The following is a 55749-nucleotide window of genomic DNA, read 5'->3' as shown; positions in this document are numbered from 1 at the left end:
GCCCATTTCGGCGCCGGCATCGTCAAGCTTGATCTGGAAGGCCTCGCTGTCGAGGTCGCCGGCGCCCTCGTCGAATAGGCCGGTCATCAGATTGACCAGCCCTTCCCGCCCCGCCGGATCCTGCGTCGAGCCGCCATCGAAGACGAAGCGGATGGCGACGATCGGAATGGAGTGGTCCTCGACCAGCCAGGCGTTGACGCCTTTCGATGAGGTCACCGGCTGAATGTCCATCGCGTGCGCGGCAAGCGCCGGCAGGATGAGGAAGAAGATGCCGAGGAACAGTGTGGCGAAGACGTGGAGAACCGCGATGCGCCTATGAGTAATCGCATCAGGCCATTGATCGCCAACGTCAGCTCCGCCCCTCATCGCGCTGCCGGGCACTTCTCCCCGTATAGTGACGGGGAGAAAGGGTCTCGCCGCGACGCTGGCGCTCTTCTTACGACGCTGATGGTTGGCGAAATCGACGATGACAGCGCCCCTCTCCCTGTCACTATAGGGGGAGAGGATGCCGGTAGGCAGGTGAGGGGCAGCGCTAACGCTCAATCTCGTCATCATCAATTCCCCGCCTGTTGCTGCGGCAAGAGATAGCCGGTCGTCGTACGATCGAGCAGCAGATAGCGTGCGGCGACCGCCTTGATCTCATCGGCGGTGACCTTGCGAATGCGGTCCGGCCATTCCTGGATATCCCTGACGTTGCCGCCGGTGGCGAGCTCGGCGCCGTAGAGATTGGCCATCTCGTCCTGCTTGTCGCGGGCGAAGATCATGGCCCTGATATAGCGGGCCTTGGCCTTCTCCAGCTCATCGGCGGTGGCCCCGTCCTTGACGATGCGGGCGATCTCGGCGTCGACGGCCGCCTCGACGTCGCTCAGCTTGGCGTCGCCGCGCGGCGCGCCATAGACGGTGAAATTGGTGGCGTCGAGCATCGTACCCTGGAAGAAGGCGCCGGTCGCCGATGCGATGCCTTGCTTGACCACGAGTTGCTGGTAGAGCCTGCTGCGGCTGCCGCCGCCAAGGATCTCTCCCAGCAGGTCGAGCGCCTCGGCCTCGCCGGGTTTTGCCGTGTGGTAGGACGGAACCACCCATTGCGTCGAAAAGCTCGGCACCGAAACGCGCCCATCGGTGAGCGTCACCGTGCGCTTGGTGTTCTGCTCCGGCTCGACCGGGCGGATGCGCGGGGGCAGGTCGGGACCGCGCGCGACCTTGCCATAGGTTTTTTCGGCCAGCGCCTTCACGACCTCCGGCTCGACATCGCCGGCCACGATCAGCACCGCATTGTTGGGGCGGTAGTATTTGTCATAGAAGGCAACCGCATCGGTGCGGTTCAACTGCTCCATCTCCTGCATCCAGCCGATCACCGGAATGCGGTAGGGCTGGTTCTGCCAGAGCGTCGCGTCGACCTCTTCGTCGAGCACCGCCTGCGGATTGCTGTCGATGCGCGCGCGGCGCTCTTCCAGGATCACGTCGCGCTCGGTCTTGATGACCTCGTCGGTCAAGATGAGGTTGCGCATGCGATCGGCCTCGAAGCTCATCATCTCACCAAGTGCCGAGGGCGCCACCGTCTCGTGGAAGGCAGTGTAGTCATATGAGGTGAAGGCGTTGTTGGAGCCGCCGATGGCCGATATGGCGCGGTCGAACTCGCCCGCGGCGTGGTTGGTCGTGGCCTTGAACATCAGGTGTTCGAAGAAGTGCGCTATGCCGGACTTGCCTGGCGGCTCGTCGGCGCTGCCGATCTTGTACCACACCATATGGGTGACGATGGGGGCGCGATGATCGGGAACGACCACCACCTCCATTCCATTGTCGAGCAGGAAGTTGGCCACCTTGCCATCATCCGCGGCCAGGGCCGGGCCGGCCATGGTCAGCGCGGTGGCGAGCAAGGCTCTCCGCAGCCATTCAGTATGAAATGTCATTGATGGCTCCGGTTGTTATCGCGCGACGATAGGCAAGGTTAGCCGCGGAGGCAAAGTGAATTGTGCGTCATTTTGAAGGCGCCGGTCGCCCCACCCTTACGCAAGCTCGACGAACCGGATCACCGTCTCGCCGTAGTTTCGTTCATCAACCACCGAGAATTCCGGCCCAATCTCGAAGGGCGCCGAGGCGGCTTCCTCGACCACGCAGAGCGCGCCGGGCAGCAACCATCCGCCATCCCTGGCCGAGCGCAGGGCGCGCTCGCCAAGGCCCTTGCCATAGGGCGGATCGGCGAAGACCAGGCCGAATGCCGCAAGCGTACCGGCCTCACCCAGGGCGGTCGCGTCGCGGCGGAAGATCTTGGTGCGGCCGGTAAGGCCAAAAGCTTCGACATTGGTGCGGATCAGGCCGCGCCCTTCGGCCGATTCTTCGATAAAGACGCCATAGGAAGCGCCGCGCGACAGCGCTTCGAGGCCGAGAGCGCCGGTGCCGGCGAAAAGGTCGAGCACACGCGCGCCGTCGAGCTTGTCGGCAAAGCGGTGCGCCAACACGTTGAAGACGGCCTCGCGGGCGCGGTCGGTCGTCGGGCGGATGGCATGGTCGCGCGGCGTCGCCAGCGCACGCCCGCGAAATTGGCCGCCGACTATTCTCATTTATGCCCGGGTCTCATTTAAGGCCGGATCTCATTTAAGTCCCGGCATCATCTGGTCCTCGGGCCCTTGGGACCGTTGCGTGGCCGCTCGCCGCCCCGACCGCCATCCGGACGCTCGCCACCCGGCTTGCCGAACGGCTTGGCTCCGCCCGGCTTGCCATAGGCCGGCTTGCCATAGGACGGCTTGCCATAGGACGGCTTGAACGACGCCTTGCGCGCCTTGGCCTCGGCCGCCTTGGCGGCATCGGCTTCCGCCCTGCCCTTGCCGATCGGACGCGCGCCCGGCGCCATCCAGACATTAGCCTTGCGCTGGCCCGGCGGATCGATCGGCCGCTGCTCGCGCTCGGGCTTCTTGCCGCCGCGCGGTTTGTCACCAAAGGCGCGGCGCGGCTTGTCGCCGAAGCCTCCACGGGGCTTGTCGCCAAAATCGCCGCGCGGCTTTTCGCGAAACTCGCTGCGCGGCTTGTCCGAAAACTCGCTGCGCTCAGGTCTCGGGCCGCGTTCGCCAAAGCTCTTTTCAGGCCTCGCGCCCCTTTCGGGACTGGTCGACAGCTTGCCGAGCGCTTCGTCGCGGCTGCCTTCGCGGCGCTTGCGGTTCTTGATCAGACCGCCCTCGCCGATCGGCCGATGGTCACCCTCGCGGGTGACTTTCGGCCGTTCCGGCTCCACGTCACGCTCTCGCCGCACCGGCTGGTTGGAAAACGGCTTGATGATCTCGGCGTCGAAATTGGCGCCGGATTCCTCGACCAGTCGCTCGCCGAGCTGGTCGCGCAAGACGCGGCCCTTGATCTCCAGCACATGGCCTTCGGCTAGATCGTCGAGCTGGAACGGTCCGTAGGAGATACGGATCAGCCGCGTCACGTCGAGGCCGAGCGATCCAAGGATGTTCTTCACTTCGCGGTTCTTGCCTTCTCGCAGGCCGATCGTCAGCCAGGCGTTGGTGCCTTGCTCACGGTCGAGCGTCGCTTCGATGGCGCCGTAGAAGACGCCGTCGACGGCAATGCCTTCACGCAGGCCTGCGAGCATGCTTTCCTCGACCTTGCCATGAACGCGCACGCGGTAACGGCGCAGCCAGCCAGTGGCAGGCAGTTCGAGCACGCGCGACAGACCGCCATCATTGGTGAGCAGCAGCAGGCCTTCGGTGTTGATGTCGAGGCGGCCGATGGTCATCAGCCGCGGCAATTCGGCCGGCAGCACGTCGAACACGGTCTTGCGGCCCTCGGGGTCGCGGTTGGTGGTAACGACGCCGGCCGGCTTGTGAAACAGGAACAGGCGGGTGCGCTCGATCGGCGGGATCTCCATGCCGTCGAGATGGATGATGTCGCCCGGCATGACGTTGAAGGCCGGCGAGGTCAAAGCCCGGTTGTTGACCTTGACACGGCCCGCCGCGATCAGGTCTTCGGCGTCGCGGCGCGACGCCAGGCCGGCGCGGGCCAACCGCTTGGCGATACGCTCGCCGGCTTCTTCCGCATCTGCCGGACGGGGGCGCGGCTTGAAGGCGCCGCCAGATGCTTGCGGCCGGTCACCACCGAAATCGCGCTTGGGGCGATCGCTGAAGTCACGCTTGGGACGATCTCCGGCGTCGCGCTGCGGGCGATCGCCAAAATCGCGCTTTGGCCGGTCAAAACGCTTTTCGCCCTCGGCGGAAGCAGGCCGATCGCCACGCGGTGCGTAGGGCTTGCGCGGCCCTTCACGCTTTTCGAAAGGCTTGCCTTCGGGACGCGGCCCCTTGCTGAATGGCCGATCGCCGCCCTTGAAATCGCGCTTTGGCCGCTCGCCATCGGCCGCAACCGGCCGATCGCCGCGCGGTGCATAAGGCTTGCGCGGCCCCTCGCGCTTTTCATACGGCTTGCGTTCACCGTCGGCCGCCATAGGGCGATCCCCACGCGGCGCATAGGGTTTGCGCGGCCCTTCGCGCTTTTCATACGGCTTGCGCTCGCCTTCGGCTGCCATCGGCCGGTCACCGCGTGGTGCATATGGCTTGCGCGGTCCCTCGCGCTTTTCGAAGGGCTTGCCTTCGGAACGCGGACCTTTGCTGAATGGCCGGTCGCCACTTTTGAAATCGCGCTTGGGCCGCTCGCCCTCAGCCGCTGCGGGCCGGGCGCCTCGCGGTGAATAGGGTTTCTTGGCCCCGAAGGAGGGTTTGCCGCTTTTGCCGGCGGCGCCATCGCGGCGCGGCCCCGCGGCTCCAGGGCCGCTTTTGCCCGGGCCTTTGTGGCGCGGAGATTTCTTGTCGTTGTCGTCCATGTGGCCTTTGCCTTGTTGCGCTGCTACAGCGTGGCGCATCCTTTCGGACGCGCAAAGGACGCTATAGCACTTTGATTTGGCGCATGATCATTTCCGAAAATCTGTTCCGATATTCGGGTTGACGCGCTCCATAACAGGATCACCGCCAAGTGGCGAGGAGATAATCGGAATGGAAACCGCGTGAAGCGGCCGGATTTCATGGCGCTGGCGCTGAAAGAGGCGCAAGCCGCCGCCTTGCGCGGAGAAGTTCCGGTTGGCGCCGTCATCGCCAGCGGCGACACGGTGGTGGCATCCGCCGGTAACCGCACCCGCGAACTTGCCGATCCGACGGCGCATGCCGAAATGCTGGCCATCCGCGCGGCCTGCCAAACGCTCTCCAGCGAGCGGCTGACCGGCCACGACCTCTATGTGACGCTGGAACCCTGCGCCATGTGCGCAGGCGCCATTTCCTTCGCCAGGCTGCGCCGGCTCTATTTCGGCGCGGCCGACGAGAAGGGCGGCGCGGTGGTCAACGGCGTGCGCTTCTTCGCCTCGCCGACTTGCCACCATAAGCCCGACATCTATCCGGGCATGGCCGAGGCCGACGCGGCGCTGCTGCTCAGGGAATTCTTTCGGGAAAGACGCGAAACGTAGAGCCTTCAGCTACCGAAGGCGACGGTTCCTACCAGGAGGGCAGCCAGTCGAAGAGCCCGCCGCTCTTGCCCTTGGCGGCCGCTTCCTTCTTGAGGCGGCGTTCCTTCTTGTATTCATCCTCGCCGAGTTCGCCCTGCGGCGCCGTGTCGGAGGCAGCTCGATAGGCCAGAGGCGGCTCGCTCAGATATCTGCGAGTGTTGGGGTCGCCCTGCTTTTGCTCTGCGGTGCGGCGCTGGATCTCGGCGGCGCGGCCCTTGTCTGAATCCTTCGGCGACCAGGCCGGCGGGTGGCTGGAACCCGAATCCGCCAGCGCCTTCTTCACGGAAGCCGGATCGGTCTGCACGTCATCGACGATCCCCGATTGATAGGACGGGTCGTCCTGGTGGGCAGTGGCGTCGGCACGCAGGCGGGCGCGGCGCTGCTCGGGCGATTCGGGCCAATCGGTGCTCGCCGTCTCGATGCTTTCCTGAGGCGGCGGCAGCACTTCCTTCTGCCCCGGCGCCGGCTTTACCAGCTCCGGACGCGGCCTATAGTCGATCTGTTCCTTGTGCTTGGGCGTGATCGCGAAGGCGCCGGAAAGGTCTCCGGCAAGCTGCTCGCCAGCCGTCTTGTCGGTGCCGTAGGTAGGCGAACCCATGCAACCGGACAGAGCGAGGCCGGACGCGACAAGCGGCGCCAGCAGCGCAACGCGCGCATAAGTTCTCTTGGTCATGCCAAAAAGTCCCACTCTAGACAGCCTCTCGATCGTCACCGGCCGAAGGCCCGGTCCCATCGTCCACGCTCTTGCGACGGAATTCCGGCGACAATTTGTCTTCCGGAGTTTCGCGTGTTTATCTCAACCACTCGTTAAGGGCAACGCGCGGGCGCTTTTCACCCGCCCGCCGTGGCATTTGTGCACCGGCTTTGAGCACTCACAAACGTCCCAGAGCCTTGAGTTCATGCAGCACGGCGGCATCGCGGGCAGACACGTCGGGGAATTCCACGTCCTGCCCGACATCGGCGGTATAGCGCCACGAACGCGCGCATTTGACCAAGCCGCGGTCCTCGGCCTTTTCGACCACCACCGCGACACCTTTGACATCGTCGAGCGCAAAGGCGCCTTCCGGCGCCTTGCCGTGGGCGATGACGAGATCGCTGGTGATCGCCATTTCGGCCATGTCGACATCGGCGATCGCGGCTTCAAGCGCGGCATCGTCGAGGGTCACGACCGGCACGGCTTCCAGCGAGGCACCGATGACCTTCTGAGCGCGTGCGATCTCGAGCGCGCCGGTGACGACGCGGCGAACCTGCCGCACCTTGCGCCATTTCTCAGCCAGTGCCTCGTTCTTCCAGTCGGCCGGAATCTCGGGGAACTGGTCGAGATGCAGCGAGACAGCATCCGGATGACGGTCGAGCCAGGCTTCTTCCGTGGTGAAGGGCAGCATCGGCGCCAGCCATTTCACCAGGCAGTCGAAGAGGTGGCGCACCACTTGCACCGAGGCCTTGCGCTTCACGCTGGCGGGTCCCTCGCAATAGAGCGCGTCCTTCCTGATGTCGAAATAGAAGGCCGACAGCTCGACCACCATGAAGTCGAGCAAAGTGCGGGTGATGCGTTTGAACTCGAACGCGTCGTAGCCCGAGCGCACGACCTCATCGAGCTCGGCCAGCCGATGCAGCATCAGCCGCTCCAGTTCCGGCATCTTTTCGAGCGGCACCTCCTCGCCATCGTCATGGGCGAGCGTGCCCAGCATCCAGCGGATGGTGTTGCGGAGCTTGCGGTAGGCGTCGATGTTGGTCTGCAGCACGTTCTTGCCGAGACGCTGGTCTTCCCAATAATCCGTCGTCACCACCCATAACCGCAGAATGTCGGCGCCGGACTGCTTGATGACGTCTTGCGGCACGACGGTGTTGCCGAGCGATTTCGACATCTTTCGCCCCTCCTCATCCATGGTGAAGCCATGGGTGACGACGGTGTCGTAAGGTGCCCTGCCCCTGGTGCCGCAGCTTTCGAGCAGCGAGGAGTGGAACCAGCCGCGATGCTGGTCGGAGCCTTCGAGATAGACGTCGGCCGGCCATTTCAGGTCCGGACGGTCTTCCAGCGTGAAGACATGCGTCGAGCCCGAATCGAACCAGACGTCAAGGATGTCCATCACCTGCTTCCATTTGGAGGCATCGTGATTGCCGAGGAAACGCTCCTTGGCGCCGGCAGCGAACCAGGCGTCGGCGCCTTCCTGTTCGAAAGCATCCATGATGCGCTGGTTGACGGCTTCGTCCTTCAGCACGTTGCCATCCTCATCGGCAAAGACGGCGATCGGCACGCCCCAGGCGCGCTGGCGTGACAAGACCCAATCCGGGCGTTCCTCGATCATGGCGCGGATACGGTTCTGGCCGGCCGCCGGCACGAAGCGTGTGTCGTCGATCGCCTTCAGCGCACGGCTGCGCAACGTCGTGCCGTCGCCGAGGTCCTTGTCCATATAGACGAACCATTGCGGCGTGTTGCGGAAGATGATCGGCTTCTTCGACCGCCAGGAATGCGGGTAGGAATGCTTCAGCCGGCCGCGCGCGAACAGCGCGTTGCGCTTGATCAGTTCGTCGATGACCGCCTGATTGGCATTGCCCTTCTTGCCGTTATCGTCGATGACACGCGCGGCGCCACCTTCGCGATCCGGGCCAAAACCCGGCGCGTCCCTGGTGAAGAAGCCGGCATCATCTACAGTGAAGGGGATGGCAGGGTCGATGCCACGTGCGCGCAAATCCGATGCCGCATCCATCCAGGCATCAAAGTCCTCGCGGCCATGGCCGGGCGCGGTGTGGACGAAGCCGGTGCCGGCGTCGTCGGTGACATGATCGCCGGCCAGCATCGGCACGGCGAATTCGTAGCCGCCGCCGAGACCTTTGAAGGGATGGAAGCAGTGGATTTCCGCGAGGTCTCCAGCTGCTACGTGACCAACCAGCCGCACTTCAAGTTTTGCTTTCTGACTGCAATCCTCAAGCAATTTCTTGGCGAGAACGAACTTTTCACCAACTTGGGGCCCGAACTGATTCTGAGCGCTAGTTACCTCATAGAGTCCATACTGAATACGGTCAGAATACGCGATTGCTCGGTTTCCAGGGATCGTCCAGGGCGTGGTTGTCCAAATGACAACATACACATGCTCAGCAAATTTTGGATTTGAGGTCTGTGATGCAGTTTCTGCGTATTTTGCCGCTGCCTCAGCATCGGCAAAATCACGATTTAAATACTCTTTCTCGGGAAAATACTTCAGCGCTCCGTCGATCGGAAACTTCACCCAGATCGTATCGGATTCGTAGTCGTGGTACTCGATTTCCGCCTCGGCCAATGCCGTGCGTTCGACCACGCTCCACATCACCGGCTTGGAGCCGCGATAGAGCTGGCCGGACATGGCGAACTTCAACAACTCCCCAGCGATGCGCGACTCCGAGTGGAAAGCCATTGTCGTATAGGGGTTCTTGAAGTCGCCAACGACGCCGAGCCGCTGGAACTCGCCGCCCTGCACCGTGATCCAGTTCGCGGCGAAGTCGCGGCATTCCTTGCGGAACTCGTTGACCGGCACCTCGTCCTTGTTCTTGCCCTTGGCGCGGTACTGTTCCTCGATCTTCCATTCGATCGGCAGGCCGTGGCAGTCCCAGCCGGGCACGTAATTGGAGTCATAGCCGCGCATCTGGAACGAGCGGGTGATGACGTCCTTGAGGATCTTGTTCAGCGCGTGGCCGATATGGATGTTGCCGTTGGCGTAAGGCGGGCCGTCATGCAGCACGTATTTCTCGCGGCCTGCGGCCTCTTCGCGCAGCTTGCGGTAGAGATCCATGTCCTGCCAGCGCTTGACCAGCAGCGGTTCCTTTTCCGGCAAGCCAGCGCGCATCGGGAAATCCGTCTGCGGCAGATAAAGCGTCTTGGAATAGTCGATCGTTTCAACAGTGTCGGTCATTGGTCTGCCATATGCATTGCCCGGCGGGCGTAAAAGCTCGGGCGTGAACTATCATGATTGGAAAAGCGCGAGGGGGCGCGCAAAACTCCCGGCGGCTCCGGCGGCGCTCAGGCCGCCCGGAACACCGGGCCTGTAATTCGTATCGTCAGCGCGCGAAGGCGTGAAAAGCTCGTCATTGCCGGGCTTTTAGCCGAGAAAGCCGCAGGAATAAAGCGTCTCTTGTTCGATTCACTTACATCGCGAAGTCGAAGCGATAGGTGGTCGAGACGCCGACCGTGAACTGGTTACGGTCGCCGCGCTCCTTGACCAGGCTGGAATCGGCGGCCGGGCCCATCAGGCGCGCATATTCGCCGAACAGGCTGGCGGTCATCGGATCGGTCACCTTCCAGGTGATGGCGCCACCAAGGCCGGTCGATTTCAGGCCGCCGCCAGGATGGTATTCGCTCAGGCCCGAGGCCGCAGCCTCCTTGGCGTTGACACCATAATAAGAGTCGAAATAGCCCGACGAGGCAAAGGACACGCGTGGTCCGCCCGAAATTCTGACAGTCGGCGTCACGTCGTAGAAAGCATCGGCGGCGATGTCGGCGACAAAGCCATCATGGGCACGAATGCCATGGCGCAGTTCGGCGCGGGCGCGCAGCCAGTCCGTCGGATAGATTTCGAAGAAGCCGCCGACCTCACCGCCCCAGCGCACCGGGTCGAGGCCCTTGAGCTCATCCTTGCTGTCGCGGGAAAACAGGAATTTTCCGGTCAGGCCGGCGCGAACGCCGCCATCGTCGACCAGCGCCAGCGAGATGTTGTCGTTGCGCGAGGTAAAGCGCGCGGCCGGGCCGGCCTTGCCCAGCGAGATGATTGGCGATGCGCTGAGCAGATAGCTGTTGGAGCCCTCGAATTTCGGCGCGACCATGCCGGTGGCGCCAAGCGTCAGGTACCAGTCTCCGGACAGCCCGCCGAAGGTGCCCTCGCCCGCATTGGCGGTGGACACAGTGAGCAGCGCCGAGGCGAGAAAAAGTGGAATCGACCAGACAATACGCATCATCACCACATACGCGAAACCAACGGAGAAACACCCGGCAGCCAACGCCATGGCGCCGGTTCGGTAAAATTTGACTTAAAATCTGTAGAGTGGCGGCAACTGCGACCCTGTTTTTTATGCTGTGGCCCGTTTGAACAGGGCGCCGCCGGGCCTGTGGCGAGTTGACAGAAATAGCGAGGTTGCCTAAACTCGCGTTAGTGCAGGCTAACATGAACAGATGGACAGCGCTTGGCGACCCGACCAGGCGCACGATCTTCGAACTGCTGGTCGAACAACCCTGTTCGGTCGGGGAATTGGCTCGTGCGCTTCCTGTCACCCGGCCGGCGGTCTCGCAGCACCTGAAGGTGCTCAAGGACGCCGGCCTCGTGGCCAACACACGGCTAGGCAAGCAACGCATCTACCGGGTCGATCCGGAAGGCTTGGCCAGCCTGCGCGCCGAACTCGACCGGTTCTGGAGCAAGACCTTGGCGGCTTACAAAGTGGTCGTCGAACAGCCCTTGAAGGAGCAGGAATGAGCACACATCAACCGCCCGTGAGGCACTCCATCCTTGTCGAGGCTCCGATCGCACATGCCTTCAAGGTCTTCACCGAGCACTTCGGCAGTTTCAAACCCAAAGAGCATAACCTGCTTGCGGTGCCGATCGCGGAGACGATCTTCGAACCCCGCGTTGGCGGTCACGTCTACGACCGCGGTGTGGATGGCAGCGAGTGCCGCTGGGCACGGGTGCTGGCCTACGAGCCGCCGAACCGACTGCTTCTGAGTTGGGATATCAGCCCTCAATGGCAGATCGAGACCAATCCGGACAGGACCAGCGAGTGGGAAGTCCGGTTTACGGCGGAGACGAATAGCCGGACCCGCGTCGAGATCGAGCATCGCAATCTCGAACGTCATGGCGAAGGCTGGGAAGGCGTGCGCTTTGGGATTGACGGTGATCGAGGCTGGCCGCTGTATCTCAGGCGATTCCAAGATCTTTTTGCCAGCAAGGTGACCTGAAGAGCACAATTATGGAACCCTATTGGCTAAGCATCCTCGGTGTACTGATCCTCTGTCTTTTGTCAGTCGCGCTGGCGGTTTACTCGGGTTCGTCCAAGGGATTTGCCGGAGCGCTTTCCGGTCCGGTGATCCCGGCCGACGACGCCAATCTCCCTACAGGATCGACCGCGTGCATATGAACCCGGTCGAGGCGCTGGCGCCTTTTGTCGTCCCGGCGGTGCTGGCCATGATGGTTGGCGTTGGGTCGGCCACGTTGGCGACCATTGTCTGGGTTCATGTGGCGATACGCCTGCTTCACCTGGGGGTTTACCTACGCGGCGGCAATGCCGCCAAGGGTGGCAGTGTCAGAACGATCGTCTACGTCTCTGGAGCGATCGTCACGCTTGTCCTCGTCCCTGTGACTGGGTGGGCTGCCATAAATTGACACGTACGCGCGAACCTCAAGCCACCGACGCTTTGTTTGTTTGCTAGCCGTCGCCATCGGCTGGACGTCCGCTACAGCCGGGGCTAACCTCCCGGCAAGGTGCCAGGCGATTTCGAGGAGATGCAGCCATGACGTTGCACGGTGATACCCTGAAAGATGCGATCGGCCGGACACGGGACAAATGGGGGTGGTTCGTCGCGCTCGGCGTGCTGCTGCTCATCTTCGGCGGCATTGCCTTCGGCAATCTGTTCGTCGCCACCGTCGCCTCGGTCTATGTCGTGGGCTGGCTGATGCTGATGGCCGGCATCATCGAGATCGTGCATGCCTTCGGCGTGAAGACCTGGAGCCGCTTCTTCTATTGGCTGCTCAGCGGCCTACTTTATGCCGTTGCCGGTTTCTTTGCCTTCGACAATCCGCTGCTGGCCTCGACGGTGCTGACCTTGCTGCTGGCGGTGGCGCTGGTCGCTTCAGGCGCGCTCAGGGCCTGGGTCGGCTATAGCCACCGACCGGAAAAGGGCTGGGGCTGGGTCGTCGCGGCGGGCCTGATCAGCGTGCTGGCGGGGCTGACCATCGCCATGGGCTGGCCGGTCAACAGCCTGTGGGTGCTCGGCCTGATCCTGGCCATCGACCTGATCTTCCAGGGCTGGAGCTTCATCGCTCTCGGACTGGCGTTGAAGAAGTAGGGCCTTGAAGAGGTAAGCGGCCGGAAGGCTCAAAAAGCGATGGCGCCGTCCAGATCCGAAAGCGGCCTGACGCCGGCCAGCAGCGCGCGCGCCTCCGCCTCGTCGCCATTCATTTGTGCCACCAGCGCATCGAGCCCATCGAACTTCACCTCGGGGCGCAAAAAGCCGAAGAACGATACGTCGCAGATCTCACCATAGAGATCGCCGGCAAAGTCGAAGACGAAGGTTTCGAGCAGCGGCGCGCCATTGTCGTCGACAGTCGGGCGACGCCCGAAGCTGGCGACACCATCATGCAGCGTGCCGTCGGCGCGGCGAAAGCGGACGGCATAAATCCCTTCCTTCAGAGTCGTTTCCAGCGAAAGCCTCATGTTGGCTGTCGGGAAGCCGAGCGTGCGGCCTAGCTGCTGGCCGCCGATCACTTCGCTTTCGACGGTGAAGCGGTAGCCGAGCAGGCCTGCGGCCTCGGTGACCTCTCCCTCACAGAGCAGCTCGCGGATACGGCTCGACGACACCACCTCGGCGCCCTCGTCGCGAAAGGCGTCGACCAGGGTGACGCCGAAACCATGGCGTTCGCCTGCCGCCATCAGAAACGCAGGACCGCCCTGCCGGTCCTTGCCGAAGTGAAAATCGAAGCCGGTGACGGCATGGGTGATGCCGAGGTTCGTCTCCAGCACATCGGTCACGAAAGCCTCGGCCGACAGGCCGGCAAAGGCGCGCGTGAACGGCTGTTCGACGAGTGCGGCAAAGCCCAGATGCGACAGCAGCCGCGCCTTCATCGGCGGCGGCGTCAATACGAACAGCGGCATATCGGGCCTGAACACCTTGCGCGGATGCGGCTCGAAGGTCAGCACCAGCGCCGGCACGCCGCGCCGCCCGGCTTCGGCAAGCGCGCGATCGAGCACCGCCTGGTGGCCGCGATGGACGCCGTCGAAATTGCCGATCGCCACCACGCCGCCGCGCAAATGCGGCGGCAGCGGCGCGGTTGCTGAAATGTGTTCGAAAGCTGCGCTCATGCAGCAACCCTACCGCAGTCTCGGAATGACGGCGACCGGCCGGTAGCCGTGCATTTGCAGAAAGGCTGCAAGCCTGGCAGGGTCCGGCTGCATGGCATCGCCGTAGTCGCGCGCGTGAATGCCGCCCGACACGTAAAGCACGTCGATGCCGTTGTCGGCGGCGCCCTTGACGTCGGTCATCATGCCGTCGCCGATGGCCAGCACCTCGGAGCGCTCGACGTCGCGGCCGAGAAGCACGGCAACCTCCCGCAGCGCCACGTCATAGACCGGCGCATAGGGTTTTCCGGCGATCAGCGTGCGGCCGCCAAGCTGGGCATAGTCGCGCGCCAAGGCGCCGGCGCACCAGATCATGCGCTCGCCGCGTTCGACCACGATGTCGGGATTGGCGCAGATGAAAGGCAGGTTCCTGGCGCGCAGCCGGCGCAGCAGATCGGCGTAATCCTCAGGCGTTTCCACCTCGTCGTCGAACAGCCCGGTGCAGACCACGCCGGAAGCCTCGAACTCCTCGACGAGCTCGACGTCGAGACCGTCATAGAGGGTGAAGTCGCGGTCGGCGCCGATATGGAAGATTGTTCGCGGGCCTTCGGCGATAAGGTCGCGGGTCACATCGCCTGAGGTGACGACGCGATCGTAGGCGGCGGCGGGAACGCCGATCGCATTCATCTGCGCCACCACATCGGGATTGCGGCGCGGCGAATTGGTGATCAGGACGACCGGGACCTTCGCCGCACGTGCGGCGGCGAGCGCTTCGGCAGCCGCCGGAAAATGCCATTCGCCATTGTGGATCACCCCCCAGACATCGCACAGGATGGCCGAGTAGGCGCCCGACAAATCCGCGAGCGAGCCGATGATGTCAGGCGAATCCGCCATGCCGTTTTCCTGCTGTGACGATCATTGCGAGAGCTGCAGCCGACGGTCCGCCGCAACCGGCCCCGCATTAACCGAAGCGTTTCATCCTGTCACCAGCTTTTCGGCACTTGCGAGGCTGTTGCGCAACGGGCTGATCAAAGGGTTGCAACGGGCAGGAACCACCCTTCTCCGAGCTTCGGTCGATCGAAACAATGTCGCATCGCTGATCACCAGGGCCGAGTGGTTAACGAGCCTTGAAAAGATGGGCCGATGTTGAATGTATTTCAGCAACCTGAAATTTAACGATTTTGTGGGCATCTTCGGACCGATATTGGGTCCTGGCAGGGGTGCTGAAGGCATGATCCGCAGATTTCTGAACGACAGACGCGGCAACTATGCCTTGATGACAGTGATCACCATGGTGCCCTTGATGGGCGCGCTGGCGCTTGCAATCGACTACACCGATCTCCTGCGCCAGAAGCAGAACATGCTGAACGCGCTGGATGCCGCCGGGATTGCCACGGCACAGCAGATCGTCACCGGGGCGACCGACACGGCAGTCAAGGCCTATGCGAAGGATTTCTTCGAAGCCAATCTCGGAAAGGTCAGCTCGGCCAATACGGCCCTGACGGTGACGCTGCCCAACAACAACGCAGGTGGCGGCACGCTGAAGCTTTGCGCCAGTTTGACGTTCCACCCCTATTTCCTGCCGGTGGCGGCCATGCTGATCGGAAGAACGTCCACCGATGCCAAAACCTCCGCGTGTTCCGAGATCCGCCTCAAAAACACGCTGGAAGTGTCTCTCGTGCTCGACAATTCCGGCTCCATGAGCATCAACGGCTCCGGCACCGGCCAGCCGCGAATAGATTTGCTCAAGAAGGCCGCTACCGAGCTTGTCAATACGATGGCGCTCCAGGCCGCACAAATGAGGCAGGTCACCAGGCCGGTGCAGTTCTCGCTGGTCCCGTTTTCCGCCTCGGTCAATGTTGGCCCAGCCAACAAGGACGCAACCTGGATGGATACGACCGGCATTTCGCCAATCCATCACGAGAACTTTGATTGGCAGTTCATGTACAAGAACGCGTCGTCTGGTTATGACTCGAATAAATACATTGAAAAGGTCGGCAGTGCTTACTGGAAGCGCGGAAGTGGCTGGGGCACCGGGCAATACGGCCAAAATACCACGGCGACGCGGTTCAGTCTCTTTGCAAACGACATGAAGGCCACGACCTGTACGAAAAAGAACTCGAACGGCAGTTGCAAGACCTCTGTGACCGCCCAATACGAAGCCTGGAAGGGCTGCGTGGAGGCGAGGCCGTATCCCTATAACGACGACGACACGTCGCCGACCACTGGCACGCCCGCCACCATGTTCGTGCCGATGTTCGCGCCGGACGAAGCTGGCAATTTCTGGACCGACACCACTCGCACCAGCACATCGACCTGGGGTTACGCCAACAATTGGTGGATCGATTATTCCGACACGCTGACTGTCACCAAACGCCAGGCGGATATGCGAAAGTATTTTCTGACAAAGCCCTGGGACGCATCGAGTACTGCGGCCGATGATGGGCCCAATTCGGCATGCACGACCGCCGCGATCACGCCGTTGCAGGACATAACCACCACCGACGGCAAGAAAATCCTGACGGATGCCATCAATGCCATGGCCCCGACGGGCAACACCAACGTGCCGGAAGGGCTGGCCTGGGGCTGGCGGACGGTGTCGAGCAACGAGCCATTCACAGAAGGCCGGCCGAACACTGAAAGGGGCAACGACAAAGTCGTCATCGTGCTGACCGACGGCGCCAACACCTACAGCATCGGCCCCACAAACGACATGACCAGCAGCTATGCTAAGGACGGATCGACCTACGCCGCCTATGGTTATACCGGCCCGAAAACGGGGGAAACCGCGACCCGCCTTTTCGTCAACACGACCGTCCCCAAGACAACTTATACGGCGGCCAACTACACAACCGCGCTTGACCAGCAGATGCAAACGCTTTGCACCAATGCGAAGAATTCGAACATTCTCTTGATGACGGTCTCGCTTGACCTGGTTACCACCAAGCCGGCGGAAAAGACCGCCATAGACGCGCTCAAGAAATGCTCCTCGGATTCGCGCTTCCGCAAGGATCCGACCGACCCGAGCAAACCGGCGAAGCTGTATTGGAACGCGACCGGCGCCACCTTGTCGCAAAGTTTCAAGGAAATCGCCGACGAACTGTCGAACCTGCGCATCGTCAGCTGATCGGCGCGATCTTTCGAACAAGGCGCTCCGCCTCGGCGGGGCGTTTTGTTGCGGCGTTGCTCACGTGTCCGTGCATTTGGTTAGCGCCTGGTGAAGCGCTATCCGAGCAATCGAGCAGTTTCCCAAACCCATCCTTCAACGTTTTGTGAAACTGTGCGGCATTGAAGAATCCCAGGCGGGGCCGCTTACATCACATGCGTGAACTCTGGCGCAAATTCCGGCGTGACTTCTGGCACGACCGCCGCGGCAATTACGCTCTGATGACCGTTGTGGCGATGGTGCCACTGATGGGCGGCGTGGCCATGGCTGTCGACTACACCGGCGTGGTCAGCGAGAAGCAAAGGGTGGTCAACGCACTCGACGCCGCCAACTTCGCCACCGCGCGCCGGCTGGTGGAAGGCGCCACCGACGACCAGTTGCGGGCCTATGCGCTCGACTTCTTCAAGGCAAACCTCAACGACGTCGATCCCGCCGACACGACGCTCAGCGTTACGCTGCCCAGCAGCACGACCGGCGGCGGCATCGTCAAGCTGTGCGCCAGCCTGGTCTACAAGCCCTATTTTCTGCCGGCAGCGGCGATGCTGATCGGCAGGACGTCGGAAAACGTCACCTACTCCGTGTGTTCGCAAGTCCGGCTGAAGAACACGCTGGAAGTGGCCATGGTGCTCGACAATTCGGGGTCGATGTCGAACACAGGCACGGGTGCCGGACAAAAGCGCATCGACCTTCTCAAGCAAGCCGCCAAGCAGCTCGTCGACACGCTTGCCTTGCAGGCCGCGATGATCAAGCAGATCGACAAGCCGGTCCAGTTCAGCCTTGTGCCGTTCGCCGCCTCGGTCAATGTCGGCGCCAGCAACGACAACGCGTCATGGATCGACGCCTACGGGCTGTCGCCCATCCACAACGAGAATTTCGCCTGGTCGACGCTTAACGCAGCCGACAAATATGCCCAGAAGATCGGCGGCATCTGGTACAAGAAAGGCACTGGCTGGGGTGAGCAGGAGGGGCAGATGCTGACCCGCTTCTCGCTCTACCGCGACATGAAGGTGGTCACCAGCCACGAGCGCATCGTCGGCAGCAAACGCGTGGTCTGCGACAAGTATCGTGCCAATCATACATGCTCGGACAGCCACAACGAATACGACTACAACGACACATACGGACCGTTCGCCAGCTGGCAGGGCTGCGTCGAGGTCCGTCCCTACCCCTATAATGTCACCGACGCGCCGGCCTCCGGCGGACCGAACAACACCGGCACCGGCGTCGGCGATCCCGCGACCATGTTCGTGCCGATGTTCGCGCCGGACGAGCCGGGCAATCATTGGTACATAACGCAGGACCCCGACGAGGTGGCCCCTAAGACCTATGGCGCGGCCAACAGCTGGTGGAACGACGATCCGGCGAGCACCACCGGCAAGACCAGGCAATCCAACATGGCCAAATATTTCCAGCCACGGCCGATGAACGCGCCGGTGCTGGGGACGGGTGCCGGTCCGAATTACAGCTGCACCACCACGCCGATCACACCGCTGACCGACGTCGCCAACGCCGCCGGGCTGACCAAGATCAAGGCCGCAATCGACCTGATGGCCCCCAACGGCAACACCAATGTGCCGGAAGGCATGGCCTGGGGCTGGCGCACCGTCTCCAGCACCGAGCCCTTCACCGAGGGCCGCCCGGAGACCGAGCGCGGCAACGACAAGGTGGTCATCGTGCTCACCGACGGCGAGAACACCTATTCGACGGTGAACAGCGACCCGGCCGGCAACAAGTCGACCTATGCCGGCTATGGCTATACCGGCGTCGGCTACAACGGCACTGCGGTCACCCGCCTGTTTGGCGGCACGTCGAGCGCCATCGGCCAGCTCAACTATTCGTCGAGCAACTACACCGCCGCCCTTAACGAGCAGATGGCGACGCTGTGCAACAACGCCAAGGCGGCCAACATCATGGTGATGACGGTAGCGCTCGACATGTCGACGACCGACGCCGGCGACAAGAGCGCGATGGAGGCACTGAAGACGTGCTCGTCGGACTCGCGCTTCCGCAAGGATCCGACCAACCCGAGCAAGCCTGCAAAACTGTTCTGGAACGCGACCGGCGCCACGCTGTCCGACAATTTCAAGGAAATCGCCAACGAGCTCTCGAACCTGCGCGTGGTGAGCTGAGGGTTGAAGCTGCTGATCTTCCCCACCTTGCGGGGGAAATTGGCGGCTTCGCCGCTTTCGTCATTTTCGACGCTGGCGCAAAGGCTCCGGCCATCATGCTCTTGCGGTGAGTCAAAACGCGTGATGGGTATCGTCACCGCTTCCCGGAGATCGCTCGTGCCCGAAACCGCCAACCATCTCGCCTTCGCGCTGGTCTGCCTCGGCATGGTGCTGACGCCCGGGCCGAACATGATCTACCTGATCTCGCGCTCGCTGTCGCAAGGCCCCAAGGCCGGGCTGATCTCGCTCGGCGGCGTGGCGGTCGGCTTTCTGTTCTATGTCGTATCGGCTGCACTGGGCATCACCGCGCTGCTGCTTGCCGTGCCGTTTGCCTACGACGCACTGCGCATTGCCGGCGCGCTCTATCTACTATGGCTCGCCTGGCAAGCGGTGCGGCCCGGCGGGCGCTCGCCGTTCCAGGTGCGCGAACTGCCGAGGGACAGGCCGCGCAAGCTGTTCGCGATGGGCCTGATGACCAATCTCCTCAATCCCAAGGTGGCGGTGCTTTATCTGTCGCTGCTGCCGCAGTTCATCTCGCTGGGCAACGGCCATGTGCTGTCGCAGCTTCTGGTGCTCGGCGCCACGCAGATCTCGATCAGCCTGACCGTCAATGCCATCATCGCGGTAACGGCCGGTTCGATCGCCACCTTTCTTGCCGGACGGCCGCTATGGATGGTCATCCAGCGCTGGATGATGGGCACGGTGCTTGCCGCGCTGGCGCTTAAAATGGCGACCGACGCGCAACGCTGATCGGACGCAGCGCGCCGAGACTACATCGGCCGCCGACCTTCCCATTCGAATCGGCCGGCCGAACCTGCACGGAGGCCAGCGATTGAGATTTTCGCAGCCCTGCCCGGCAAAAGCCATGATCGCCGCTAAGTCAGGCAGGCATGACAATGATCTGCACCACCAATCATCCGCTCGCGCAAACCCGCTCTGGCGAAGCAAGTCCAAAACCAAACAGGCGCCTGCTGCTGATCGGCCTTGCAGCCATGGCTGGCCTCGCTGCTTGCAGCACGGTCTCGGTGCCGACCGGCGAAGGCGCCGGTGTGTCGTCCTCGGCCACCGCGGCGCTGGCCGGCATCCGAGCTTCGGCCGGACTGCCGGCGCTGGTGCCGGACGCCCAGCTCGAGCAGGCCGCTCTGCAGCAGGCCGGCTATATGGCCTCGCGCGAACGCATGAGCCACACGACGGGCTGGGGAAAGGATTTCGCGTCGCGGATGAAGGACAATGGCGTGCGGGGCGCCGCCGCCGAGAACATCGCCGAGGGCCGCTTCGACCAGCAGAAACTGTTCGACATATGGATGCATTCGGCTGGCCACCGCCGCAACATGCTCGATCCGGATTTCAGCCGCTTCGGCCTCGCCTATGTACGCGACGGACGCGACAGCGCCATCCGCTACTGGAGCTTGGTGCTCGGAAAATAGCAGCCAGCGGTTGCGGCGCGAGCCAGCCGTCAGCCTTTCGCGATCAGCTCGCCGATATCCCCAGCCGACAGGGGTTTGCTGAAATAATTGCCCTGCACCTCGTCACAATTGTTCTTGCCCAGGAAGGCGACCTGGTCTTCCGTTTCGACACCTTCGGCCAGCACCCGAAGGTTCAACTTCTGCCCCAGGGAAATCACGGCGCCAGTGACCGCTTGATCGTTCTCGTCGGTCGCGAGATCGTTGATGAAGGACTTGTCGATCTTCAGCCGCGCCACCGGAAACGTCTTGAGAGCGCTGAGACTGGAATAGCCTGTTCCGAAATCGTCGATCGATATCTGCACGCCGAGCTTTTGCAGTCCGTTCATCGTTGCGACCGCCAGCTCGAAATCCTGCATGATCAGGCTTTCCGTCACTTCGAGCTCGAGATACCTCGCCTCCAGGCCGCTTTCCTTCAATGCGTTGACGACGCGGTCGATCAGGTTCTTCTCCCGGAACTGCCGCGCCGACACGTTGACGCAGACGGTTACGGGCGACAGACCGGCGCGCTGCCAGGCTTTGTTCTGCCGGCAGGCTTCGTGCAGGATCCAGTCGCCGAGCGGCACGATCAGCCCGGTCTCCTCGGCGGTCGGGATGAACATCGCCGGCGAAACCAGGCCTCGCGTCGGGTGGTTCCAGCGCACCAGCGCTTCGACGGCGAAAACATGCCCCGATCGCAGATCCACCTGTGGCTGATAATGCAGAGCGAATTCCGACCGGGCGAGCGCGTTTCGCAATTCCTCCTGAAGCAGGAATTTTTCATGTGCCGTTGAGTTGAACTCCGGGGCATAGAACTGGAAATTGTCGCGGCCGAATTCCTTGGCGCGATACATGGCGGCGTCGGCATTGGCCAACAGCGTATCCGGGCTGGTCCCGTCCTTCGGGTAATTTGCGATGCCGATGCTGGCCGTCGTTCTCAGCCGATGCTCTCCGACAAGAACCGGTTCCGCGATCGCATCCCTGATCGTCTGCAGGGTTTCCGAGACCACATCGACATTGGTGGTTTGGTCGAACAGGACGATGACGAATTCGTCGCCGCCAAGCCGCACGACGGTGTCGGTGGCCTTCACGCATCCAACCAAACGGCTGGCGACGGTCTTGAGGAGTTCGTCGCCGGCATTGTGGCCAAACGTATCGTTCACCAGTTTGAAATTGTCGAGATCGATGAACACCACCGTCATCCAGCGATTGTATCGCTGCGCGTAGAGGACCGCCTGGGAAAGCCGATCCTCCAGCAAAGCGCGATTGGGCAGGCCGGTCAGCGCATCATGGTTGGCCATGAAGTGGATCTGGTCTTCCGCCAATTTGCGCTCGATCGCGATGCCGGCAATGTGTGTGGTGAATTCGATCAGGCGGGTCTCGGCATGGGTGGGTTCGCGCACGGTCATCGAATACATGGCAAAGGCGCCCAACACGACGCCCCGATGCGACAGGATCGGGGTTGACCAGCACGAACGATAGCCATGGGCTGCCGCCAGTTCGCGGTAATCGTCCCAAAGCGGATCCTGCAGAATATCGGTAACAATGACCGGTTCCCGCCGGTAGATGGCGGTTCCGCAGGATCCCACCTTGGGACCGATGGCCGCCCCATCGATGGCGCTCGTATAGGCTTTCGCCAGGCCCGGCGCCGCACCGTGACGCAAATGAACGCCGTCCTTGTCGAGCAGCAGGACGGAACCGAATATCCCCTTCAACTGAGCCTCGACGAAGCGCATGAGGCGGTCGAGCACGTCCTCCAGCGGCGCGCTCGTGGCAATCATTTCGAGGATCTGCGCCTGCCCGCTGCGAAGGACATCCGCCTGCTTGCGGGCGGTGATGTCGTGGGCAATGCCAACCAGGCCGAAGATTTCATTTTGGCGATTGCGCAACGGCACCTTCGTCGACGAAAGCCATTTGCCGCTCCCCGACGCATCGACGACAAACTCTTCCGCGTCGATCACTGGTTGTCCGCTCTTGAGCAGGCGCTGCTCGACCAGGCGAAATTTCCGCGCAACTTCCGGGGGGTGGAGATCAAAATCGGTCAAACCGATCATGTCGCTGGTCTTGTTGCGGCCGCTATCGGTCGCAAGGGCGCTGTTGACCACGACGAAACGGCTTTGCGTATCCTTGACCCAGAGATAATCGGGCACCCAGTCGATCAGCGCCTGCAGCGAAATGCGCTCGTCGACGATCTGCCGATTGGCGAGGAGTTCAGTGATGTCCTCATGCGTGGCGATCCAACTGCCATCGGGCATGGGCTGGTTACGGATCTGGATTGTGCGACCATCGACAAGTTTGGCGGTCCAGAGCCGCGAAGCCTTGCCCGAATTGATCGAGCGAGCCGTTGCGAGATAGGTGTCGGCGGCCGTCGCCGCCGTGCCGGCGGCGACGCGGCGTTCGACTATTTCGCTCAGTGTCACGCCAGGCCGCAATTCCTCGGGCGCAATGCGGTAGATTTCCGCATAGCGCCGGTTGCTCAGGATCAGCCGTTCATCGGCATCGAAAAAGCAGATGCCTTGCGAAATATTCTCGATCGCAGTCTCGAAGCGCAGGGTCTGCCCTTCGAGACCCGCAATGGTCGTGCGAAGTTCTCCCTCGAGCGTATCGTAGGAAACGTCAGCCAGTCTTGCCAATGCGGCTACGCCCACCGGCCCGCGCGCCCCGACGGATCTTCTGGATGACTTCGTGACCAAACAGACCTCCTCCGGTTTGGCACCTGAAACAAGAAAGGGCCTCTGTCGTGCCAGACGAAAGTCGACGACAATGTTACAGATGTGCTAATTCAAGATGAACTGTAACGGAATTGGAGGCGTCAGCAACCAGATACCAAAGGTGCAAATGTCATTTCAAATCAACTTCCAACGGCTCATTATCGATATTCTTTTGCACACGCGGGTTTTGACGATCATCCGAGCAACAAATCATCAGGGGCAACCAGCTTGCTGCCAGCGCTACCGGCGCCCGCCTCAATCCATATGCGCGGCAGGAGCGGCCGCGCCGGCCGGAGCGGTCTTCGGCTTGCGCAGCAGGAAGACAAACGGAATGGCAACCAGCGTCATCACCATCAGCAGTTTGAAGTCGTTGACGTAGGAGATCATCATCGCCTGGATGTTGACCATGCGGTCCACCTGCGAAAGTGCCGTCGGATCGCCGCCTGCTGCCGCCGGCGAGGCAGCCCACAAATTGGGGTTGAACGGGTTGATGAAAGCCGACAGTTCGGTGTGATTGACCTGCGTGTTGCGCACCATGAGAACCGTCACCACCGACACGCCGATCGACGAACCGAGATTTCGAACCAGGCTGAACAGGGCCGTGGCGTCGGTGCGGAAGCGCACGTCGAGCGTGGCGAAGGCCACCGTCGACAGCGGCACGAACACCATGCCCATGCCGAGGCCCTGGATGACGCCGGAGCTGAGGATCAGCCAATTGTCCATCTGCGGCGTGAAGGAGGACATGGTGTAGAGCGACTGCGCGGTGAGCAGAAAGCCGATGACGACGAGGATCCGGGCGTCGATCCTGCTCATGAGCCGCCCAACGACAAGCATCGAAATCATCGTGCCGACACCGCGCGGCCCCAGGACGACGCCGATGGTCACGGTCGGATAGCCGAAGATGGTCGACAGCATCGGCGGCAGCAGCGACATCGAGGCCAGGATCAGCACGCCCATGACGAAGATGAAGGCCAGACCGGTCACGAAATTGCGGTCGAGGAAGATCTTGGGGTCGATGAAAGGACGTTCCGCCGTCAGTGTGTGGATGATGAACACCCAGAAGCCGGTGATCGAAAGAGCAAGCTCGATCCAGATTTCGACCGAGGAAAACCAGTCGACCTCGCCGCCGCGGTCGAGCAGCAGCTGCAGTGCGCCGACGCCGAGCGAAATCATGGCGAAACCGAAGAAATCGAAGCTGCGTATCCGCCGGGCAATGACCGGCAAATAGGCTGCCATGCCGAGGAAGGCGATGATGCCGACCGGCAAATTGATGAAGAACACCCAGCGCCAGTTGAAATTCTCGGTCAGCCAACCGCCCAGCGTCGGACCCAGGATCGGCCCCAGCATGATGCCGGCGCCCCAGATGGCCATCGCCTGGCCGTGGCGTTCCCTGGGGTTGATGTCGAGCAGGAAGGTCTGCGACAGCGGCACGATGGCTGCGCCGAACACGCCCTGCATCAGCCGGAAGAACACAATGCTCTCCAGGCTCCAGGCAATGCCGCACAGCATCGAGAACACGGTGAAGCCGACAACCGCCGCCAGGAACAGTTCCTTGCGGCCGAAGCGGTCGGCCAGCCAGCCGGTCACCGGCGTCATGATCGCGGCGGCAACGATGTAGGAGGTCAACACCCAGTTGATGTTGTCGGGCGACGCGCCGAGGTCGCCGGTCATGGTCGGCAGCGCGACATTGGCGATCGTGGTGTCGAGCGCCTGCATGACCGTCGCCAGCATCAGCGCCACGGTGATCAGGCCGCGATGCGGCACTTCCTTGAAAGGTTCTGGTGTGGTCATGATGCGGAACTTCCGACAGGTAACAATAACGTGTACACTAGGTTTCCGGGCGGCGAGGCCTTCTCTGGTGAAGAGACCCTCATCGCGGTGGGACGCGATCTATCGATGTGGGGGTTACATCGATCGAAGGTCTCGACACATCAGGCGCTTGCCGCCCGGAAATCCAAGGTCCGAAGGATGGGCGCCGAGATGGTCCAGGTTCTGGGCAGCCCGCAATGCGGCCCGGTCCAATCCACCCCTCGTTCAACCTGCCGTCGGACCGATCCTGTCATCTCAACTTCACCTCGCCTGCGGCGGGCGTTCTGCCGGGCCGTGATCCTGCTTTTCGAGATCACGGTCCATTCACAGTCTATTGTGCTTCGCCTGCGGTGGCGTGGCCGAAGATAGCGGGGAACCCGCGTGCCACGCCGGTATCCACCGTAACCGAGGCGCTCATGCCGGTGCGCAGCGCCATTTTGGCGTCGGCATCGGTCAGCTCCAGGCGCACCGGAATGCGCTGGGTGACCTTGACCCAGTTGCCGGTGGCGTTTTGAGCCGGCAGCAGCGAAAACTCCGCGCCAGTGCCGGCGCCGATCGCCTTGACGGTGGCCTCGAAAGTTCTGCCCGGATAGGTGTCGACGACGATCTCGGCCTTCTGGCCAGGCTTCATGTGGGTAAGCTGGGTTTCCTTGAAATTGGCATCGATCCAGGTGTCGCCGGTCTCGACCAGCGCAAACAGCGGCGTGCCGGAACCGACATACTGGCCGATCTTGAACGAGGAGGCCTGGCTGATGACGCCGTCGGCCGGCGCCTTGACCGTGGTCTGCGCCAGATCGTAGGCGGCCTTGTCGCGCGCGGCGAGTGCGGCCATCACCGTCGGATGCTTGTCGGTCTCGATATCGGGATTGCCGGCGAGAGCCGCCTTGGCGCTGATGATGCCTTGCTCGGCAACGGCCAGTTGCTGCCTGGCCTTGTCGAGATCGTTCTTGGCCTCGTCCAGCGACGATTTGGCGTTGATGCCCTTCTGGGCAAGGTCGGCGGCGCGGTCATACTGCGACTGCGCGTAGTCGACCTGGCTGGCATCGGACTTTTCCTGCGCCAGCGCCTGGCTGTAGGCGGCGCGCAGCTGTTCGATACCGACGCGTGCGACTGCGACCGCCGCGTCGGCCTGCGCCAACGCGATCCGGTAGGGCTCGGGGTCGATGGCAAACAGCACATCGCCCTGCTTGACCTGCTGATTGTCCGAGATGCCGACCTGAACGATGCGGCCGGCGGTGTCCGAGGCGATCGACACCTTGGCCTGCTGCAAATTGGCGTTCTCGGTTTCCTGATAGCGGCCGCCGGTCACCCAGACATAACCGCCACCAATGGCCAGCGCGGCTGGCAGGGCAACCATCAGCAGCAGGCGGCCGATGCGGCGCTTCTTGACCGGAGTCGGAGCGGGTTGAACCGGGGGAGCCACCGCGACAGGTGCTGCGGCCGGCTGTGCAGGCGCTTCGGCAGCAGGCTGTGCCGGCGCTTCGGCAGCCGGCTGTGCCGGCGTCTCGATCTTGGTAACATTCTCGTCTAGTTTGGCTGCCGCGTTCATGCTGCTGCCCCTTCCGTACTCTTCAAGGACGACGTCTCGCCGTCCGCCAGGTTTTGCACGATGGTGTCCAGCGCCCGGATCAGGACGCGGCGGTCGTCCGGCGAAACGCCGACCAGCGATTCCTCATAAACTTCGCCGGCAAGGCTTTTGACCTCGGCATAGGCCGCGTTCGCCTTGGCTGTCGGGAAGATCATGCGCACGCGCCGGTCAGTTGCATCGGAGCGCCGTTCGATCCAGCCGCCCTCCTCCATCCGGTCGACGAGGCGTGAAACGCTGATCGGCTCGATTTCGAGAAGTTCGGCGAGGCGAGCCTGGGCGACGCCGGCCTCCTTGGCGACGCGAACCAGAAGCCGCCATTGTGCCGAGGAAAGGCCAAGACCGCTGGCGCGCGCCTCGAAGCGCTTGCGCATGAGGCGCTGCACGTCGTGGATCAAAAAGCCCAATCTATCTATGCCGTCGGAAACCATGAGCGGTATATATTATAAGCGTGCTTACCATTCAAGGCGCCGCATTGCACCAGAGCCGAAAAAGAGGGATGGCAGCCATGCAGATGCGGTCATGGCACAGTCAATTACGGTTGCGGATGACCTCCCGACCGAGACGTGAATTGCCGTCGAGAACGCCGCGAGGAGAAAGGTCGTCTTGCGCGTCCTCGCCACCGGCACATCTAGGCTTTCGGCGGCATTTTCGCCGGCGGGGAAGGCATCGAGCCGGCGGTGGTTCCACAGGGCAAAGGCAAGGATGGTGCCCGCACCCAGCGCGCCCGGATATTGTCCCAGCGAGCCAGGCCGAGGCCGCCCAGCAGCGGCTTTCCACGATGGTGACCTGCCACAGTCGACCAGCGCCCTTCGATTTTACGACAGGCGCAATTTCGATCAAACTGGCCTCGCAAAAAGCCGGCAGCATGGTGTGGCCAAATGCGAGGAGACTCATGAACCCGACCGAGAAAGCGCTGTGGTTTGTCGAGAGCCATTTGCCGGAAGCGATCTCGCTTGAGGATGTCGCGCAAAGCAGCGGCGTCTCGCGCTTTCATGTGACGCGCGCCTTTGGCGCCGCCACCGGCCGTTCGGTGATGGGCTATATGCGCGCGCGCCGGCTGACCGAAGCGGCGCGCAAGCTGGCTTCCGGCGCGCCCGACATCCTCGCGGTCGCGCTCGATGCCGGCTACGCCTCGCACGAAGCCTTCACCCGCGCCTTCCGCGATCAGTTCGGCACGACGCCGGAACTGGTGCGCGCGCAGGGCAGCCTCAGCAATCTCGACCTGGTGGAGCCGATCCTGATGGACCAGTCCTTCCTCGCCTCACTGCCGCCGCCGCGCTTCGAGACCGGCCGTCCCTTCCTCATTGCCGGCCTCGGCGAGCGCTACAGCTGCGAAACCAGCGCGGCTATTCCGATGCAGTGGCAGCGCTTCGGTCCCTATATCGGCAACATTCCGGGCGAGACCGGCGACGTCGCCTATGGCGTCTGCGTCAACGGCGACGATGCCGGCAATTTCGACTATATCGCCGGCGTCGAAGTTTCGGATTTCTCGGACCTGCCGAAGGAGCTTTCGCGGGTGCGGGTGCCGGCGCAGAAATACGCCGTGTTCACCCATGCCGAGCACATCTCCACGATCCGCCGCACCGTCAACACGATCTGGAACAAATGGCTGCCGGCCTCGGGGCACGATATAGCCGACGGCCCCGAATTCGAACGCTACGGCCCGGAGTTCGATCCGCGCAGTGGCAATGGCGGGCTGGAGATATGGATTCCGGTTAGAGTGTGAGAGCGTTTGCGCGCGATCTTGCCTTCTTCCGGTGAAAAGGCGCTACAGCTCCAGGTTCCAGTTCTGGCCGACCAGATCCTTGCCGAAGGCGTGATGGCGCTCTTCGTCCACCAGCCTGAAGCCCGCACTCTCATAGATGTGCCGGGCGGCGGTCAAAATGTCGTTGGTCCACAGGGTCAGCGTCTTGTAGCCCCTGGCGCGGGCGAAGCCGATGCACTCCTGAACCAGCCGCTTGCCGATGCCGAGGCCGCGCGCCGATGGTTCGACATAGAGCAGGCGCAGCTTCGCCACCGCGTCGGATTTGCGCACGACGAAGACCGAGCCGACCACCTCCCCTTGCCGTTCGGCAATCCAGCTGCGTTCCCATTCTGGATCGAAGGATTTTACGAAGGCGCCGAGGATTTCGGCGACCAGCGCCTCGTAGGTTTCGTCCCAGCCATAGTCCTGTGCGTAGATCTGTCCTTGGCGGCGCACCACCCAGCCGATGTCGCCGACCTGCAAGGGGCGCAGCATATACGGCACTTTGGACTCCGGGCTGTCGCCCAGGAGTTGCTGCACCGTCTGCATGGCCTTGACCAGCCGGTCCTGTTCGGCAGCAGGAAGCCGCTCCAGCAAGGCCGCGACCTGGTCGTGCGAAGCCCGGTTCAGCGGCGCGAAGGCCTGCCGGCCCACCGGCGTCAGCGTGATCGACGACTGCCGCGCATCCGACGCCAGCGGCGCGCGCGCAATCAGCTGCAGGTGCTCGAACTTCTTCAGGAGCCGGCTGACATAACCGGCGTCGAGGCCGAGATCGCGGATGAGATCGCTGGCGGTCAGGCCATCGCGATGCGCCAGTTCGTAGAGCACCCGCGCCTCGGTCAGCGAGAAGGCGCTTTTCAGCAGGCCTTCGTCGAGCAGACCTATCTGGCGGGTGTAGAAGCGGTTGAAAGCCCGCACCGCGTCGATGCGTTCCTTGCCGGGTTGATGATGGATCGTCATGGGAAGCCTCCTGCCCATCAACGATCGGTCATTTATTTGACTTAGTCAAGTATCGAGGAGATGCTCCCCCGGTCGTGTCTCAGGCGATGGCGCGGCGGCGCCGTGCGATCAGGACGAACAGGCCGAGCAGCACAACGCTGGCCGCAGCACTGGCGGCGGCAAATTCCGGCACCGGCCGAAAATCCTTGCCGTCGATCAGCAGCGATGCCGCGACCGGGCCGATCGCCAGACCGAAAAGCTGGGCCGCCGGCACCAGAAGCACGGCCGTGCGCGTCTCGTCGGCGGTGATCGCCAGCCGGATCTGATAGGGCACGATGAACAGAAGGATGAAGCCCATGATCAAGGCCGCGACCCAGAAAACCGTCAGGCCGGGGCTGCCGGCGAGCACCACGGAACTGGCGACGGCGACCACGCCGATCGCCACGATGGCGAAGCGGTAGTCGATACGCGCCTCGAAGACGGTAGCCGTCATTGCGCCCAGCACCTGCAATGCCAGGCTGGCCGAGACGATCAGGCCGACGCTGCGGCCATCGATGCCGTATTGTGCGCCAAGCGGCTCGAGAAACGCCCAGACCGAGCCGAAGAACATGAAGTAGCAGAAGACGCACAGCAAAGCGGCAAGCGAAGGAACGGTCAGCACATTGCTGAACTGTTCCTCCTTGGGCAGGTCGGCATAGCTATCCGGGACGATGAAGGCGACGGCCACCGAGGCGATGCAGACGACGGCAAGAACGATGAAGCCGCCCGCCGATCCGGCGGCCGGGATGACGTAAAGCGCCAGCAGCAGGGCAAGGGCGCATTGCGCCAGGGTCTGAAGGGTGACGAAGAAGCCGCCGATGCGCTCGGCCCGGCGTGAACGGGCGATCAGTTCCGTGGCGACCGCCACCAGCCCACCCTCGGCGAGGCCTGCCACCGCGCGGGCGGCAATCAGCGAGGTCGAGGTCAGCGCATAGGCGGTCGCGCAGTTAGCCAGCGCCAGCAAGAGCAGAAGGACGGCACTTTTCAAGCGCATATTGTGGGCGGACAGCATCATGGCGATGGCCGCCGATCCGATGCCGATGGCGATCATCTCCGCCGTGGCGACCAGCGCGAGTTCGTCACCGCTGACATGCCCTTCGGTGTAGAGCGCGCCGAGAAGCACCGGCTGCAGCCCGAGAATGAGCAGCCCGACCGAGCCGATCCACAATGCCGAGGCGAGTTGCGCCCCAGTGGGGTTGCCGACCAGCCAGTCGCCGTTCCCGGCATCCGCGTTACCAGCAGAAGTCACGGTCGCCTCCCAACGTCCTTGCCTGACGGCAAAAAAACTGACAGTCTGTCAGCATTTAGAAACTGATACTCGATCATATTCGTTTGTCAATCAGTAGCGGGACTTGGCACCAACAAGGCTGGGGATGGTCTTGGCGATCGAATGGTCTGGGCGATCGAGAGGATGGCGGCATGAACGAAGCAGTGCAGATGACGACCGAACCGAGGCGCAGGCCCAAACAGGAGCGCAGCCGCGAGCGCATCGACGCCATCCTGTCGACGACCATGCGGCTGATCGGCGAGAAAGGCATCGACGCCGTCACCATGAAGGAAGTCGGCGCACAGGCCGGCGGGCCGATCGCCACCGTCTATCATTACTTCCCCAACAAGTCGGCGATCCTGGCGATGCTCTACGAGCGGTTCTCCGAAGTGAGCCGCTCTCGGCTTGCCGCGATCGTCGCCGACATTGGCGGGCTGGGCGACGTCATCGCGGCGGCCGACCGGCTGCTCGACGACTACTATGAGCGCGTCGCCGGCGACCCCGCCATTCAGGACCTGCAAAACGCCATACAGGCTGACAAGGCGCTGAAGAATCTCGACATCGCCGAAACCCGGCGCCAGGCGACGATGTTCTGCGACCATGTCGGCCCCTTTCTCGCGCCAGAGCGACGCAATGAGTTCGGCCGTATGGTTTTCCTGATCTTCCAGCTGGCCGGCGGCGTCGTGCGCATGGCGCTGACCCAGAACCAGGAGGAAAGCCGCCACACCATCGAGGACTACCGGTCGATCATCCATACGCAGTTGGGACTGTTTCTCTAGCGCCCGATTCGACCCCGTCCGGTCTGGTGGATGAGGTTTTCGAAGCCGTCGGCCAGGTTGGCGGTGCCGGCGGCAACGATCTTCGACAGGTTGCTGGCGCGACCCGGGGTCTTGTTGGCATCGAGCAGCACGGCCCTGCCCTCATGCACGACAAAGTCGAATTTGCCATAGTCGAAGCCCAGCTTCCGACGCAAGGCGCGCAGTTCGTCGGGAACCGCAACCGGCTCCCGGCGGATGGTGTCGTCGCCCTTGACCAGGCGCTGCGGCGAGACATAGCGGGTGCAGCGCTCCCGATCGCCGCAGAATATCCAGAACCGCGCCGCAAACCCGTCGGGCTCGATTTCGGGAATGAATTTTTCCACGATCAGGTCGGCACGCCTGAAAATCTCCGGCGCCACATCGGCCAGCGAGGCATGCACCTGATAGCGGTCGAAGGTCTGCGCGCCCGGAAAAGGCACTGCCTTGCCGGCGCGAACGGATTTTCGGTTGAGCTGCTCCTCGGGCGTCCCCCAATGATTGAGGTTGCTCTTGACGATGACCTGGCCGCTCCAGTTGGCACCCTCCTCGAGGATCGCACCACTGATGCGGCGCTTGGAAATGTCGGTTGCACCAAGATTGAGACAAATCGGAAATCCGCGCGCGTAGTCGACATAGTCCGATGGCGTCACCGTCGCGTCGACATGCAGGACGGCAATATCGGCGTTATGACTTGCCGAGGGTCCACGCATGATCTGCACGGAGTGACCGCGCCGTTTCAGCTCCGCCAGGACGTCGAACAGCATGTAGGGGCTGTCCTGGCGCAGCAGGAGGCCCCGCCGGCTCTGGAAGCGGTCAAATTCATGCGTTATGACGGCAATGCGGGCCATGGCCTTTCCTGCATGAGGTAACTCGCAAAAGGCAACCAACAGCCTGGAAGGAAATATGTCCAGCCTTTCCCCAAACCGTTCCGCATGACTGAGCATTGGGACGCAATTCGCCGTCATTGGCGGCTTCTCGGGTCGCCGCTGTGTCCGCCCCCGGAAGCTGTCGCCGCCTATGAGCGCGAACTTAGCCTGCAATCAGTCGATGTGGTGCTGCTCGGGGTCACGCCGGAGCTTGCCGGCCTCGGAAGGACCATGCTCGCGATCGACGAGTCCACTGCCATGATATCGGGCATCTGGCCGGGCGATACCGCCTCACGCAAGGCGGTGATCGGCAACTGGCTGGAGTTGCCGCTGGGCGACGAAAGCGCCGGGGCGGTGATCGGCGACGGCTGCCTGTCGGCGCTGGACTCCTCGGTTGCACGGCAGGCGCTGCTTGCCGAGATCGCGCGTGTGCTGAAGTCCGGTGGGCGGGCTGCATTGCGCGCCTATGCAAGCCCTCAGGTGCCGGACGATCTGCAGGAGGTCCGGGCGCTGACGCTGTCCGGTGGTGTCGCGACCTTCCACGAACTCAAATGGCGCATTGCCATGGCTTGTGCCGGCGGCGATCCCGACCGCGCCATTCCGGTGCGGGCGATCCTCGACGCCTTCGATGCGCTGTTTGCCGACCGGGAGGCCCTTGCCGCGACGACCGGATGGGAGATGCCGGTCATCGGCACCATCGATGTCTATGCGAATTCGCAGACTGTCTACAGTTTCGCCCCGGCGGCGACGCTGGTCGAAGAGGCGAGCCGGTTTTTTGACAGTGTCCGCCTCGCGCCGACAGGGACCTATGGGCTGGCTGAACGCTGTCCGCTTCTGGTGCTTAAATCGCCGCGGCGCCGGTAGGGTCTGCCGTCGGATCGCGGCACGGCTCCAATTGGCACAATTGTGCTCACCGTTCGCCTTGACTCTCGAAAGCCACGCGCTTATTTCAGCGCGACGTTAGCACTCTCCCCAGGTGAGTGCTAACGCACATCCGGCACCGCCGGATCGAGGAACAGCTCTCACCGTTCTCATTCGAGGAAGAAAAAATGGCAAAGTCGAAGTTCCGCCCGCTTCATGACCGCGTGGTCGTACGCCGGGTCGAATCCGAATCCAAGACCGCCGGCGGGATCATCATCCCGGATACGGCAAAGGAAAAGCCGCAGGAAGGCGAGATCATCGCCGTCGGCTCCGGCGCTCGCGACGAAGCCGGCAAGCTGGTCCCGCTGGACGTCAAGGCCGGCGACCGCATCCTGTTCGGCAAGTGGTCGGGCACCGAAGTCAAGCTCAATGGCGAAGACCTTCTGATTATGAAGGAATCCGACATTATGGGCATCATCGGCTGATCATCGGCCTCACCGTCAACTAATTTCGGGCTTGATCGCAAGCCCCCTGCCAGGAGCTAAAAAATGGCTGCTAAAGACGTAAAATTCTCCCGCGACGCCCGCGAGCGCATGCTGCGCGGCGTCAACATCCTCGCCGACGCAGTGAAGGTCACGCTCGGCCCCAAAGGCCGCAACGTCGTCATCGACAAGTCGTTCGGCGCACCGCGCATCACCAAGGACGGCGTCACCGTCGCCAAGGAAATCGAGCTTGAAGACAAGTTCGAAAACATGGGCGCGCAGATGGTCCGCGAAGTTGCTTCGAAGACCAACGACATCGCCGGCGACGGCACCACGACCGCGACCGTTCTGGCGCAGTCGATCGTCCAGGAAGGCCACAAGGCCGTTGCCGCCGGCATGAACCCGATGGATCTGAAGCGCGGCATCGATCTGGCCGTCACCGAAGTCGTCGCGGCTCTCGGCAAGGCTGCCAAGAAGATCAAGACCTCCGAGGAAGTTGCCCAGGTCGGCACGATCTCGGCCAATGGCGACGAGTCGGTCGGCGCCATGATCGCCGAAGCGATGCAGAAGGTCGGCAATGAAGGCGTCATCACGGTTGAGGAAGCCAAGACCGCCGAGACCGAGCTGGAAGTCGTCGAAGGCATGCAGTTCGACCGGGGCTATCTCTCGCCCTACTTCGTCACCAACGCCGACAAGATGGTTGCCGAGCTCGAGGACGTCTACATCCTCCTGCACGAGAAGAAGCTGTCCAACCTCCAGGCCATGCTGCCGGTTCTCGAAGCCGTCGTGCAGACCTCCAAGCCGCTTCTTATCATCTCGGAAGACGTCGAAGGCGAGGCTCTGGCCACGCTGGTCGTCAACAAGCTGCGCGGCGGCCTGAAGATCGCCGCCGTCAAGGCGCCGGGCTTCGGTGATCGCCGCAAGGCCATGCTGGAAGACATCGCCATCCTCACCGGTGGCCAGGTCATCTCGGAAGACCTCGGCATCAAGCTCGAGAATGTCGGCCTCAACATGCTCGGCCGCGCCAAGAAGGTGTCGATCTCCAAGGAGAACACCACCATCGTCGACGGCGCCGGCAAGAAGGCCGAGATCCAGGGCCGCGTTGCCCAGATCAAGCAGCAGATCGAAGAGACCACGTCGGACTACGACAAGGAGAAGCTGCAGGAACGTCTGGCGAAGCTCGCCGGCGGCGTTGCGGTGATCCGTGTCGGCGGCGCGACGGAAGTCGAAGTCAAGGAAAAGAAGGACCGCGTCGATGACGCCCTCAACGCGACCCGCGCGGCCGTGGAAGAAGGCATCGTTGCAGGCGGCGGCGTCGCACTGCTGCGCGCTTCGGCCAACATCAAGGTCACCGGCGTCAATGCCGACCAGGCTGCCGGCATCAACATCGTTCGTCGTGCACTGCAGGCTCCGGCCCGTCAGATCGCTTCGAACGCAGGTGCTGAAGCTTCGATCGTTGCCGGCAAGATCCTCGACAACAAGGGCGCGACCTACGGCTACAACGCCCAGACCGGCGAGTATGGCGACATGATCGCCATGGGCATCGTCGACCCGGTCAAGGTCGTTCGTACCGCTCTCCAGGACGCGGCTTCGGTCGCCGGCCTGCTCGTCACCACCGAAGCCATGATCGCGGAGGCTCCCAAGAAGGAGTCTGCTGGCGGCGGCATGCCTGGCGGCATGGGCGGCGGCGGCATGGGCGGCATGGGCGGTATGGATTTCTAATCCAAGCTATCTGGCTTATGCATACGGAAAGGGCGCCGAGAGGCGCCCTTTTTGTTTTGGAAAGCGGATGGTTAGGCGGCGCTGTCCGCCTGCCGCGCAACCTTGCCTGCAAGCACCGCCTGCTCGACAAGCGCCGCCACCTCGTCGGCCACCACCAGCACCGGGCCACGATCGCGGGTGGCCCTCGCAATCACCATCAGCCCTTCCAGCGAGGATTCGACCAGCAGTGCCAGGGCATGCGCCCGGCGTTCGGGCACTCCTGCCCTGACAAAGGCCTGTCGCAGCAAGCCGATCCATTGCTCGAAAGCCGATCGGCAGAGTTCCGCCAGTTCCGGCACATCGGTGGGTGAATCCAGCACCACCGGCGCGATGGGGCAACCCAGCGAAAAATCATTGTCCTCCAGCATGCGCCCGACCGACTGGTATATGTGATGGACGGCCACTGCAGGATCGCTCTCGGCTGCCAGTGCTTCGCCCAGCCTTTTCGTGACGTCGGCAACGCTGTTGCGCGTCACCTCGATGACCAGTTGGTCCTTGCCGCCTGGGAAATGAAAATAGAGCGAGCCGCGCGGCGCCCCGCTGGCGCCCAGAATGTCGTTGAGCGAGGTGCCGCGATAGCCGCGCTGCCTGAGCAACAGGCCTGTGGTCTCAAGTATGCGGGTGCGGGTGTCGTTGGCCATGTCAACCTCTGTCAGCAGTGACGCATTATAGGGCCTTGCCAAGAATATGACAATCGGTCTATATAATATGTAAATCAGTCTATATATTACAAGGAGAGTGACATGCGCAGCTACCGTCTTGAAGGGTTTGGTGGAACCGAATCCCTGGCGATGCGCGACGAGGCGCGGACGGAACCGAAACCGCATGAGATCGTGGTGCGAGTCCGCGCCGCCTCGCTCAATCGGCGCGACACGATGATCCTTGGCGGCACCTATCCGTTGCCGCCGCGGCAAGGCATCGTGCCGCTGAGCGACGGCGCCGGTGACGTCGTCGCAATCGGCGATGCCGCTACCCGTTTTGCCGTCGGCGACCGCGTCACCGGCAGCTACTTCGCCCGCTGGATCGATGGCCGCATCAATGCCGGTCTGATCGACCAGCTCGGCTGTACGCTGGACGGCATGCTGACTGAGTTTGCCGTGCTCGACGAACAATGGGCGGCGCGACTGCCCGATCATCTGAGCTGGCACGAAGCGGCGACGCTGACCTGCGCCGGCGTGACGGCCTGGAACGCGGTGACCGGGACCCGGATTCCGAAGCCTGGTCAATGGGTTCTCACCATCGGTTCGGGTGGCGTTTCGCTGTTTGCTCTGCAGTTCGCCAAGTTGCTCGGCTGCCGGGTTGTCGCCATCACATCGCGCGCGGAGAAGGCCGACAGGCTGCGGGCGCTGGGCGCCGACCTCGTTGTCTCCAGCACCGACATACCGGAATGGGGCGGCTGGGCGCGCGAGCAGACAGGCGGCATCGACCTCGTCGTCGAAACCGGCGGCCCGGCCACCTTCGCGCAGTCGCTGATTGCCAGCACGCTTTATGGACACATCGTGCTGCTGACGCTGCAGGACGCTAGTGGCAGATCGATCGAGATGCCGGCAGCGCTTTATCAGCGCAGCCTCGTCACCATCAGCCGCCTGTTCGTCGGCAGCCGCAGCAATCTCGAAGCCATGCTGCGCGCCGTGTCGCAGCATCGCCTCAAGCCCGTTATCGACAGGGTCTTCCCCTTTGCCGAAGCCCCCGAAGCGTACCGCCACTTCCAGCAGGGCGACGTGTTCGGGAAGGTTGTCATCGACTGCGCCTGACCCAATTGCCCGCTTTTCAACCCCGAATCAGGAGAACGACCATGACCATCCGTGAAGCTTCCGCAGAATGGCAAGGCACACTGAAGGAAGGCGGCGGCCGTCTGCGGCTTGGCAGCGGCGTCTTCGAAGGCGCCTATTCCTTTCCGTCGCGGTTCGAGAACGGTCCGGGCACCAATCCCGAAGAGCTGATCGGGGCAGCACATGCCGGCTGCTTCTCGATGGCGCTGACCTTCATCCTCGGCCAGGAAGGCCACGTCGCCCGCACCATCCGCACCGTCGCCAAGGTGCATCTCGGCGCGACCGCCGCCGGGCCGACGATCACCCGCATCGAGCTCGAAACGGAAGCAGAGATTCCCGGCCTTCAGCCTGCCGAATTCCAGCGTATGGCGGAGACGGCGAAGACGACCTGCCTTGTCTCCCGCGCTTTGGCCGGCGTTACAACCATCACCCTCAAGGCCGAGCTGGCCGCCACCACTGCCACGGAACAATGAAAACCAGGAGGTATGAGATGAGCCAGGACAGCATCACGAGCATTCATCCGGGCGACCACTCTAGCCAGACGGCCGAGATCATGCGTCGCTTCAACGATGTGTTCCAGTTGCACGATCCGTCCGCGCTTGCCGAGTTGGTGGCGCAGGATTGCGTTATCGAAAACACCGTGCCGGCGCCGGACGGCGCCCGCCATGCCGGCAAAGAGGCATGCATTGACCTATGGTCGGCGATCGCCACCCAGCCCGGCACGCGCTTCGACCTCGAGGAAACCTTCGTCGCCGGCGAACGGGCGACGATCCGCTGGCGCTACTTCATGGCCGGCGGCAACTCCATCCGCGGCGTCAATCTGATGCGCGTCGCGGATGGGCTGATCGTCGAGGCGATGGGTTACGTCAAGGGATAGAAGCGTTGTCACGGAGGTGGCGCAAAAGCGCGCAGGCAGTGAAACGGTGCTCACCAAACTGAGCGAACTGATGTTTGTCGACGTGTTGCGCCGTTACTTGGAATCGCTGCCGCCACAAACCACGGGATGGCTGGCTGGCCTGCGCGATCCGCACCTGGCGAGGGCACTGGCGCTGATCCACGACCGGCCGGCGCATAACTGGACGGTGGAGGCGCTGGCGAAGGACTCCGCGCTGTCGCGCAGCGTGCTCGCCGAACGCTTCACCAGGCTGGTCGGCATGCCGCCAATGCATTATCTCGCCAAATGGCGCATGCAGATCGCCTCGGAGCTGCTCAGCGCCGGCTCCAGCAACATGGCCAGCATCGCCGCTGAAATCGGCTACGAATCCGAGGCAGCGTTCAGCCGCGCCTTCAAGAAGATGATCGGCCTTCCGCCCTCGGCCTGGCGTCTAGGCATCCGGACCGGATCCGGAACCGACGAAGAGTAGGCCGAGGCCTGGCAGCTCCTGTTCTATCGATCAGCCAGCGCCAGCTTGGCGCCAAGCATGACAAAGGCGCCGGCGAAGGTGCGGCGCATCCAGGTCAGCACCATCGGCCGCGACACGACATGGCTGCGGATCGAGGCCGCAAAGATGCCGTAAGCGACGAAGACGACGAAGGTCAGCAGCATGAAGACGCTCGAGAGTTCGAGCATCTTGGCAAATGCGTTCGGTTCGGTCGTGCTGACGAATTGCGGCAGGAAGGCAAAGAAGAAGATCGACAGCTTCGGGTTCAGGATGTTGATCAGGATACCGGAGGTGATGACCTTGGCCGCCGAGCGGGGTGCCGCGTTTTCATCGACGCTCAGGCCGCCCTTCTCGTTCAGCGTGTTCCAGGCCATGTAGAGGAGATAGGCGACGCCGAGATATTTCAGCGTCTCGAAGGCGACAGCACTTGTGTGCAGCAGCGCCGCCAAGCCGGTGATGGCGGCGGCCATATGCGGGATGATGCCAAGCGTGCAGCCGAATGCAGCAGTGATCGAGGCGCGCGCGCCTCGCGAAAGCCCGGCGCTCAGCGTGTAGAGAACGCCGGTGCCGGGCGAAGCCACGACGATCAGCGACGTCAACAGGAATTCGATGCTCATGGTTCCTCCAACGCCCTGCCCGTGGTGGAAGCTATCGGGGGATGTGGGATGAGGCAAGGTGGGCGTCGGCTAGATCGTTGGCATCCCGTGCGCCTTGCGCGCCATCAGGCAATCGTCGCCGCCAGGCATGCAGGCGTGGCAGACGTCCGGGCGGATCTCGTAGATGCCGCAGGCCGTGTGCTTGCCGATCTCGCCCGTAAGCGCCGAACAGCGCACGCCCTCGCAGCGCATGCCGGACAGGTCGGCGGACACGAACTTTTCCGGAATCCGGTCAAGTTGCGCATCGTCCTCGGTCGAGAAGCGCGGCCATTCGGCCGAGTAGGAGCAGCAGGCGCCGCAGCTCTGGCAATCGAAAACCGGCTGGTCGTCCTGTTTTGACGACCGGATATCCCTGGCGGCCAACGCGACCAGCCCAGGCGCTGCGAGATTGCGATCGGCTTGGTGCGGCAAGGCGCTATTTCTTCTTGCCTGCCTTGCCCTTGGGCGTGGCGGCTGGCGCCTCGAACAGATCGGTCGCCGACGGTTCGGCGGCCTTCGGCGCGGCAGCGGGCTTGGCCTGCTTTGCAGTGGCAGCAGCCGGCGCTGCCGGCTGGTCCTTGGTGGAAAACTTTATGGCCATGTCAGTCCTCGTCGGAAAAGCGGGATGATGGTGCGCGCGGATTGCGCAAGCGGCCGATCAGCGCCGAGACCGCTGTGATGTTCATTTCCTCGGGCGACCAGTTCCTCGCCTCGGCAATGTGGTGCGCCGCCAGTTCGCGATGCGTGCTGCCGCTATAGGCGGCATCCTGGTAGGTCACGCGCTCCTGGGTCTTTTTGTCCTCGCGGACATATTCGACCAGATAGTTCGGGGCTTCGGCACGGCCGCGCACGCCGACGCGCACCTGGGCATCGCCATGCGCGCGCTTGCAGCGCTCGAGCTTTTCCAGCACACGGCGGACATATTCGACCGGCTTGTCCAGGCCCGGGACCATGGACGCGATGGTCGCATCGGCATCGATCGGCGTCGGCGGTACGCGCTTGGTGGCCATCAGCGTTTGCCTGCCCGCTTCGGCAGCGCCGCAAGGACTGCGGCCGCTGCCATGTCGTCGGCTTCCTTTTCCTTGCGCAGTTCGCGCAAGCGCGCGGTCTTGGCTTCGCGCGCCTCGCTGACGGCATCACGCTCGGACAGGATGCGGTTGAGTGACATCGACTGGGTTTGCGTCTTGCTGAACAGCGAGCCAGCCTGGTCGGCAGTCTTGGATTGAGTGGTCAAAACTTTCTCCTGTCGGGAGCCTGGTGCCGATAGAGCGAGAGCGGTCTTCGATTACGACCAAAGCAATACGGCAGCGGGGCAGTATGGGCGGTTCAGATTGCTGGATCGTCCCTTAGCACGTTCCGGCCGGCGTGCGGCGCACTTTTAGCGGCATGACGCACAAAATGAAAAAGGCCAGGCACCGCCTGACCTTCCATGAAAGCGCCGCGCATCCAGTTGGATGCGCAAGGCGCTCCTTTCAGCCTTTCATCGGTGCCAGTACATCCGTGGTCACCGGAAGGCCGAATTCCTTATCAGGCCGCCTTCAACTGGTCGGCGGACATCTTGCCCGACTTGTTGTCGCGGGTCATCTCGTAGCCGAGCTTCTGGCCCTCGACGATGTCACGCATGCCGGCGCGCTCTACGGCCGAGATGTGGACAAAAACGTCGGCGGAGCCGTCGTCAGGCTGAATAAAACCAAAACCTTTGGTGGCGTTGAACCATTTCACTGTGCCGGTGGCCATGAAGAACCCTTTCCCTGGCAAATATTCGTTCACCATCGTGCGACTGCACAACAGCGTTTTGTCTCGATTTTTGATGGGGAAGTTCGTCAAAGGCGCGCATCATGCGCGGATAACAAAAGTCGGTCAAACAAATATCGACATGTTTCTTATAGACTTCTTTTAGCGCCGAGTCAATTTCTGGTTTGGCCGGAACCCAAATTCAACCTGAGGGTGCCTGAGGCGTAAGCCTCAACTGACGAGGTGGCGGAGCTCAAGGCGTTCCAAAAAATATTCCACGCCCCGGAACCAATCGCAAGCCGGCGCATTTCCGTGGTGTCAGCAATTCAGAGAGCAATCTCGGTAATGCTGGCAAAAGAACGCCTCCCGCACATTAAGCGGTGCGAGAGGCGTTCTTGTATGCGCCGTTGTCTGACACAATTCCCAAGGGAAAACCGTTTGCACACTTTTCCTTAAACTTACGCTCGCCTACAGGATCGCGCTGATCAGCGGCAGGATCTCGTAGCGGAAACCGCGGCCGGAGCTCGACACCGGATCGCCGTCGGTGACCGCTCTTGCCTCGGCTTCGCTGCCGACACGCAGGATCAGCAGACCCCAAGGGCCGGCCGGGTCGGCGACCGGCCCGGCCAGGATCATGGCGCCCTCGGCAAGCTTGCCGCGCAGATAGTCGGCATGCCGGCCCATCAACTCCCTCTCCTCCTCCGTCAGGGTGAAGGCGAAGTCCGGCCGAGGCGGGATCAGCCGGCAGTGGAAGATTGTTGGCGCGGTAGTCTCACGCGGTCCATCATTGCTGGCCATCGGTCACTCACCGTGATGTCATTAGTGGTCCTATTCGTCCGGGCCGGGTTCCGGCCAAGTCTCCTTCGCTGCTTCCGCATACCAGTGCCGCATCGCCGGCGTTGCCAACACGGCGTCGACGTAGGCGCGCGTGTCGGGCGCGAGCTTGCCGCCATAGGTGTCGAAGCGGGTGACGACAGGTGCATACATGGCATCGGCCGCGGTGAAATGACCGAACAGGAAGGGGCCGCCTTTGCCGTATTGTTCCCGGCACTGGCGCCAGATCGTTTCGATGCGCGCGCGCTGCATTTCGCCTTCGGCGTCGAGCGGCTTGTGGCCCTTCGGCCTGCGCAAATTCATCGGCCAGCCATAGCGCACCTCGCGAAAGCCGGAATGCATCTCGGTCGCTACCGAGCGGGCCAGCGCTCGGGCGCCGATATCCTGAGGCCAAAGCTTTTTCTCCGGAAACAGGTCGGCCAGATATTCAAGGATGGCAAGGGTTTCCCAGACAATCCTGCCATTGTGATTCAACACTGGCACAAGGCCGGTGGGCGAGACTTTCGCCAGAGCGGCAAAGGTTTCGGGCGTGCGCAGGCGCACGAAACCTTCCTCGAAAGGGATGTCCAGATGCTTCATCGCCACCCATGGCCTCAGCGACCAGGACGAAAAGCACTTGTTGGCGATGATGAGCGTAAATTCAGCCAAGGCGGTCTCCCCAAAATTTCGTCACACTAGTCACATGATACGACGCGGCAAAGCGTTTCGGCGACCATATAAGCGACCATATGCGACGATGATCGGCCGCCCAGGGAACCTAAGCCAAGCCGGCCCGTTTGCCTCTTGCGAAGGATCCCCGGAAACCCCAGGAGATGTAAAGATGGTGAACAAGGATCAGGTTGCCGGCGTGGCCAAGCAGGTCAAGGGCTCGGTCAAGGAGGCCGGCGGCAAGGCGACCGGCAACAGGCAGACCCAGGCCGAAGGCACGGCCGACAAGACCGCCGGCAAGGTGCAGAAGGTCTATGGCGACGTGAAGGACAAGATCAAAAAGGCGCTCTGATTCGATCTTGCAGGCAATGAGGAAGGCGGCTCAAGGCCGCCTTTTTCTTGTCAGAGGCTGAGGCTCTTGCTGAAGGCGCTGGTGAACTTGACCCCGCCCCGGTCGCCCGCCGCCTCGCCCAGCACCACGTCCATGCCGTCCCCGGTTACCCTCACCAGCGCGAAGCCACCCATATAGGCAGCCTTCGGCTTGAACAGGTCGAGGCCATCGCTTTTGTAGATCATCGGCACTTCGTGCTGATGGCCATGGAAGATGGCGATGACATTGTAGCCCTTCAGCGCCCCCAGCAGCGCCTGGCGGTCGGCCTCGCTCCACCAATGCGGCGCGCCTGCGCCGTCATCGTCATAGGTGCGCTTGGCCGGATCCCAGCGCTCGACCGAGAAAGTGTCCCAGCCATAGTGCTGGAACAGGATGACGGGACGGCCATCCGCCGCGTAGATCGCCAGATCCTGCTTCAGCCACGGCAGGCTGCTCACCGCGCCATGGCCGGTGTCGCCGGCAAAGCGGTGAGTTTGGACGAGATGCAGGCCGCCCCAGTCCCAGGAATAGCAGTCGGTGTCGACATCGTATTCGGTGGCCGGCACCGGCGGCTTGAAGAACACGCCGGGGCGGTGGTTGATCTCGACATAGTCGCGCAATTCACGCCGGTACCAGTCGACATGGGGCGGCGAGCCGTTCTGGTCGAGATCGTGATTGCCGAGCCCGACATAGACCGGCATGTGCACGCGATCGGGGCCGACGCCCTGTTGATAGCGCTGGCTGAACTGCAAAAGCTGCGTGCCTTCGCTGGGCTCGGTGATCTGGCCGCCGCCATCGTCGGTGATGTCGCCGCCGACGACGAGGCCGAGCGGCGCGCCGATGCGGCTGCCGGCCGAATGCAGGCCAGTGGCGACGCCGTCGATCTCGGCCGGCCATTGCCGGTCGGCGAGGCCGTTGAGAGCGGCGACATTGCGCAGCAAGGCGGCGTCGGTCTTGCCTTCCTCCAGGCAGTTGGGGCTGAGGCCGCTCGACATGCGGCAGGCATGGACGTCGGCGATGAACAGAAAGGTGGCGTCGATGGGCTGGATGCGCTTGCCGGTCTGGCCAAGCGCGGCGCGCGGCAGCATGCCAGCCATGGCAAGGCCGGCTGCCTGTGCGAGGAAATTGCGACGGGAGAGGACGAGCTTGCGATTCATGACCTGAAATTCAGCACAGCCGGCGCCCCACCGTCCAGTTGCCAGGAATGGCAGGTCGACACGGCACTGAGGCTCTGGCATTTCTTGGGTCATGCTGGCGCGCAGCAAATACAAGCAGAGGGGAGGATTTCATGAGAGCCGTTTCGATAGGCGTGGTGCTGGCTGGGTTGCTGCCGGCGGCTGCGGTGCATGCCGCCGATTGTGTCGACGCAAAATCGGCCAAGGCCGGCTTCGTTCTGGAAATGCCCGGCGTCCGCAGCGAGTTTCGGCCGGTGGCCGGCGGCATGGTCTCCGTTGCCAACACCTACGAATCGCAATCGCCGCAGACACAGTTCCTGTTCGCAGGCCTGGTCGAAGTGTTTCGCGACAGCGATACCGGACGGGTGGCGACGATCCCGTTTTCCGATCTGCGAAAACTGTTTCCGCTGAAGACGGGAGCCAAGAGCACGATCGAATTCGTCGAGCTGTCGCCGAACAAGCAGCCGAAGAGCACCAAGACGCTGAGCCTGGTCGTCAAGGGCAAGGAGACGTTCAGCGTCGGCGGCTGCAAATACAACGTGCTGGCCGTCACGGAGACCTTCAAGAACGGCGCCGGCGAAACGCTGGACACATTTACCGCGCTTTATGCGCCCGATCTGCAAGCGTCCCTCGCCCGGCGCTACGACGAAGGGACCAGCGCGGAATCGGTGAACGGTTACGAGACGATCAAGCCGCTTTCCGACTAGAACAGCGCAGTTCCGGCCTCAAGGTTTTCCCGGCCGCAGCAGGATCCTGCGACGCCGCTTCGCTCTGCTCGGGAATGGCGGCGTTGAGCTGCCCTGAAGTTCGGCCAGGCAATCGCGCAGCACGCTGGCATCCTGTGCCGTCTTGGCCATCGACATGGCGCCGGAATAGGCGGCGATGGCGAGTGCCGCAAAGCGCTCGGGGTCGGTGCCCTGCTCCCTGCCCGACTGCTGGTCGGCTCGCACCTTGTCGGCAACCGCCTGACGCCATCCGGCAAAGATATCGTCCAGAGCGGCGCGGAAATCCGGGTCAGCGAGCGACAGTTCATGCGCCAGATTGTTGAGCGGACAGCCGCGCACGAAGCCTTGCTGCTCAAGCTCGGTCGCCACCGCCTCGAACACCGCGCGCACGCCTTCGCGCGCCGAGCCTGCCGCCCGTACAGGGTTGATCCAGGTTTCATCGAGGGCCGCTGCCACGCGCTCCTCGATCACCGCCAGAGCGAGCGCCTTCTTGGTCGGGAAATGATGATGCAGCGCGCCGCCGCTGACGCCTGCGGTCGTCATCAACTCGCCAAGAGCGGATGCATGATAGCCACGCGCCTGGAACGACGCTTCCGCGACATCGAGCACCTTGTTGCGCAGCCCTTCGGGATCGTTGGTGCGTTTTCGCGGCGGCCCTTTCGGAGCCCGAGCAATCTCTGCTGACATTTGCCAACGATAGCAGATTGACAAAACAGGACAACCGGTCTGTTTTATAAACCGGATGATCATCCTGTTTTTTGGAGACGACACAATGACCGTACCCCTGAATGCGCCTGCGACGGCAAGCCTGCTCGCTTCGCCTGTCGTCGAGTTGCGGCAGTACACGCTGAAGCCGGGCCGGCGCGAGACGCTGATCGACATCTTCGACAGTCGGTTCATCGAAGGCCAGGAACACGCCGGCATGACCATCATCGGACAGTTCCGCGACCTCGACCGCCCCGACATGTTCGTCTGGCTGCGCGGCTTCGATGGCATGGAAGCGCGGAAGCAGGCGCTCACCGCCTTCTATGACGGGCCGGTGTGGACGGCGCACCGCGACGCCGCCAATGCGACGATGATCGATTCTGACGATGTGCTGCTCTTGAAGGCGGCATGGCCAGGCGCCGGCTTCGATCTGTCAGGCGCGCAGCGGGGCGCCATGCCGGCGGATGGAAAGCCGAGCGCAGACGATGGCTTGACCGGTGTTGTTGTCATCCAGATTCATCATCTGCGGTCTGGCGCCGAAGCCGATTTCGCCGGCAATTTCGAAACGGATGCCGTTCCGGTCCTTATCGGCGCCGGCGGACGGTTGCTTGGCGCCTTCATCACCGAGCACGCCGAAAACAGCTTTCCCCGCCTGCCGGTGCGCTTGAGCGAAAACGTCTTTATCGCGGTGACGGGTTTCAACAGTCCCGAGGCGCATGCCAGTTACGAAGCCGCAGTTGCCGCTTCGCCCCAATGGCAAGCGGCCGATGTGACCTGGCGGACCGAAACCTTGCGCCTGACGCCGACGTCGCAGTCGCTGCTGCGGTAACCGGATCGGCACGCGGCCAACCGAAGTTCATACTGAGCGATAGGCCGGCGGCTTGACCGCCCTCGCCGATCGGCATTGCCTTCGTGACGCGGGCAACAGCGAGAGCATTCGATGCGACTTGGCCTTCAATGAGACTTTCTGGCAAACGAGCACTGGTGACCGGCGGCTCGGACGGCATCGGCCTGGCGATATCGGAAGCTTTCTTGCGCGAGGTCGCTTATCTGGTGCCTTTCGAGACCGTCACCGAGCACCAATTCCAGCAATCCTTCGCGCTCAATGTGACGGCGGCGTTCTTCCTTACCCAGCGCCTGCTGCCGCATTTCGGCGCCGGCGCTTCGGTCATCAACATCTCGTCCTACTTCGCCAACAAGATGATCCCGAAGCGGCCATCGAGCCTGTATTCCTTGTCCAAGGGCGCGCTGAATTCGCTGACCAAGTCGCTGGCCTTCGAGCTTGGTCCGCGCGGCATCAGGGTCAATGCGATTGCGCCCGGCACGGTCGAGACCGCCATGCGGCGCAAGTCGATCGAAAACCTGCCGGCGGCAGCGCAGGCCGAGCTGAAAGCCTATGTCGAGCGCAGCTACCCGCTCGGCCGCATCGGCCAGACCAGCGATCTTGCCGGCATCGCCGTCTATCTCGCCAGCGATGAGGCGGCGTGGACCAGCGGCGGCATTTTCGCGATCGATGGCGGGTATACGGCGGGGTGACCGTTTGGACGGCCCTCTGCCTCGAACAAGCGGAGCACTTGACCAAACTTCCGAGCCCGCGTCTGTCTGCAGATTGAGCAATGCTTCAGACATTCGTGGTGCCATGCCGTCTATCGATCCACTGATCCTCTTCTACACAACGTTCTTCAGCAAACCCGTCGATATCGCGTCGATACAGTGCGAAATTCCCGGGCGGTGGACACTGGACAAACGACGGATTTCCGAGGCCGCGGCAGTCGTCTTCCATATTCCGAACTTTCGCGAAGTTGGCGATGCCTACAAATACCCTGGTCAATATTGGGTCGCCTGGTCGATGGAATGCGGCCAAAACTACAAGCGACTTGCCGACCCCAAAATCATGCGGCACTTCGATATCATCATGACGCATGAATCCCGGTCTGATGTCTGGGTACCCTACCTTCCGCGTGCGGTGTGGTGGAAAGATGCGCTGGCCAGACCAATCGTGCCGAAAACGGAAGAAGCGCCGGTCGCACTCTTCCAGTCGGCAGGCCTGAATTATAGCGGCCGAGTCGATTTGGCGAACGAACTGGCGCGCCACATCAAGATCGATTCTTATGGCCGATATCGCAACAACCGATCGGTCTCTGGCCCCGATCTGGGCTCGAAGACCAAGATCGAAACCATTGCGCGGCACAAATTCTGCCTGGCCATGGAGAACTCGATCGAGGCCGACTATGTCACCGAGAAAATCTATGACGCGTTCATGGCGGGCACGGTGCCGATCTACCTTGGCGCTCCCAATGTGGACGAGTTCGTTCCGGAGCACTCCTTTATTGACGCCAGTGCCTTCGCCAGCGCCAGCGATCTTGCAGCCTATCTCCAGCACCTGATCGCAACGCCGCAAGACTACGAGGCTTATTTCGACTGGCGCTCAAAGCCATTGCCCGACAATCTCGTCAAACGGGTGCAATCATTGGAAACACCCGCGTTCTGCAGACTGATGAGCGTCGTGCGCCAGCGTCTGGAGGCGCGGACAAGCACGCCTTCCGGACGGCGAACACTTCCGTTCGGCTATAGATCCTATCTCAGGACAAAGCTGCGCCGTTGGAGGAAAAAGGTTCCGAGCTGACGGTCCGCGATCAGGCGCGCTTTCAGCAAAATACGGAGGACAAAGAGCGTCTCTTGCGACGTCGAGACGGCTTCGACCTTGCCGCCATGCATCTTGGAAATCTCCGAGGCTATGTGGAGGCGCTCCCAGGGTGGACTTGAAATTCTCGGCTTCGCGATCCGAAGCTCGATCCGGATGCGATGCCGGATTTTGGTCGGGAAACTGAACAGAAGGACAAGTGCATAAGCTACCTCATCGCTGCTGTTGCCAGTGAGACGCCGGCACGGATGGTAGTTTGTGTGGCAGCGTCGCTCGTAGGTAGACGTGAATTGCGCATTGCTGATCCTGGGGGAAGTTTGCGTAGAGCAATCCGCCAGCTCGACATGATCTTATCGAGCTAAATCCGCAAGTTTCCGTCCACTTTATGGGATCAAGCCGCACTGAGGAGCAATTTCCTTCACACGAAAGTGGAGGGTGCAGGATCCCGAAGGGCGGCGCTACTGCTTCAACCGATTTACTGCCTGCCGGCCGCAATCTCTGCTTGAAGGCCATTGTGCAACGCGATACGCCGTTGCCGAATTCGATCGTCGGAGAGACAAGTGACCGCTGCCAGGACCAGAACCGAAACCGACACGTTCGGCCCCATCGAGGTTGCCGCCGACCGTTACTGGGGCGCGCAGGCGCAGCGTTCCCTCGGCAATTTCAGGATAGGCTGGGAAAAACAGCCGGCCTCGATCGTGCGTGCGCTCGGCATCGTCAAGCGAGCGGCGGCGGAAGCCAATATGGAGTTGAAGCGGCTCGATCCGGCAGTCGGCAAGGCGATCATCGAGGCGGCGCAAGAGGTGATCGACGGCAAGCTGAACGATCATTTCCCGCTGGTCGTCTGGCAGACCGGCTCGGGCACGCAGTCCAACATGAACGCCAACGAGGTGATCTCCAACCGGGCGATCGAACTTCTGGGCGGCGTCATGGGCTCGAAGAAGCCGGTGCACCCTAACGACCACGTCAATATGAGCCAGTCGTCGAACGACACCTACCCGACAGCCATGCACATCGCGTGCGCCGAGCGCATCGTGCACGATCTGCTGCCGGCGCTGAAGCATCTCCACGCTGCGCTCGAGGTCAAGACGAAGGCCTTCGCCCACATCATCAAGATCGGCCGCACCCATACGCAGGACGCGACACCCCTCACGCTGGGCCAGGAATTTTCCGGCTACGCCGCGCAGGTGGCCTCTTCGATCAAGCGCATCGAGATGACGCTGCCCGGCCTGCAGGAACTGGCGCAGGGCGGCACCGCCGTCGGCACCGGCCTCAACGCGCCGGTCGGCTTTGCGGAAAAGGTGGCGGCGCGCATCGCCGAAATCACCGGCATCACCTTCGTCACCGCGCCGAACAAGTTCGAGGCGCTCGCCGCGCATGATTCCATGGTGTTCTCGCATGGCGCCATCAACGCGGCGGCCGCCGCCCTCTTCAAGATCGCCAACGACATCCGCTTCCTCGGCTCCGGCCCGCGCTCGGGCCTCGGCGAACTGTCGCTGCCGGAAAACGAGCCGGGTTCCTCGATCATGCCGGGCAAGGTCAACCCGACCCAATGCGAGGCTCTGACGCAGGTCTGCGTGCAGGTGTTCGGCAACAACGCCTCGCTGACCTTCGCCGGCAGCCAGGGCCATTTCGAGCTCAACGTCTATAACCCGCTGATGGCCTACAACTTCCTGCAGTCGGTGCAGCTGTTGGCCGACGCTTCGATCTCCTTCACCGACAATTGCGTCGTCGGCATCGAGGCGCGCGAAGACAACATCAAGGCCGCGCTCGACCGCTCGCTGATGCTGGTGACAGCGCTGGCGCCGACGATCGGGTACGACAATGCCGCCAAGATCGCCAAGACCGCGCACAAGAAGGGCACCACCTTGCGCGAGGAAGCACTGGCCACCGGGCTGGTCAGCGAGGCAGACTACGACCGGCTGGTGCGGCCGGAGGACATGACGCATCCGGGTTAAGCGATTCCAGGGGAAGTGCCTTCCTCGAAGCGCGCAGCCCTTCCTCTTTGGAATTGCGTCAACTAGAAATCCGAATTGTGTGGCGGGACAATTTGCTCCCGCCGCTGCTGGCCGCGACAAGAATTTTGCGTCGGTCGAACGATCCCGAAATGTACATCCTGTGAACAATGTGTCGCCGGACTGGCGGCTTTGGTGAACAGTCGGCTTGGTCTATCTGACCGGGACATCAACCCTTTTCGGAGAGCCACCATGTCCATCAACACTTCCGCTGCCGGCGCCGGCATCGCGTCCAACAGCTCCACCACCATCCTGCTCGGCCGCATCCTGCTCGCCGCCATCTTCCTGCTTTCCGGCTTCGGCAAGCTCACCGCCATTTCCGGCACCGCCGGCTATTTCGGCGCGATGGGCCTGCCGGTGCCGACCATAACGGCCATTGTCGTCGGCCTGATCGAATTGCTCGGCGGCCTTGCCGTGCTCGTTGGCTTTCAGACCCGCATCGCCGCCTGGGTGCTCGCGGTCTTCACCATCGCCTCGGCCTTTGTCGCCCATACCGGCTGGGCCGACCAGAACCAGATGATCCATTTCCTGAAGAACGTCGCCATCACCGGCGGTTTCCTGCTGCTGGCTTCCTCGGGCCCTGGCGCCTACTCGATCGACGCCAAGCGCGGCTGAGCTTTCCCTCCCAAGCCTGAAAAAAGCGGCGTGGAATTTTCCACGCCGCTTTTTCGTTGTCTGCCCAAGCGCGCGCCCGTCCCATCCCTGCTAGGATCGGTCTCGAAACAGCCGGCGGACAGACAACGGAGATGACCATGCCCCGCGATGCATTGCTTCTGATTTCCCGGCTGCTGCTCGCCGCCCTGCTCGTTCCCTCCGGCTACCACGCGCTCGCCGACATTGCCGGGACGACCGGCTATTTCGCCGGCCTCGGCATGCCATTGCCGACGCTTGCTGCCTGGGGCACCGGGCTGTTCGAGTTGATTGCCGGTCTCTTGATACTGGTCGGCTTTCAGACGCCGGTCGTTGCGATACTTCTTGCCGCTTTCTGCATCGTTGCAGGCTCCATCGGCCACTACGGCCAGGGCGGCGATGACCCGATGCTCACCTTCCTGCACCAGCAGATGCTGATGAAGGATATTGCCATCGCCGGTGGATTCCTGGCGCTAGCCATGGCCGGCGCCGGGGCCTGGTCGATCGACGGGCGCCGCGCCGCGGTCTGATATCGTCAAATATCGTCCCAGGTTGATCCCTCGCCGAGGCAGGTCGACCCCCACTCCGTCTCGGCTCCGCCGAGCCACCTCTCCCCCGATCGACGGAGTAGAGGAAGGGCTCGAGCCTATTGCCGCCAACGCTTTCCAACGAGGCTCCCTTCCTTTCCCTCCGGAGGGGGAAGGTGGCGGTGCGAAGCAGCGACGGATTGAGGAAGCCGGTCCTCGAACGCGAGGCCGACGACGACATGGTTTTGCTGTCAGGCCGCGCCTACTTCACCGACACGCTCTGCCCACCCTCGACCGCCAGCACCAGACGGCGGTTGGTGATCCGCGCCAGTTGCGCCAGCCGTCCGGCCGGGCGTTCGCCGTAAAGATCGGAAAGTGAGGCCGGCAGCACCAGCGCCAACGTGCCATTGCCGCGGTTTTCCCATTTCAGCCGCGGCATGACGCCGGGCATGGCCGCAGTCAGCAGATAGACGACGCGCAGCACCGCCGCCAGGATGCGGGCGCGATCGAGATAGCGCGGCGTCGCCAGGCCGCGGATTTCCGGCGCCGCATCGTTGAACACGCCTTCGTGGCGGAACAGGCCGACCAGCGCCAGGAAGGCACGGCCGGGGTGATCGACGCCGATGAAGGAGGCGTGGGCAATGATGTTGAGCGACTGCTTGCCGCGATATTCCGGGTGTGCGCGCCAGCCTATATCGGCCAGCAGACAGGCAGCGTGGCGATAGCGCGCCTCATCCTCCGTCTCGTCGATGCCGAAGGCGGCAAAGGTCTTGTCCGTCCATTCGACAAGCTCATGCGCATGGGTGACCGAGCGCGACCGCAGCCGCGCCAGTTCCTCCGAAGCGGAGACCAGCGGATCGGCCTTCTGCTCGGCAGGGTCGAGCAGCGAATAGAGAAACCCTTCGCGCACGCCCAATGCCGAGACGATGATCTTCGACGGCTGCATCGCCGCCATGATCTCCTGCAGCACGACCGCGCCATAGGGCAGCAGCGAACGGCGGTTCTTCGACACGCCTTCGATGCCCTTGACCTTCTCGATCTCGCCTTTCGCCACCTGCTTCAGGAAATTGGCGGCGCTTTCGACACCGATCTCATAGTGGTGCATGACGCCAAGCGGGTAGTTGGTCATTTCCATGTGCAGCCGGGCAAGGTTTCGCCAGGTGCCGCCAACGGCGTAAAAGGGCCGTCCCAGCCCGCCCTTCAACAATTTGGCGCGCGCCAGTTCGTCGCGGGTGATCTTTGCCGCCTGGGCGAGCGAATTCCTGGCCATGTCCTGCAGCCGCAGGCCACCCAGCGGCAGCGTGATGCCGTCGCCGATCGCCTCGCCATTGATGTCGATAAGCTCCAGGCTGCCGCCGCCAAGATCGCCGGCAATGCCATTGGCGGGGTGGAAGCCCGAAATGACGCCAAGCGCTGAATAATGCGCCTCCTGCCGGCCAGTGAGCACGCGGATCTCGGTCTTGAGCACATCCTGGGCGCGGTGGATGAAGTCGGGTCCGTTGATCGCTTCGCGGGCCGCGGCCGTTGCCAGCACAAACATGTGCTCCGCACCCGCCTGGTCGGAGAGCGCGCGGAAACGGCGGAACTCCTCCATCGAGCGCGTCACCGCCTCGGGATCGAGCTTGCCGGTCGAAACGATGCCGCGGCCGAGACCGGCCAGCATCTTTTCGTTAAACAGCAAGGTAGGCGAGCGCGCCAGCCCTTCATAGACGACAAGGCGGATCGAGTTCGAGCCGATGTCGATGATGGACAGCGGCCGGCGATCCTGCAGCCGGCCTTGGGACGTTGAAATCATCAGCCGGTGTTCTTCTTGCGACGCTTGAACTGCGCGATGCGCTTGGGCGCATGCGACTTCAGCGCGTCACCCCGTCCCGACAGGCTCGGATTGGTCATGAAATATTCCTGCGCGTTGAACGGTTCCTCACCCTCCTCCAGCACGACGCGCCGGGAGGTTCCGTCAGCCAATACGTCGAAACTTTGCTGGTTGTCCATGATGTTGCCCAGCATGATCTGGCCAAGGATCTGTTCATGCACCGTCGGATTAGTGATCGGCACCATGGTCTCGACGCGGCGGTCGAGATTGCGTGGCATCAAGTCGGCCGAGGCGATGTAGACGATCGCCTCGTCCGACGGCAGGCCATGGCCGTTGCCGAAGCAGTAGATGCGGCTGTGTTCGAGGAAGCGGCCGACGATCGACTTGACCCTGATGTTTTCCGACAGGCCGGGCACCTGCGGCCGCAGGCAGCAGATGCCCCGCACGACGAGATCGATCTCGACGCCGGCACGGCTGGCGTCATAGAGCGCGTCGATGATGTTGGGATCGACGAGCGCGTTCATCTTCATCCAGATGCGCGCCGGACGGCCAGCCAGCGCGTAGGCGACCTCGTCGGCAATGTGCTTGAGGATACGGCTGCGCAGCGTAAACGGCGAGATGGCGATCCGCATCTCATCGGTCGGCTCGGCGTAGCCGGTGATGAAGTTGAACAGCTGGGCGACATCGCGCGCGATCGTCGGATCGGTGGTGAAGAAGGACAGGTCGGTGTAGATGCGCGCGGTCACCGGATGGTAGTTGCCGGTGCCGAGATGTACATAGTTGCGCAGCTTGCCGTCCTCACGCCGCACCACGAGCGACATTTTCGCATGGGTTTTCAGTTCGAGGAAGCCGAACACGACCTGGACGCCGGCGCGTTCGAGGTCGCGCGCCCAGCGGATGTTGGCTTCCTCGTCGAAGCGCGCCTTGAGCTCGACCAGGGCGGTCACCGACTTGCCGGCCTCGGCCGCGTCGACCAAGGCGCGCACGATCGGGCTGTCGTTGGAGGTGCGGTAGAGCGTCTGCTTGATTGCCACCACCTCCGGGTCGGCCATTGCCTGGCGCAGGAACTGGACCACCACGTCGAAGGATTCATAGGGGTGGTGGACGACGATGTCCTTCTCGCGGATGGCCGCGAAACAATCGCCGCCATGCTCGCGGATGCGCTCGGGAAAGCGCGGATTGTAGGGGGTGAACTTCAGGTCGTCGCGCGGCACGGCGACGATCTCGGAAATCTGGCTGAGCGCCAGCGGGCCGGTCAGAACGCTGATGCGGCTCGAAGAGACGCCAAGCTCGCCGGCGACGAACTCGCGCAATTCACCGGGCATCGACTTGTCGAATTCGATGCGGATGACCGAACCGCGGCGGCGCCGCTTCAGCGCCGTCTCGAACAGGCGCACGAGATCTTCCGACTCTTCCTCGACCTCGATATCGCTGTCCCGGATGATGCGGAAGGTGCCGGAACCCTTGACCTCATAGCCGGGGAACAGCTTGCCGATATAGAGGCCGACAGCCTCCTCCAGTGGAATGAAGCGAACGTGCTGCTTGCGGTCGGGCAGGCGGATGAAGCGCTTCAGCGCCACCGGCAGGCGCAGAAGCGCGCTCATCTCCTCGCCATTCTTGCGGTGGCGCAATTGCAGCGCCATCGAGAAGCCGAGATTGGGAATGAACGGAAACGGATGCGCCGGGTCGATCGACAGTGGAGTCAGGACCGGGAAGACCTGGTCCTGGAAATGATCTTCCAGCCAGACTTTCTCATCCTTGGTCAGTGCATCGCGGGTGATGCTCTCAATGCCTTCCTTGTTGAGCAGCAACATCAGCGCCGAAAGGCTGTTCTGCTGGTCCTCCTGCAGCCGCTCGACCTCGCGCAGCAATTGTTCCAGCTGCTGCTCCGGCGTGCGGCCGTCGGGGCTCTTGAGCGCAATGCCTTCGCGCACCTGGCCGGCAAGGCCGGCGACGCGGACCATGAAGAATTCGTCGAGATTGGCGGCTGAAATCGACAGGAAACGGACGCGTTCGAGCAGCGGATGGTGCTGGTTCTGGGATTCCTCGAGCACACGCCGGTTGAACTGCAGCCAGGAGAACTCACGGTTGACGAACCGATCGGGGTTGCCGCCCTCGGGGCTCGCCACCTCGACATTGATGAATTCGCTCTGCACCGGCTTCAGTTCGTTCATGGTTCCTGCTCTTCCCCCGCCAACCGTCCCTTGGAGCGCCGCTGGACGTGCCATGCCTCTAACACGCTTTTGTGGCGCATGACCCTTCGGCGAAAACCGTTCCGATTTCAGGGACATGCACTTAACCGGCTCAACGTATCCTCTGACAGGCTTTTGCGACAGTTTCATTTCATCGATCTTGCAAACAGGCCTGTTATGTTCCAGATGCTTTTCGACGAGATCAAGGAGACGACGATGGCAGGCGGTTCCATTCCCCATTTCCAGAACGATGCGGGCCATCCGGCAATCGACATCGGCGTCAAGGAATTCATGTGCACCGGCGCCAACCCGCCCTTCGACCACCCGCATGTGTTCCTCGACATGGGCGACGACAATGAAAAGGTCTGTCCCTACTGCTCGACGCTCTACCGCTATTCGGCGAAGCTGAGGGCGACGGAAACGCTGCCGGCCGGTTGCCTTTATATCGACCAGGCCGCCTGATCCTTCCGCGACAAGCCCGATGGAAGACATCAGGTCCCGGCAGGTCATAATCGCCGGGGCCGGCATCGCCGGGCTGACCGCTGCCCTTGCCTTCGCCGGACGGGGTTATCCGGTAAAGCTGATCGAACAGGCACAGCACCTAGACGCGGCCGGCGCCGGCATCCAGCTTTCGCCCAACGCAACACGCATTCTTGGAAAACTCGGCGTGCTCGACCGGCTGCTGCCGGCAGCGTTGCGGCCGGAAGCGGTCGTGCTCAAGGACGCCGGGACGCTGCGCGAACTGGCGCGGGTACCGCTTGGGCAAGCCGCCGAAGCGCGCTGGCAGGCGCCTTATCTCGTCGCTCACCGCGC

General features: G+C 62.7%; 57 protein-coding genes and 1 pseudogene (2 of these 58 cut by a window edge). 28 read left to right on the top strand and 30 right to left on the bottom strand.

Annotation, left to right across the window (positions count from 1 at the left end; translation table 11 throughout):
- From NKI46_RS22395 to NKI46_RS22380, 4 genes are all read right to left on the bottom strand, one after another.
- Positions 1–366, bottom strand: partial view of a M16 family metallopeptidase gene (locus NKI46_RS22395; RefSeq protein WP_023739222.1) — the start only. Its footprint begins 1011 nt before the window's first position; only the first 366 of its 1377 coding nucleotides appear in the window; its start codon is at positions 364–366; the stop codon falls past the left edge of the window.
- Between the two features lie 188 nt (positions 367–554).
- The gene (locus NKI46_RS22390; protein WP_023739221.1) at positions 555–1910 is read right to left on the bottom strand and encodes a M16 family metallopeptidase; all 1356 of its coding nucleotides are present in this window, start codon (positions 1908–1910) and stop codon (positions 555–557) included.
- 96 nt (positions 1911–2006) lie between these two features.
- Entirely contained in the window at positions 2007–2561 is a 555-nt protein-coding gene (rsmD, locus tag NKI46_RS22385; protein ID WP_023739220.1) for a 16S rRNA (guanine(966)-N(2))-methyltransferase RsmD, read from the bottom strand.
- Between the two features lie 47 nt (positions 2562–2608).
- Positions 2609–4807 (bottom strand): pseudouridine synthase, encoded by a 2199-nt coding sequence (locus NKI46_RS22380; protein WP_023739219.1) that lies wholly within the window; start codon positions 4805–4807, stop codon positions 2609–2611.
- A gap of 180 nt (positions 4808–4987) precedes the next feature.
- Between NKI46_RS22380 and NKI46_RS22375 the strand changes: the two genes are divergently transcribed.
- Positions 4988–5440, top strand: coding sequence for a nucleoside deaminase (locus tag NKI46_RS22375; protein WP_023682972.1), 453 nt, complete (start codon positions 4988–4990; stop codon positions 5438–5440).
- A gap of 28 nt (positions 5441–5468) precedes the next feature.
- On the opposite strand, the gene NKI46_RS22370 is transcribed toward NKI46_RS22375, so the two are convergent.
- From NKI46_RS22370 to NKI46_RS22360, 3 genes are all read right to left on the bottom strand, one after another.
- Positions 5469–6152, bottom strand: a complete 684-nt coding sequence (locus NKI46_RS22370; protein WP_023671541.1) for a hypothetical protein — start codon at positions 6150–6152, stop codon at positions 5469–5471.
- 199 nt (positions 6153–6351) lie between these two features.
- Positions 6352–9369 carry an isoleucine--tRNA ligase gene (gene ileS, locus NKI46_RS22365; RefSeq protein WP_023739218.1) on the bottom strand — a complete coding sequence of 1006 codons (3018 nt, stop codon included), beginning with the start codon at positions 9367–9369 and terminating at the stop codon, positions 6352–6354.
- 232 nt (positions 9370–9601) lie between these two features.
- Positions 9602–10405, bottom strand: a complete 804-nt coding sequence (locus NKI46_RS22360; RefSeq protein WP_023739217.1) for a MipA/OmpV family protein — start codon at positions 10403–10405, stop codon at positions 9602–9604.
- Positions 10406–10614: 209 nt separating this feature from the next.
- Here NKI46_RS22360 and NKI46_RS22355 point away from each other — a divergent pair, with 209 nt between their 5' ends.
- The 4 genes from NKI46_RS22355 (at position 10615) to NKI46_RS22340 (ending at position 12506) form a co-directional block, all read left to right on the top strand.
- Positions 10615–10920, top strand: a complete 306-nt coding sequence (locus NKI46_RS22355; RefSeq protein ID WP_023671538.1) for an ArsR/SmtB family transcription factor — start codon at positions 10615–10617, stop codon at positions 10918–10920.
- Complete coding sequence (locus NKI46_RS22350) at positions 10917–11399, top strand: SRPBCC family protein (RefSeq protein WP_023739215.1); 483 nt, start codon at positions 10917–10919, stop codon at positions 11397–11399. The genes NKI46_RS22355 and NKI46_RS22350 overlap by 4 nt, the downstream gene beginning before the upstream one ends.
- A 175-nt stretch (positions 11400–11574) precedes the next feature.
- Positions 11575–11823 carry an MAPEG family protein gene (locus NKI46_RS22345; protein WP_352747948.1) on the top strand — a complete coding sequence of 83 codons (249 nt, stop codon included), beginning with the start codon at positions 11575–11577 and terminating at the stop codon, positions 11821–11823.
- Between the two features lie 128 nt (positions 11824–11951).
- Positions 11952–12506 carry an HdeD family acid-resistance protein gene (locus tag NKI46_RS22340; protein WP_352747945.1) on the top strand — a complete coding sequence of 185 codons (555 nt, stop codon included), beginning with the start codon at positions 11952–11954 and terminating at the stop codon, positions 12504–12506.
- Between the two features lie 29 nt (positions 12507–12535).
- Here the strand turns inward: NKI46_RS22340 and NKI46_RS22335 are convergent, their stop codons facing one another.
- Together NKI46_RS22335 and NKI46_RS22330 are read right to left on the bottom strand one after the other, a co-directional pair.
- Complete coding sequence (locus NKI46_RS22335; protein WP_352747942.1) at positions 12536–13519, bottom strand: bifunctional riboflavin kinase/FAD synthetase; 984 nt, start codon at positions 13517–13519, stop codon at positions 12536–12538.
- Between the two features lie 9 nt (positions 13520–13528).
- Positions 13529–14389, bottom strand: coding sequence for a TIGR01459 family HAD-type hydrolase (locus NKI46_RS22330; RefSeq protein WP_352747939.1), 861 nt, complete (start codon positions 14387–14389; stop codon positions 13529–13531).
- Positions 14390–14726: 337 nt separating this feature from the next.
- Here NKI46_RS22330 and NKI46_RS22325 point away from each other — a divergent pair, with 337 nt between their 5' ends.
- The 4 genes from NKI46_RS22325 (at position 14727) to NKI46_RS22310 (ending at position 20256) form a co-directional block, all read left to right on the top strand.
- Positions 14727–16622: a TadE/TadG family type IV pilus assembly protein gene (locus NKI46_RS22325; protein ID WP_023739211.1), complete on the top strand. Its 1896-nt coding sequence runs from the start codon at positions 14727–14729 to the stop codon at positions 16620–16622.
- Positions 16623–16816: 194 nt separating this feature from the next.
- A complete protein-coding gene (locus tag NKI46_RS22320) occupies positions 16817–18790 on the top strand; it encodes a pilus assembly protein TadG-related protein (RefSeq protein ID WP_352747937.1) in 1974 nt (657 codons plus the stop codon).
- Positions 18791–18946: 156 nt separating this feature from the next.
- Positions 18947–19579, top strand: a complete 633-nt coding sequence (locus NKI46_RS22315) for a LysE family translocator (RefSeq protein WP_352747934.1) — start codon at positions 18947–18949, stop codon at positions 19577–19579.
- Positions 19580–19725: 146 nt separating this feature from the next.
- Positions 19726–20256 carry a CAP domain-containing protein gene (locus NKI46_RS22310; protein WP_502896833.1) on the top strand — a complete coding sequence of 177 codons (531 nt, stop codon included), beginning with the start codon at positions 19726–19728 and terminating at the stop codon, positions 20254–20256.
- 29 nt (positions 20257–20285) lie between these two features.
- Here the strand turns inward: NKI46_RS22310 and NKI46_RS22305 are convergent, their stop codons facing one another.
- From NKI46_RS22305 to NKI46_RS22285, 5 genes and pseudogenes are all read right to left on the bottom strand, one after another.
- Positions 20286–22904: an EAL domain-containing protein gene (locus tag NKI46_RS22305; RefSeq protein WP_352747932.1), complete on the bottom strand. Its 2619-nt coding sequence runs from the start codon at positions 22902–22904 to the stop codon at positions 20286–20288.
- A 333-nt stretch (positions 22905–23237) separates the two neighbouring features.
- Entirely contained in the window at positions 23238–24773 is a 1536-nt protein-coding gene (locus tag NKI46_RS22300) for a DHA2 family efflux MFS transporter permease subunit (protein WP_023694754.1), read from the bottom strand.
- Positions 24774–25122: 349 nt separating this feature from the next.
- Positions 25123–26340, bottom strand: coding sequence for an HlyD family secretion protein (locus NKI46_RS22295; protein WP_023821182.1), 1218 nt, complete (start codon positions 26338–26340; stop codon positions 25123–25125).
- Complete coding sequence (locus NKI46_RS22290; protein WP_023705728.1) at positions 26337–26807, bottom strand: MarR family winged helix-turn-helix transcriptional regulator; 471 nt, start codon at positions 26805–26807, stop codon at positions 26337–26339. Before NKI46_RS22290 ends, NKI46_RS22295 begins: the two co-directional genes overlap by 4 nt.
- A 126-nt stretch (positions 26808–26933) precedes the next feature.
- Positions 26934–27142, bottom strand: a pseudogene (locus NKI46_RS22285) (iron chelate uptake ABC transporter family permease subunit); the annotation flags it as partial.
- Positions 27143–27271: 129 nt separating this feature from the next.
- On the opposite strand from NKI46_RS22285, the gene NKI46_RS22280 reads away from it, so the two are divergent.
- Positions 27272–28105: an AraC family transcriptional regulator gene (locus tag NKI46_RS22280; protein ID WP_023829491.1), complete on the top strand. Its 834-nt coding sequence runs from the start codon at positions 27272–27274 to the stop codon at positions 28103–28105.
- A gap of 42 nt (positions 28106–28147) precedes the next feature.
- Here NKI46_RS22280 and NKI46_RS22275 read toward each other — a convergent pair whose 3' ends face one another.
- The gene (locus NKI46_RS22275; protein WP_023829490.1) at positions 28148–29083 is read right to left on the bottom strand and encodes a bifunctional helix-turn-helix transcriptional regulator/GNAT family N-acetyltransferase; all 936 of its coding nucleotides are present in this window, start codon (positions 29081–29083) and stop codon (positions 28148–28150) included.
- 79 nt (positions 29084–29162) lie between these two features.
- Positions 29163–30350 (bottom strand): MFS transporter, encoded by a 1188-nt coding sequence (locus NKI46_RS22270; RefSeq protein WP_023734262.1) that lies wholly within the window; start codon positions 30348–30350, stop codon positions 29163–29165.
- A gap of 170 nt (positions 30351–30520) precedes the next feature.
- Here NKI46_RS22270 and NKI46_RS22265 point away from each other — a divergent pair, with 170 nt between their 5' ends.
- Positions 30521–31147, top strand: coding sequence for a TetR/AcrR family transcriptional regulator (locus NKI46_RS22265; RefSeq protein ID WP_023734263.1), 627 nt, complete (start codon positions 30521–30523; stop codon positions 31145–31147).
- On the opposite strand, the gene NKI46_RS22260 is transcribed toward NKI46_RS22265, so the two are convergent.
- Complete coding sequence (locus NKI46_RS22260; protein WP_352747928.1) at positions 31144–32013, bottom strand: hypothetical protein; 870 nt, start codon at positions 32011–32013, stop codon at positions 31144–31146. The two genes, NKI46_RS22265 and NKI46_RS22260, sit on opposite strands and share 4 nt — an antisense overlap.
- A gap of 84 nt (positions 32014–32097) precedes the next feature.
- On the opposite strand from NKI46_RS22260, the gene NKI46_RS22255 reads away from it, so the two are divergent.
- The 3 genes from NKI46_RS22255 to groL all read left to right on the top strand — a co-directional run bounded on the left by NKI46_RS22255 (position 32098) and on the right by groL (position 35096).
- The gene (locus NKI46_RS22255; protein ID WP_352747925.1) at positions 32098–32895 is read left to right on the top strand and encodes a class I SAM-dependent methyltransferase; all 798 of its coding nucleotides are present in this window, start codon (positions 32098–32100) and stop codon (positions 32893–32895) included.
- Between the two features lie 185 nt (positions 32896–33080).
- Positions 33081–33377 carry a co-chaperone GroES gene (gene groES / locus NKI46_RS22250; RefSeq protein ID WP_006203049.1) on the top strand — a complete coding sequence of 99 codons (297 nt, stop codon included), beginning with the start codon at positions 33081–33083 and terminating at the stop codon, positions 33375–33377.
- Between the two features lie 63 nt (positions 33378–33440).
- Positions 33441–35096, top strand: coding sequence for a chaperonin GroEL (gene groL, locus NKI46_RS22245; protein ID WP_023709705.1), 1656 nt, complete (start codon positions 33441–33443; stop codon positions 35094–35096).
- A 71-nt stretch (positions 35097–35167) separates the two neighbouring features.
- On the opposite strand, the gene NKI46_RS22240 is transcribed toward groL, so the two are convergent.
- Positions 35168–35776 carry a TetR/AcrR family transcriptional regulator gene (locus NKI46_RS22240; protein WP_023709381.1) on the bottom strand — a complete coding sequence of 203 codons (609 nt, stop codon included), beginning with the start codon at positions 35774–35776 and terminating at the stop codon, positions 35168–35170.
- 102 nt (positions 35777–35878) lie between these two features.
- On the opposite strand from NKI46_RS22240, the gene NKI46_RS22235 reads away from it, so the two are divergent.
- The 4 genes from NKI46_RS22235 to NKI46_RS22220 are packed head-to-tail and all read left to right on the top strand — an operon-like array spanning position 35879 to position 38271.
- Positions 35879–36889 carry a zinc-dependent alcohol dehydrogenase family protein gene (locus NKI46_RS22235; protein WP_023747753.1) on the top strand — a complete coding sequence of 337 codons (1011 nt, stop codon included), beginning with the start codon at positions 35879–35881 and terminating at the stop codon, positions 36887–36889.
- A gap of 41 nt (positions 36890–36930) precedes the next feature.
- The gene (locus NKI46_RS22230) at positions 36931–37380 is read left to right on the top strand and encodes an OsmC family peroxiredoxin (protein WP_023705715.1); all 450 of its coding nucleotides are present in this window, start codon (positions 36931–36933) and stop codon (positions 37378–37380) included.
- Positions 37381–37397: 17 nt separating this feature from the next.
- Positions 37398–37784: a nuclear transport factor 2 family protein gene (locus NKI46_RS22225; protein ID WP_023705714.1), complete on the top strand. Its 387-nt coding sequence runs from the start codon at positions 37398–37400 to the stop codon at positions 37782–37784.
- A gap of 46 nt (positions 37785–37830) precedes the next feature.
- Positions 37831–38271 (top strand): helix-turn-helix transcriptional regulator, encoded by a 441-nt coding sequence (locus tag NKI46_RS22220; protein ID WP_196813781.1) that lies wholly within the window; start codon positions 37831–37833, stop codon positions 38269–38271.
- A gap of 23 nt (positions 38272–38294) precedes the next feature.
- On the opposite strand, the gene NKI46_RS22215 is transcribed toward NKI46_RS22220, so the two are convergent.
- The 8 genes from NKI46_RS22215 to NKI46_RS22180 form a co-directional block, all read right to left on the bottom strand.
- Entirely contained in the window at positions 38295–38906 is a 612-nt protein-coding gene (locus NKI46_RS22215) for a LysE family translocator (protein ID WP_023671507.1), read from the bottom strand.
- A 69-nt stretch (positions 38907–38975) separates the two neighbouring features.
- Positions 38976–39356, bottom strand: coding sequence for a YkgJ family cysteine cluster protein (locus tag NKI46_RS22210; protein ID WP_023715196.1), 381 nt, complete (start codon positions 39354–39356; stop codon positions 38976–38978).
- 4 nt (positions 39357–39360) lie between these two features.
- Positions 39361–39525: a hypothetical protein gene (locus NKI46_RS22205; RefSeq protein ID WP_023671505.1), complete on the bottom strand. Its 165-nt coding sequence runs from the start codon at positions 39523–39525 to the stop codon at positions 39361–39363.
- Between the two features lies 1 nt (position 39526).
- Positions 39527–39934, bottom strand: coding sequence for a hypothetical protein (locus NKI46_RS22200; RefSeq protein WP_023671504.1), 408 nt, complete (start codon positions 39932–39934; stop codon positions 39527–39529).
- A complete protein-coding gene (locus NKI46_RS22195; RefSeq protein WP_023689917.1) occupies positions 39934–40158 on the bottom strand; it encodes a hypothetical protein in 225 nt (74 codons plus the stop codon). Before NKI46_RS22195 ends, NKI46_RS22200 begins: the two co-directional genes overlap by 1 nt.
- 293 nt (positions 40159–40451) lie before the next feature.
- A complete protein-coding gene (locus NKI46_RS22190; protein WP_023671502.1) occupies positions 40452–40661 on the bottom strand; it encodes a cold-shock protein in 210 nt (69 codons plus the stop codon).
- A gap of 465 nt (positions 40662–41126) precedes the next feature.
- A complete protein-coding gene (locus NKI46_RS22185) occupies positions 41127–41456 on the bottom strand; it encodes a YciI family protein (protein ID WP_050589967.1) in 330 nt (109 codons plus the stop codon).
- Positions 41457–41486: 30 nt separating this feature from the next.
- Positions 41487–42140, bottom strand: a complete 654-nt coding sequence (locus NKI46_RS22180) for a glutathione S-transferase family protein (protein WP_023689914.1) — start codon at positions 42138–42140, stop codon at positions 41487–41489.
- A gap of 172 nt (positions 42141–42312) precedes the next feature.
- Between NKI46_RS22180 and NKI46_RS22175 the strand changes: the two genes are divergently transcribed.
- Positions 42313–42492, top strand: a complete 180-nt coding sequence (locus NKI46_RS22175) for a CsbD family protein (protein ID WP_023671498.1) — start codon at positions 42313–42315, stop codon at positions 42490–42492.
- 50 nt (positions 42493–42542) lie between these two features.
- Here NKI46_RS22175 and NKI46_RS22170 read toward each other — a convergent pair whose 3' ends face one another.
- Positions 42543–43667, bottom strand: a complete 1125-nt coding sequence (locus NKI46_RS22170; protein WP_352747920.1) for a metallophosphoesterase — start codon at positions 43665–43667, stop codon at positions 42543–42545.
- Positions 43668–43798: 131 nt separating this feature from the next.
- Between NKI46_RS22170 and NKI46_RS22165 the strand changes: the two genes are divergently transcribed.
- Entirely contained in the window at positions 43799–44392 is a 594-nt protein-coding gene (locus NKI46_RS22165) for a hypothetical protein (RefSeq protein ID WP_352747918.1), read from the top strand.
- Positions 44393–44410: 18 nt separating this feature from the next.
- Here the strand turns inward: NKI46_RS22165 and NKI46_RS22160 are convergent, their stop codons facing one another.
- Entirely contained in the window at positions 44411–45097 is a 687-nt protein-coding gene (locus tag NKI46_RS22160; RefSeq protein ID WP_352740303.1) for a TetR/AcrR family transcriptional regulator, read from the bottom strand.
- 85 nt (positions 45098–45182) lie between these two features.
- Here NKI46_RS22160 and NKI46_RS22155 point away from each other — a divergent pair, with 85 nt between their 5' ends.
- The 6 genes from NKI46_RS22155 (at position 45183) to NKI46_RS22130 (ending at position 50934) form a co-directional block, all read left to right on the top strand.
- Complete coding sequence (locus NKI46_RS22155) at positions 45183–45944, top strand: NIPSNAP family protein (protein ID WP_352445852.1); 762 nt, start codon at positions 45183–45185, stop codon at positions 45942–45944.
- Positions 45945–46072: 128 nt separating this feature from the next.
- Entirely contained in the window at positions 46073–46651 is a 579-nt protein-coding gene (locus NKI46_RS22150) for an SDR family NAD(P)-dependent oxidoreductase (RefSeq protein WP_352747915.1), read from the top strand.
- A 103-nt stretch (positions 46652–46754) separates the two neighbouring features.
- Positions 46755–47741 carry a glycosyltransferase family 10 domain-containing protein gene (locus tag NKI46_RS22145; protein WP_352445855.1) on the top strand — a complete coding sequence of 329 codons (987 nt, stop codon included), beginning with the start codon at positions 46755–46757 and terminating at the stop codon, positions 47739–47741.
- A 578-nt stretch (positions 47742–48319) separates the two neighbouring features.
- Positions 48320–49717 (top strand): class II fumarate hydratase, encoded by a 1398-nt coding sequence (gene fumC / locus NKI46_RS22140; RefSeq protein WP_023743009.1) that lies wholly within the window; start codon positions 48320–48322, stop codon positions 49715–49717.
- A 249-nt stretch (positions 49718–49966) separates the two neighbouring features.
- A complete protein-coding gene (locus tag NKI46_RS22135; protein ID WP_023671490.1) occupies positions 49967–50389 on the top strand; it encodes a DoxX family protein in 423 nt (140 codons plus the stop codon).
- A gap of 137 nt (positions 50390–50526) precedes the next feature.
- Positions 50527–50934, top strand: a complete 408-nt coding sequence (locus NKI46_RS22130) for a DoxX family protein (RefSeq protein ID WP_023712732.1) — start codon at positions 50527–50529, stop codon at positions 50932–50934.
- 259 nt (positions 50935–51193) lie between these two features.
- Here NKI46_RS22130 and ppx read toward each other — a convergent pair whose 3' ends face one another.
- Positions 51194–52726: an exopolyphosphatase gene (gene ppx, locus NKI46_RS22125; RefSeq protein WP_023694682.1), complete on the bottom strand. Its 1533-nt coding sequence runs from the start codon at positions 52724–52726 to the stop codon at positions 51194–51196.
- Positions 52726–54918: an RNA degradosome polyphosphate kinase gene (locus tag NKI46_RS22120; RefSeq protein ID WP_023671487.1), complete on the bottom strand. Its 2193-nt coding sequence runs from the start codon at positions 54916–54918 to the stop codon at positions 52726–52728. Before NKI46_RS22120 ends, ppx begins: the two co-directional genes overlap by 1 nt.
- A 234-nt stretch (positions 54919–55152) precedes the next feature.
- Between NKI46_RS22120 and NKI46_RS22115 the strand changes: the two genes are divergently transcribed.
- Together NKI46_RS22115 and NKI46_RS22110 are read left to right on the top strand one after the other, a co-directional pair.
- Positions 55153–55398: a zinc-finger domain-containing protein gene (locus tag NKI46_RS22115; RefSeq protein WP_023705697.1), complete on the top strand. Its 246-nt coding sequence runs from the start codon at positions 55153–55155 to the stop codon at positions 55396–55398.
- Between the two features lie 19 nt (positions 55399–55417).
- Positions 55418–55749, top strand: the 5' end (the start) of a protein-coding gene (locus NKI46_RS22110; protein ID WP_023715184.1) for an FAD-dependent monooxygenase. It continues 907 nt past the right edge of the window; the window shows 332 of its 1239 coding nt (coding positions 1–332); the start codon lies at positions 55418–55420; the stop codon falls past the right edge of the window.

The organism is Mesorhizobium sp. M0615, assembly GCF_040320805.1.
GTDB lineage: Bacteria > Pseudomonadota > Alphaproteobacteria > Rhizobiales > Rhizobiaceae > Mesorhizobium.
The sequence above is the reverse complement of the archived record's forward strand: the minus strand, read 5'-3'. Positions and strand labels throughout refer to the sequence as shown.

What these genes read in the sequence shown, in the direction of transcription:
- NKI46_RS22390 (WP_023739221.1), bottom strand. Translation starts at nt 1,910, where the DNA reads ATGACATTTCATACTGAATGGCTGCGGAGAGCCTTGCTCGCCACCGCG.
- rsmD (WP_023739220.1), bottom strand. Translation starts at nt 2,561, where the DNA reads ATGAGAATAGTCGGCGGCCAATTTCGCGGGCGTGCGCTGGCGACGCCG.
- NKI46_RS22380 (WP_023739219.1), bottom strand. Translation starts at nt 4,807, where the DNA reads ATGGACGACAACGACAAGAAATCTCCGCGCCACAAAGGCCCGGGCAAA.
- NKI46_RS22370 (WP_023671541.1), bottom strand. Translation starts at nt 6,152, where the DNA reads ATGACCAAGAGAACTTATGCGCGCGTTGCGCTGCTGGCGCCGCTTGTC.
- ileS (WP_023739218.1), bottom strand. Translation starts at nt 9,369, where the DNA reads ATGACCGACACTGTTGAAACGATCGACTATTCCAAGACGCTTTATCTG.
- NKI46_RS22360 (WP_023739217.1), bottom strand. Translation starts at nt 10,405, where the DNA reads ATGCGTATTGTCTGGTCGATTCCACTTTTTCTCGCCTCGGCGCTGCTC.
- NKI46_RS22355 (WP_023671538.1), top strand. Translation starts at nt 10,615, where the DNA reads ATGAACAGATGGACAGCGCTTGGCGACCCGACCAGGCGCACGATCTTC.
- NKI46_RS22350 (WP_023739215.1), top strand. Translation starts at nt 10,917, where the DNA reads ATGAGCACACATCAACCGCCCGTGAGGCACTCCATCCTTGTCGAGGCT.
- NKI46_RS22345 (WP_352747948.1), top strand. Translation starts at nt 11,575, where the DNA reads ATGAACCCGGTCGAGGCGCTGGCGCCTTTTGTCGTCCCGGCGGTGCTG.
- NKI46_RS22340 (WP_352747945.1), top strand. Translation starts at nt 11,952, where the DNA reads ATGACGTTGCACGGTGATACCCTGAAAGATGCGATCGGCCGGACACGG.
- NKI46_RS22335 (WP_352747942.1), bottom strand. Translation starts at nt 13,519, where the DNA reads ATGAGCGCAGCTTTCGAACACATTTCAGCAACCGCGCCGCTGCCGCCG.
- NKI46_RS22330 (WP_352747939.1), bottom strand. Translation starts at nt 14,389, where the DNA reads ATGGCGGATTCGCCTGACATCATCGGCTCGCTCGCGGATTTGTCGGGC.
- NKI46_RS22325 (WP_023739211.1), top strand. Translation starts at nt 14,727, where the DNA reads ATGATCCGCAGATTTCTGAACGACAGACGCGGCAACTATGCCTTGATG.
- NKI46_RS22320 (WP_352747937.1), top strand. Translation starts at nt 16,817, where the DNA reads ATGCGTGAACTCTGGCGCAAATTCCGGCGTGACTTCTGGCACGACCGC.
- NKI46_RS22310 (WP_502896833.1), top strand. Translation starts at nt 19,726, where the DNA reads ATGATCTGCACCACCAATCATCCGCTCGCGCAAACCCGCTCTGGCGAA.
- NKI46_RS22300 (WP_023694754.1), bottom strand. Translation starts at nt 24,773, where the DNA reads ATGACCACACCAGAACCTTTCAAGGAAGTGCCGCATCGCGGCCTGATC.
- NKI46_RS22295 (WP_023821182.1), bottom strand. Translation starts at nt 26,340, where the DNA reads ATGAACGCGGCAGCCAAACTAGACGAGAATGTTACCAAGATCGAGACG.
- NKI46_RS22290 (WP_023705728.1), bottom strand. Translation starts at nt 26,807, where the DNA reads ATGGTTTCCGACGGCATAGATAGATTGGGCTTTTTGATCCACGACGTG.
- NKI46_RS22280 (WP_023829491.1), top strand. Translation starts at nt 27,272, where the DNA reads ATGAACCCGACCGAGAAAGCGCTGTGGTTTGTCGAGAGCCATTTGCCG.
- NKI46_RS22275 (WP_023829490.1), bottom strand. Translation starts at nt 29,083, where the DNA reads ATGACGATCCATCATCAACCCGGCAAGGAACGCATCGACGCGGTGCGG.
- NKI46_RS22265 (WP_023734263.1), top strand. Translation starts at nt 30,521, where the DNA reads ATGAACGAAGCAGTGCAGATGACGACCGAACCGAGGCGCAGGCCCAAA.
- NKI46_RS22260 (WP_352747928.1), bottom strand. Translation starts at nt 32,013, where the DNA reads ATGGCCCGCATTGCCGTCATAACGCATGAATTTGACCGCTTCCAGAGC.
- NKI46_RS22255 (WP_352747925.1), top strand. Translation starts at nt 32,098, where the DNA reads ATGACTGAGCATTGGGACGCAATTCGCCGTCATTGGCGGCTTCTCGGG.
- groES (WP_006203049.1), top strand. Translation starts at nt 33,081, where the DNA reads ATGGCAAAGTCGAAGTTCCGCCCGCTTCATGACCGCGTGGTCGTACGC.
- groL (WP_023709705.1), top strand. Translation starts at nt 33,441, where the DNA reads ATGGCTGCTAAAGACGTAAAATTCTCCCGCGACGCCCGCGAGCGCATG.
- NKI46_RS22240 (WP_023709381.1), bottom strand. Translation starts at nt 35,776, where the DNA reads ATGGCCAACGACACCCGCACCCGCATACTTGAGACCACAGGCCTGTTG.
- NKI46_RS22235 (WP_023747753.1), top strand. Translation starts at nt 35,879, where the DNA reads ATGCGCAGCTACCGTCTTGAAGGGTTTGGTGGAACCGAATCCCTGGCG.
- NKI46_RS22230 (WP_023705715.1), top strand. Translation starts at nt 36,931, where the DNA reads ATGACCATCCGTGAAGCTTCCGCAGAATGGCAAGGCACACTGAAGGAA.
- NKI46_RS22225 (WP_023705714.1), top strand. Translation starts at nt 37,398, where the DNA reads ATGAGCCAGGACAGCATCACGAGCATTCATCCGGGCGACCACTCTAGC.
- NKI46_RS22215 (WP_023671507.1), bottom strand. Translation starts at nt 38,906, where the DNA reads ATGAGCATCGAATTCCTGTTGACGTCGCTGATCGTCGTGGCTTCGCCC.
- NKI46_RS22205 (WP_023671505.1), bottom strand. Translation starts at nt 39,525, where the DNA reads ATGGCCATAAAGTTTTCCACCAAGGACCAGCCGGCAGCGCCGGCTGCT.
- NKI46_RS22200 (WP_023671504.1), bottom strand. Translation starts at nt 39,934, where the DNA reads ATGGCCACCAAGCGCGTACCGCCGACGCCGATCGATGCCGATGCGACC.
- NKI46_RS22190 (WP_023671502.1), bottom strand. Translation starts at nt 40,661, where the DNA reads ATGGCCACCGGCACAGTGAAATGGTTCAACGCCACCAAAGGTTTTGGT.
- NKI46_RS22185 (WP_050589967.1), bottom strand. Translation starts at nt 41,456, where the DNA reads ATGGCCAGCAATGATGGACCGCGTGAGACTACCGCGCCAACAATCTTC.
- NKI46_RS22175 (WP_023671498.1), top strand. Translation starts at nt 42,313, where the DNA reads ATGGTGAACAAGGATCAGGTTGCCGGCGTGGCCAAGCAGGTCAAGGGC.
- NKI46_RS22170 (WP_352747920.1), bottom strand. Translation starts at nt 43,667, where the DNA reads ATGAATCGCAAGCTCGTCCTCTCCCGTCGCAATTTCCTCGCACAGGCA.
- NKI46_RS22165 (WP_352747918.1), top strand. Translation starts at nt 43,799, where the DNA reads ATGAGAGCCGTTTCGATAGGCGTGGTGCTGGCTGGGTTGCTGCCGGCG.
- NKI46_RS22160 (WP_352740303.1), bottom strand. Translation starts at nt 45,097, where the DNA reads ATGTCAGCAGAGATTGCTCGGGCTCCGAAAGGGCCGCCGCGAAAACGC.
- NKI46_RS22155 (WP_352445852.1), top strand. Translation starts at nt 45,183, where the DNA reads ATGACCGTACCCCTGAATGCGCCTGCGACGGCAAGCCTGCTCGCTTCG.
- NKI46_RS22150 (WP_352747915.1), top strand. Translation starts at nt 46,073, where the DNA reads ATGAGACTTTCTGGCAAACGAGCACTGGTGACCGGCGGCTCGGACGGC.
- NKI46_RS22145 (WP_352445855.1), top strand. Translation starts at nt 46,755, where the DNA reads ATGCCGTCTATCGATCCACTGATCCTCTTCTACACAACGTTCTTCAGC.
- NKI46_RS22135 (WP_023671490.1), top strand. Translation starts at nt 49,967, where the DNA reads ATGTCCATCAACACTTCCGCTGCCGGCGCCGGCATCGCGTCCAACAGC.
- NKI46_RS22130 (WP_023712732.1), top strand. Translation starts at nt 50,527, where the DNA reads ATGCCCCGCGATGCATTGCTTCTGATTTCCCGGCTGCTGCTCGCCGCC.
- ppx (WP_023694682.1), bottom strand. Translation starts at nt 52,726, where the DNA reads ATGATTTCAACGTCCCAAGGCCGGCTGCAGGATCGCCGGCCGCTGTCC.
- NKI46_RS22120 (WP_023671487.1), bottom strand. Translation starts at nt 54,918, where the DNA reads ATGAACGAACTGAAGCCGGTGCAGAGCGAATTCATCAATGTCGAGGTG.
- NKI46_RS22115 (WP_023705697.1), top strand. Translation starts at nt 55,153, where the DNA reads ATGGCAGGCGGTTCCATTCCCCATTTCCAGAACGATGCGGGCCATCCG.